The 57671-nt window shown below is 57.6% G+C and carries 47 protein-coding genes, 3 pseudogenes and 1 riboswitch (1 of these 51 running past the window's edge); of the genes and pseudogenes, 31 read left to right on the plus strand and 19 right to left on the minus strand.

Going from position 1 to position 57671, the window contains the following annotated elements; genetic code table 11:
* Positions 1-480: 480 nt before the first annotated feature.
* The 3 genes from ACFFWD_RS07470 to ACFFWD_RS07480 all read left to right on the plus strand — a co-directional run bounded on the left by ACFFWD_RS07470 (position 481) and on the right by ACFFWD_RS07480 (position 3748).
* Positions 481-1773: a glycoside hydrolase family 28 protein gene (locus ACFFWD_RS07470; protein ID WP_376963029.1), complete on the plus strand. Its 1293-nt coding sequence runs from the start codon at positions 481-483 to the stop codon at positions 1771-1773.
* 227 nt (positions 1774-2000) lie between these two features.
* A complete protein-coding gene (locus ACFFWD_RS07475; RefSeq protein WP_376963032.1) occupies positions 2001-2987 on the plus strand; it encodes a pectinesterase family protein in 987 nt (328 codons plus the stop codon).
* 491 nt (positions 2988-3478) lie between these two features.
* Positions 3479-3748 (plus strand): type II toxin-antitoxin system ParD family antitoxin, encoded by a 270-nt coding sequence (locus tag ACFFWD_RS07480; RefSeq protein ID WP_376963035.1) that lies wholly within the window; start codon positions 3479-3481, stop codon positions 3746-3748.
* Positions 3749-3751: 3 nt separating this feature from the next.
* Here ACFFWD_RS07480 and ACFFWD_RS07485 read toward each other — a convergent pair.
* The 3 genes and pseudogenes from ACFFWD_RS07485 to ACFFWD_RS07495 form a co-directional block, all read right to left on the minus strand.
* A pseudogene (locus ACFFWD_RS07485) lies at positions 3752-3910 on the minus strand (dicarboxylate/amino acid:cation symporter); the annotation flags it as partial.
* Between the two features lie 145 nt (positions 3911-4055).
* Positions 4056-6398, minus strand: a complete 2343-nt coding sequence (metE, locus tag ACFFWD_RS07490) for a 5-methyltetrahydropteroyltriglutamate--homocysteine S-methyltransferase (protein WP_376963037.1) — start codon at positions 6396-6398, stop codon at positions 4056-4058.
* A 111-nt stretch (positions 6399-6509) separates the two neighbouring features.
* Positions 6510-6709, minus strand: a riboswitch (cobalamin riboswitch).
* A gap of 348 nt (positions 6710-7057) precedes the next feature.
* A complete protein-coding gene (locus tag ACFFWD_RS07495; RefSeq protein WP_376963039.1) occupies positions 7058-8260 on the minus strand; it encodes a TlpA disulfide reductase family protein in 1203 nt (400 codons plus the stop codon).
* Between the two features lie 296 nt (positions 8261-8556).
* Here ACFFWD_RS07495 and ACFFWD_RS07500 point away from each other — a divergent pair, with 296 nt between their 5' ends.
* On the plus strand, positions 8557-8961 hold the full coding sequence (locus ACFFWD_RS07500; protein ID WP_376963042.1) for a HipA domain-containing protein: 405 nt from the start codon (positions 8557-8559) through the stop codon (positions 8959-8961).
* Entirely contained in the window at positions 8922-9137 is a 216-nt protein-coding gene (locus ACFFWD_RS07505; RefSeq protein ID WP_376963315.1) for a hypothetical protein, read from the plus strand. The genes ACFFWD_RS07500 and ACFFWD_RS07505 overlap by 40 nt, the downstream gene beginning before the upstream one ends.
* Positions 9138-9161: 24 nt before the next feature.
* Here the strand turns inward: ACFFWD_RS07505 and ACFFWD_RS07510 are convergent, their stop codons facing one another.
* The gene (locus ACFFWD_RS07510; protein ID WP_376963045.1) at positions 9162-10751 is read right to left on the minus strand and encodes a carbohydrate porin; all 1590 of its coding nucleotides are present in this window, start codon (positions 10749-10751) and stop codon (positions 9162-9164) included.
* A 1743-nt stretch (positions 10752-12494) separates the two neighbouring features.
* Here ACFFWD_RS07510 and ACFFWD_RS07515 point away from each other — a divergent pair.
* Both ACFFWD_RS07515 and ACFFWD_RS07520 read left to right on the plus strand, forming a co-directional pair.
* A complete protein-coding gene (locus ACFFWD_RS07515) occupies positions 12495-13025 on the plus strand; it encodes a hypothetical protein (RefSeq protein ID WP_376963048.1) in 531 nt (176 codons plus the stop codon).
* An 83-nt stretch (positions 13026-13108) separates the two neighbouring features.
* Positions 13109-13237, plus strand: coding sequence for a hypothetical protein (locus tag ACFFWD_RS07520; RefSeq protein ID WP_376963050.1), 129 nt, complete (start codon positions 13109-13111; stop codon positions 13235-13237).
* 296 nt (positions 13238-13533) lie between these two features.
* On the opposite strand, the gene hemN is transcribed toward ACFFWD_RS07520, so the two are convergent.
* Positions 13534-14868: an oxygen-independent coproporphyrinogen III oxidase gene (gene hemN / locus ACFFWD_RS07525; protein WP_376963053.1), complete on the minus strand. Its 1335-nt coding sequence runs from the start codon at positions 14866-14868 to the stop codon at positions 13534-13536.
* Between the two features lie 1006 nt (positions 14869-15874).
* On the opposite strand from hemN, the gene ACFFWD_RS07530 reads away from it, so the two are divergent.
* The 10 genes from ACFFWD_RS07530 (at position 15875) to ACFFWD_RS45245 (ending at position 26590) form a co-directional block, all read left to right on the plus strand.
* A complete protein-coding gene (locus tag ACFFWD_RS07530) occupies positions 15875-16729 on the plus strand; it encodes an IS4/Tn5 family transposase DNA-binding protein (protein ID WP_376963055.1) in 855 nt (284 codons plus the stop codon).
* Complete coding sequence (locus ACFFWD_RS07535) at positions 16612-17265, plus strand: IS4 family transposase (protein WP_376963305.1); 654 nt, start codon at positions 16612-16614, stop codon at positions 17263-17265. Before ACFFWD_RS07530 ends, ACFFWD_RS07535 begins: the two co-directional genes overlap by 118 nt.
* A 763-nt stretch (positions 17266-18028) precedes the next feature.
* Complete coding sequence (locus ACFFWD_RS07540; protein ID WP_376963057.1) at positions 18029-19627, plus strand: class I tRNA ligase family protein; 1599 nt, start codon at positions 18029-18031, stop codon at positions 19625-19627.
* Entirely contained in the window at positions 19624-20841 is a 1218-nt protein-coding gene (locus tag ACFFWD_RS07545; protein ID WP_376963059.1) for an MFS transporter, read from the plus strand. The genes ACFFWD_RS07540 and ACFFWD_RS07545 overlap by 4 nt, the downstream gene beginning before the upstream one ends.
* A 24-nt stretch (positions 20842-20865) precedes the next feature.
* Positions 20866-22149: a lysine N(6)-hydroxylase/L-ornithine N(5)-oxygenase family protein gene (locus ACFFWD_RS07550; RefSeq protein ID WP_376963062.1), complete on the plus strand. Its 1284-nt coding sequence runs from the start codon at positions 20866-20868 to the stop codon at positions 22147-22149.
* An 82-nt stretch (positions 22150-22231) separates the two neighbouring features.
* Positions 22232-22573 (plus strand): cupin domain-containing protein, encoded by a 342-nt coding sequence (locus tag ACFFWD_RS07555; protein WP_376963064.1) that lies wholly within the window; start codon positions 22232-22234, stop codon positions 22571-22573.
* A complete protein-coding gene (locus ACFFWD_RS07560) occupies positions 22570-23658 on the plus strand; it encodes an NAD(P)/FAD-dependent oxidoreductase (RefSeq protein ID WP_376963067.1) in 1089 nt (362 codons plus the stop codon). The genes ACFFWD_RS07555 and ACFFWD_RS07560 overlap by 4 nt, the downstream gene beginning before the upstream one ends.
* A gap of 12 nt (positions 23659-23670) precedes the next feature.
* Positions 23671-24831 (plus strand): alanine racemase, encoded by a 1161-nt coding sequence (gene alr, locus ACFFWD_RS07565; protein WP_376963070.1) that lies wholly within the window; start codon positions 23671-23673, stop codon positions 24829-24831.
* 12 nt (positions 24832-24843) lie between these two features.
* Positions 24844-25572, plus strand: coding sequence for a hypothetical protein (locus tag ACFFWD_RS07570; RefSeq protein ID WP_376963072.1), 729 nt, complete (start codon positions 24844-24846; stop codon positions 25570-25572).
* Between the two features lie 229 nt (positions 25573-25801).
* Complete coding sequence (locus ACFFWD_RS45245; protein WP_446680514.1) at positions 25802-26590, plus strand: transposase; 789 nt, start codon at positions 25802-25804, stop codon at positions 26588-26590.
* A gap of 211 nt (positions 26591-26801) precedes the next feature.
* Here the strand turns inward: ACFFWD_RS45245 and ACFFWD_RS07580 are convergent, their stop codons facing one another.
* Both ACFFWD_RS07580 and ACFFWD_RS07585 read right to left on the minus strand, forming a co-directional pair.
* Positions 26802-27716 carry a nucleotidyl transferase AbiEii/AbiGii toxin family protein gene (locus tag ACFFWD_RS07580; RefSeq protein WP_376963075.1) on the minus strand — a complete coding sequence of 305 codons (915 nt, stop codon included), beginning with the start codon at positions 27714-27716 and terminating at the stop codon, positions 26802-26804.
* Complete coding sequence (locus ACFFWD_RS07585) at positions 27703-28554, minus strand: type IV toxin-antitoxin system AbiEi family antitoxin domain-containing protein (RefSeq protein WP_376963078.1); 852 nt, start codon at positions 28552-28554, stop codon at positions 27703-27705. Before ACFFWD_RS07585 ends, ACFFWD_RS07580 begins: the two co-directional genes overlap by 14 nt.
* Positions 28555-29036: 482 nt before the next feature.
* Here ACFFWD_RS07585 and ACFFWD_RS07590 point away from each other — a divergent pair, with 482 nt between their 5' ends.
* The 3 genes from ACFFWD_RS07590 to ACFFWD_RS07600 are packed head-to-tail and all read left to right on the plus strand — an operon-like array spanning position 29037 to position 32661.
* Positions 29037-30233: an ABC-three component system protein gene (locus ACFFWD_RS07590; RefSeq protein WP_376963081.1), complete on the plus strand. Its 1197-nt coding sequence runs from the start codon at positions 29037-29039 to the stop codon at positions 30231-30233.
* Positions 30230-30718: a three component ABC system middle component gene (locus ACFFWD_RS07595; RefSeq protein ID WP_376963083.1), complete on the plus strand. Its 489-nt coding sequence runs from the start codon at positions 30230-30232 to the stop codon at positions 30716-30718. Before ACFFWD_RS07590 ends, ACFFWD_RS07595 begins: the two co-directional genes overlap by 4 nt.
* A complete protein-coding gene (locus tag ACFFWD_RS07600) occupies positions 30715-32661 on the plus strand; it encodes a DUF3732 domain-containing protein (protein WP_376963086.1) in 1947 nt (648 codons plus the stop codon). The genes ACFFWD_RS07595 and ACFFWD_RS07600 overlap by 4 nt, the downstream gene beginning before the upstream one ends.
* Before the next feature lie 69 nt (positions 32662-32730).
* Here the strand turns inward: ACFFWD_RS07600 and ACFFWD_RS07605 are convergent, their stop codons facing one another.
* On the minus strand, positions 32731-33519 hold the full coding sequence (locus ACFFWD_RS07605) for a toll/interleukin-1 receptor domain-containing protein (protein WP_376963089.1): 789 nt from the start codon (positions 33517-33519) through the stop codon (positions 32731-32733).
* A 153-nt stretch (positions 33520-33672) separates the two neighbouring features.
* A complete protein-coding gene (locus ACFFWD_RS07610; RefSeq protein ID WP_376963092.1) occupies positions 33673-34029 on the minus strand; it encodes a hypothetical protein in 357 nt (118 codons plus the stop codon).
* A 68-nt stretch (positions 34030-34097) separates the two neighbouring features.
* Here ACFFWD_RS07610 and ACFFWD_RS07615 point away from each other — a divergent pair.
* A pseudogene (locus tag ACFFWD_RS07615) lies at positions 34098-34612 on the plus strand (DDE-type integrase/transposase/recombinase); the annotation flags it as partial.
* A gap of 258 nt (positions 34613-34870) precedes the next feature.
* Here the strand turns inward: ACFFWD_RS07615 and ACFFWD_RS07620 are convergent.
* Positions 34871-35317: pseudogene (locus ACFFWD_RS07620) on the minus strand (IS110 family RNA-guided transposase); the annotation flags it as partial.
* A 376-nt stretch (positions 35318-35693) separates the two neighbouring features.
* Between ACFFWD_RS07620 and ACFFWD_RS07625 the strand changes: the two are divergent.
* The 7 genes from ACFFWD_RS07625 to ACFFWD_RS07655 all read left to right on the plus strand — a co-directional run bounded on the left by ACFFWD_RS07625 (position 35694) and on the right by ACFFWD_RS07655 (position 42555).
* Positions 35694-36440 (plus strand): hypothetical protein, encoded by a 747-nt coding sequence (locus ACFFWD_RS07625; RefSeq protein ID WP_376963094.1) that lies wholly within the window; start codon positions 35694-35696, stop codon positions 36438-36440.
* Between the two features lie 201 nt (positions 36441-36641).
* Complete coding sequence (locus tag ACFFWD_RS07630) at positions 36642-37196, plus strand: GNAT family N-acetyltransferase (protein WP_376963097.1); 555 nt, start codon at positions 36642-36644, stop codon at positions 37194-37196.
* 385 nt (positions 37197-37581) lie between these two features.
* Positions 37582-38004, plus strand: coding sequence for an adenine nucleotide alpha hydrolase family protein (locus ACFFWD_RS07635; protein WP_376963100.1), 423 nt, complete (start codon positions 37582-37584; stop codon positions 38002-38004).
* Between the two features lie 90 nt (positions 38005-38094).
* Positions 38095-38475, plus strand: coding sequence for a hypothetical protein (locus ACFFWD_RS07640; protein WP_376963103.1), 381 nt, complete (start codon positions 38095-38097; stop codon positions 38473-38475).
* An 86-nt stretch (positions 38476-38561) separates the two neighbouring features.
* Entirely contained in the window at positions 38562-39287 is a 726-nt protein-coding gene (locus ACFFWD_RS07645; RefSeq protein ID WP_376963105.1) for a LuxR family transcriptional regulator, read from the plus strand.
* 531 nt (positions 39288-39818) lie between these two features.
* Positions 39819-41915, plus strand: a complete 2097-nt coding sequence (locus tag ACFFWD_RS07650; RefSeq protein ID WP_376963107.1) for a prolyl oligopeptidase family serine peptidase — start codon at positions 39819-39821, stop codon at positions 41913-41915.
* A gap of 445 nt (positions 41916-42360) precedes the next feature.
* On the plus strand, positions 42361-42555 hold the full coding sequence (locus ACFFWD_RS07655; RefSeq protein WP_376963110.1) for a hypothetical protein: 195 nt from the start codon (positions 42361-42363) through the stop codon (positions 42553-42555).
* A 370-nt stretch (positions 42556-42925) separates the two neighbouring features.
* Here ACFFWD_RS07655 and ACFFWD_RS07660 read toward each other — a convergent pair whose 3' ends face one another.
* The 9 genes from ACFFWD_RS07660 to nodD1 form a co-directional block, all read right to left on the minus strand.
* Entirely contained in the window at positions 42926-43681 is a 756-nt protein-coding gene (locus tag ACFFWD_RS07660) for an outer membrane protein (RefSeq protein WP_376963113.1), read from the minus strand.
* 518 nt (positions 43682-44199) lie between these two features.
* Positions 44200-44670: a NolY gene (locus ACFFWD_RS07665; RefSeq protein ID WP_376963116.1), complete on the minus strand. Its 471-nt coding sequence runs from the start codon at positions 44668-44670 to the stop codon at positions 44200-44202.
* A 1187-nt stretch (positions 44671-45857) separates the two neighbouring features.
* On the minus strand, positions 45858-46886 hold the full coding sequence (locus ACFFWD_RS07670) for an LLM class flavin-dependent oxidoreductase (RefSeq protein WP_376963118.1): 1029 nt from the start codon (positions 46884-46886) through the stop codon (positions 45858-45860).
* A gap of 281 nt (positions 46887-47167) precedes the next feature.
* Complete coding sequence (hisC, locus tag ACFFWD_RS07675; protein ID WP_376963121.1) at positions 47168-48271, minus strand: histidinol-phosphate transaminase; 1104 nt, start codon at positions 48269-48271, stop codon at positions 47168-47170.
* 486 nt (positions 48272-48757) lie between these two features.
* The gene (locus tag ACFFWD_RS07680; protein WP_376963124.1) at positions 48758-49864 is read right to left on the minus strand and encodes a branched-chain amino acid ABC transporter substrate-binding protein; all 1107 of its coding nucleotides are present in this window, start codon (positions 49862-49864) and stop codon (positions 48758-48760) included.
* 361 nt (positions 49865-50225) lie between these two features.
* Positions 50226-50930, minus strand: a complete 705-nt coding sequence (locus ACFFWD_RS07685) for a MerR family transcriptional regulator (protein WP_376963127.1) — start codon at positions 50928-50930, stop codon at positions 50226-50228.
* Positions 50931-51045: 115 nt separating this feature from the next.
* The gene (locus ACFFWD_RS07690; RefSeq protein ID WP_376963129.1) at positions 51046-51255 is read right to left on the minus strand and encodes a hypothetical protein; all 210 of its coding nucleotides are present in this window, start codon (positions 51253-51255) and stop codon (positions 51046-51048) included.
* A gap of 526 nt (positions 51256-51781) precedes the next feature.
* A complete protein-coding gene (locus ACFFWD_RS07695) occupies positions 51782-52792 on the minus strand; it encodes a LysR family transcriptional regulator (protein ID WP_376963131.1) in 1011 nt (336 codons plus the stop codon).
* Positions 52793-53509: 717 nt separating this feature from the next.
* Positions 53510-54454, minus strand: coding sequence for a transcriptional regulator NodD1 (gene nodD1 / locus ACFFWD_RS07700; protein ID WP_376963134.1), 945 nt, complete (start codon positions 54452-54454; stop codon positions 53510-53512).
* Between the two features lie 850 nt (positions 54455-55304).
* Between nodD1 and ACFFWD_RS07705 the strand changes: the two genes are divergently transcribed.
* The 3 genes in view from ACFFWD_RS07705 to nodC are tightly spaced (at most 15 nt apart) and all read left to right on the plus strand, a layout consistent with a single transcriptional unit that may run on beyond the window.
* A complete protein-coding gene (locus ACFFWD_RS07705; protein ID WP_376963136.1) occupies positions 55305-55937 on the plus strand; it encodes a NodA family N-acyltransferase in 633 nt (210 codons plus the stop codon).
* A 14-nt stretch (positions 55938-55951) separates the two neighbouring features.
* Entirely contained in the window at positions 55952-56584 is a 633-nt protein-coding gene (nodB, locus tag ACFFWD_RS07710) for a chitooligosaccharide deacetylase NodB (protein WP_376963308.1), read from the plus strand.
* A 15-nt stretch (positions 56585-56599) separates the two neighbouring features.
* Positions 56600-57671 carry the 5' portion of a chitooligosaccharide synthase NodC gene (gene nodC, locus ACFFWD_RS07715; protein ID WP_376963139.1) on the plus strand. The gene runs 287 nt beyond the window's last position, so the window shows 1072 of its 1359 coding nt (coding positions 1-1072); its start codon is at positions 56600-56602; the stop codon falls past the right edge of the window.

Here is a 57671-nt window from a genome sequence, read left to right on the forward strand (position 1 = left end):
TCCAAGTGCCAGCAAACCACGCCGCCTGATCGCCTCGTCACCCAAAATCCCGCATAGCTCATTCGCTGTAAGTCGGCATGGAAATGCGGGAGGGCCCGCCCGTCCTCGCAGAACACGTTGTTGCGTCCTCCGCGACAGGAAAGGTATCCAGCTCGCCACGGCGGAGGTCACTGCCCGCGTCCAAGAAGTCGACTGTCCGGTGGAGCTTGTTGGACTTGCCGATAGCGAACCCCGAAGCGACATCGAGCGCGGACAAGACCGCCGGAGACCATGTTGGACTTCGTGGCAAGTTCCGCCTTGCCTCGGCCGCTTAACCAGCACTTTTGGTCGCTGCTGCCCGTCATCGGGCCCACGTCTTCCCGTGCCGTCTTATTAATGTCATCATGCGCGAGCCAGTGAGACGAGCGGCGTCGGTCTAGCTAGCGTTCAGCTTCGGGAGGTCACGCGGCAAAGCATACGCAGCAACGCACGAGGATGTAGATGACAGACCGTCTCCGCTACTGGGGCCTCTTGTCCATAGCTGCCTCCATGACTCTTTGCCCCGCCGCCTTGGCGAAAGACCGCCGCATTGTCACCGAACCTGTTGCGCCTCATGATGTCTGCGCCCGCCCGGTGCCCTCTCGTAAAAATGATACTTCCACCCTGCAAGACGCTATTGACCATTGTCCTGCCGGCGCAGCGGTCTATCTGGCGAAGGGCGGGTTCCTGTCGGGTCCACTCGAGATGAAATCGGGCGTCATGCTATGGATCGAGGGCGGCGCCACTCTTTTTGCCATCCCCGAACCGACCGCCTATGACACGGGCTTGGGATATTGTGGTCGCATCGGTGGCAAAGGCGACGGCTGCCGCCCGCTCATCAGTTTTTCCAAAACACGCGGTGGTGGCATCTATGGCGGCGGCATCATCGATGGTCAGGGCGGCGCTCCCATGGTCGGTAGCACCGAAACTTGGTGGCAGCTGGCCCGCCGCGCGCAAAACGAGGGTGGCAACCAGAACATCCCGCGTTTGATCCAGATCGACCATGCGCAGGACATTACTTTCCACGGCATCACTCTGCGCAATGCGGCCAATTTCCACGTCGCGATGAACCGCGTCGAAGGTGCCACCTTCTGGGGCGTTACCATCGATGCACCGGCCGACGCCCGCAACACCGACGGCATTGATCCTGGCGCCAGCCAGGATGTGACCATCACCCACAGCTTTATCCGTACTGGAGATGACAACGTGGCGATCAAGGCCGGCAATAATGGTTCAACCCGCCATATCTCCATCATCGACAACTATTTCGGCTGGGGACACGGGATGTCGATCGGCAGCGAGGTGAACTCGGGTGTAAGCGACATACTGGTGCACGGCCTGACCCTGGACGGCACGACATCAGGCTTGCGCATCAAGAGCGATGTCAGCCGGGGTGGTCTGGTGGAGCGGGTGACTTACGAGAATGTGTGCCTGCGCGGCAACCGATGGCCGATTGTATTCGATACAAGATACGATCCCCATGCCCAAGGTGACAGCATTCCAACCTATCGCCAGATTGTTCTGCGTCATGTGCGCGGCGACAAGGGTGCGCTGATGATGCGCGGGCTTGATCAGAAGCATACCCTCGAGGTCACGCTCGATGATGTGCGATTTGCTGATTCCGCGACCTGGCAGATCGAAAATACCAACGTGATCTTGGGACGATCCGGCGTGTCACCTTCGCTGCCAGGGCGAGCCGCGGGGCCGCTGCCTAGTGGATTGGAGGAATGCGCAAAGGCATTTCGCAGTCGGTAGGCCGCACTCAGAACAATCTGATGCCGAACGCTATCACAAAGGCGATCGCAACTTTTCAGAAGCATACGCGCGAGAGCTTGACCCTCGGCAACATCAACTGAAACCGCCGCGGAGCACGCTGATGAGGACCTGGTTTTGATCGTTGCAGGCAGCTGGAGGACAATGCGTATCATCTGTGCGTTGCATCACGTCAAATGTGCGGTTCGCTCAACAAAGATGAGACCATTATGAGAGCTTTCGCGCTTTCCACGGCGGTTCTGGCTGGATGGCTTTCCTTATCGGGAGCATACGCTCAGCCACTTTTGGTCTCGCAATCCAACGCCAAGGCCTATCACTCCCTCCAGGCAGCCATAGACGCATTACCGGAACAAGGCGGCGATATCCTGATAGCGCCGGGTACCTATCGCGAGAAAATCAAAGTCTCCAAAGCTGGTGTTCATATCCAGGGTACCGGCAAGAAGCCGGAAGACACGGTTGTCGTCTACGGCGACGGTGCGATCAATGTCGGGGGGACTTCCCATTCCGCGACGCTGGAGGCGTCAGGCGACGACTTCCGGCTCGACAATTTGACGATTCAAAACGACTACTCGCTGAATCCGGCCAATCCGCCTTCGCAGGCTGTTGCGCTGTCCATTACCGGAGATAAGGACGTTATCACCCGCGTCCGTCTGCTAGGCGCACAGGACACGCTGTTCGCCAATAAGGGGCCGAATGGCCGAATGTCGCGGCAATACTTTTCGGACTGCTACATCGAGGGACATGTCGATTTCATATTCGGCAATGCCAAGGCCTATTTCCAGCACTGTGAGCTGCACGGCATTGCCCATCAAGCCGTTGTGTATACCGCGCAAAGCAGAGGGGCGCCAGATGAGGATAGCGGCTACGTTTTCGATCATTGCACCCTGACTGCCGATCCTGCCACACGCGACATCGCCCTCGGCCGCGCTTGGCGCCCCTACGCTGCGGTGATTTTCTTGTCCACCAAGATAGATGCGCCGGTAATCGCTGAAGGGTGGCGCGAATGGACGCCCGGCAAGACCGAGACGCTGAGGACGGCCTATTATGCTGAATACAAATCCACCGGCATCGGCGCCAATCCCACAGGGCGCGAGCCTTACTCACATCAACTGACCGACAGCGAAGCCAGGCAATGGTCGCTCAAGGTGTTCTTCACGGGCGACACGAATTGGACATCGCACAAGCGGTCAAGATAGGAAAAAGAGCGCTCGTGAAGAGGGTTTGCTAAACGCATTTTAAGGAGATGGACCAACCGAGACTGATTTGTTGTCATTCGGCTCGGGCGAAATCTAGCTAGACAATTAAGACGCGGCTTCTCGGCGGTACTGATGTCCGAACGGCTCAATGTCGACGTTCCGGATCGCTTTCTGTTGCTTCGCCAAGTCTGCGGATAGCGGGCAAGCTCGAAGGGATCGAAATAATTGGCGCGATCACTTGTTGAGGCTTTTCGAGCGCAGCGAGAGCCTCGAGCATTAACCGCCTCAAGGCGATCAAGCGCCAGATGGGCGGCGTTCAGGACCGCTTCGGCACCGAATGCTCGTAGCCGCGTTGGTCATAAACTCGAATTCGCAGCCCGCCGATAGCGGCGCATTCGGAGGGTCTGCTTGGATGGCCGCAAAATACCGCGACAGCGTGCTCTTGCTGGAAAGCTCGAAGTCGCAAATGCGGTTTTGGTGGAAGGTGCCTCATGGCCACGAGTTATACCGTCGGCAAACATTACGAGAGCTTCATCAAGGATCTCGTTGATAGCGGCCGTTATGCAACCGCCAGCGAGGTAATGCGGGAGGGGCTACGCCTAGTCGAAGAACGCGAGGAGCGTCGCAAGGCAAAGCTCGAAGCATTGCGTGTCGCCTTTCAGGAAGGTCGAGAGAGCGGTCCGGCCGAACCGTTTGAGCCAGACGAACTGGTCGAGCGAGTGAAGGCCCGAGGACGCCACACCAAGACACCGCGGCAATAGCGTTCCCGTGATGTTGGTGAGCGCGCACACCTCGCTCATAAACTTGTCTATCGAGAATACGATCGCCACGCCCGGCACGAGGTCAGAACTGACCACCCTCAACGTCACTGCGAGCGTGATCAAGCCGGCGCCGATGACACCGCTTGCGCCCTTCGAGTTGATCGCAACGACGAGCTCGCCGGCGCGCCACATGCTGCCGACGAGCGCGATGTTGGATGGATGGCCCGCCCCGTCTCAAATTTCGGGCATTCGATCCAGAAACGGGTGTCTCCTTCGAGATGTTTGGTTTGAGCGGGGCAGGCGAAGCTTACGCCGGCTTCCGGACTTCGCGGGCGGCGGCGACCATGTTGGCGAGCGCCGGCCGGACCTCCTCCCATTTGCGGGTCTTCAACCCGCAGTCCGGGTTGATCCAGAGCTGGGCGTCGGAGAGCCGTTGCCGCGCGAGCTTGAGCAGTTCGGTTATCTCGGCGACCTCGGGCACCCGCGGCGAATGGATATCGTAGACGCCCGGACCGATCTGGTTCGGATAGCGGTAGTTCCGGAAGGCGTCGAGTAGCTCCATCTTCGAGCGTGACGTTTCGATGGAGATCACGTCGGCGTCCATCGTGCCGATCGCATCGATAATGTCGTTGAACTCGGAATAACACATGTGCGTGTGGATCTGCGTCTCGTCGAGGACGCCGGACGAGCAGATGCGGAAGCAGTCGACGGCCCAGTCGAGATAGGTTTTCCATTCCGAGCGGCGCAGCGGCAGGCCTTCACGCAGTGCGGCCTCGTCGATCTGGATCATGCCGGCACCGGCGGCTTCGAGATCGGTGACCTCGTCACGGATCGCGAGCGCAATCTGCCGGCAGGTCTTGCTGCGCGGGATGTCGTCGCGGACGAACGACCAGTTGAGGATGGTGACGGGGCCGGTCAGCATCGCCTTCATCGGTTTCTCGGTCAGCGATTGCGCGTATTGCCACCATTTGACCGTCATCGGCTCGGGTCGTGACACGTCGCCGAACAGGATCGGCGGCCTAACATAGCGCGAACCGTAGGACTGCACCCAGCCGTGTTCGGTGAAGGCGAAGCCGGACAGCTGCTCGCCGAAATACTGCACCATGTCGTTGCGCTCGAATTCGCCGTGAACGAGGACGTCGAGCCCGACGGCTTCCTGCCAGTCCACCGCGCGCTTGGTCTGGTTCTGCAAAAATACCTTGTAGTCGGCATCGCTCAGTTCGCCCTTGGCGTGCGCGGCGCGCGCCTTTCTGATCTCGGAGGTTTGCGGGAACGAGCCAATGGTCGTGGTCGGGAAGGGCGGCAGGTTGAAGCGTGCGCGCTGCACCTCAGCGCGCTCCTCGAACGGGCTGGCGCGTCGGCGCATCGATGCGTCGATGTCGGCAACACGTTGCGCGACGGTGGCGTCGTGAATCCGCGGCGACGTCTTGCGCGCGGCCGCGGCAGCGTCAGAGGCCTTCAGCATCGACTCCGCCTGGTTGCGGCCACAGGCGAGCGCCGTTCCCAACGCCGCAAGCTCCTTGATCTTCTGCACGGAGAAGGCAAGCCAGCTCTTCACCTCCGGGTCGAGACCGCCTTCCAGTCCGAGGTCGATCGGAGCATGCAGCAGCGAGCAGGAAGGTGCTATCTGGACGCGCTCCTTGCCGAGCTTCGCGATGGCGGGCTCGAGCCGGTCGAGGATATGGCTCAGATCGGCGCGCCAGATGTTGCGGCCGTCGATCACGCCGAGTGAGACAATGCGGTCGGAGGGCAGGCGCGCGAGGTCGTCAAGCTGCTCCGGCGCGCGCACGAGATCCAGATGCAAGCCGGCGACGGGAAGCGCGAAGGCGGTGTCGCGGTTGCCACCGAGGCCGCCGAAATAGCTCGCCAGCATGATCTTGATCTTTGGCACGGCTATCGCGATCGAGGCATAGGCTCGGCGCAGTGCGGCCTCCGCCGCGCCGTCGAGGTCGAGCACCAGACAGGGCTCGTCGATCTGTACCCACTCCGCGCCACGTGCGGCGAGTTCCCGCAGGACTTCGATATAGACGGGCAGCAACCGGTCCAGCAGCGACAACGGCTCGAAAGAGGCATCCTTGCTCTTGGCGAGTTTCAGGAAGGTGACGGGACCGACCAGCACGGGCCGGGTCTGATAGCCCAGCGCTTTTGCTTCCTCATACTCCTCGATCGGCTTGCGCGAGGCGAGCGTGAATTTCTGATCCTTCGACAGTTCCGGCACCATGTAGTGGTAGTTGGTGTCGAACCACTTGGTCATTTCCTGCGCCGGCACGCCGTGGCCGTGATGGGCGTGACCGCAGGCTGCGTCATGATTGTGCCCTTCGGTGCCGCGGGCCATCGCAAAATAGGTGGCAATTGGCACTGGACCGCTCGTCCAGCCGTAGACGTCGGGGATCGCGCCGACCATGACCGAAGTGTCGAGCACCTGGTCGTAGAACGAGAAATCGTTCGACGGGATCACGGTGACGCCGAGCTTCTTCTGCCGCGCCCAGTTGGCGGCGCGCAGCCCGACGCCGACCTCGATCAGTGCCTGCTGGTCGGACGCACCGGACCAGAAGCTCTCGAGCGCGAGTTTGAGTTCACGACGCGGACCGATCCGCGGCGTGCCGAGGGTCGCAACAGCAAGCGAAGAGAGTGACGATGTAGAGGACATTGGCTTAACCCCAACAGTTGGGGGCAAAGGCCGTAGTGACACGTCTGGACTCCGCTCGCCCGGAAAGCGCGTGCGGGATCGCAACCGCACCACCGGGACACCCCGCCCGAGGACGTGTATGTTGTCGAGGCAGGTCTCCTGGCTCGCGGGTCCCAGCTGCCGTCCGGCCTTCCCGAAGCTTTCGCTTCAGTGACTGAAATGGACGACGGCTCGCCGCTTACAGTTGCGGGGGCAGCTCCGGCTTTGCACCGGCTTCCCTCTTAGCTTCGAAAGAACGCGCCTTTCGAAAAACCACGACGCGATCACTTATCGACAACACCGTGCGCGCGTCAACACACGCCGACTTGATGAGGGTGGGATTGACGAGCTTCCTCCACAGCCGCTTACCCGCCCTTGGATAAGTCTGGAGAGATTTAGGCCGTCTCTCGGCCTTGCTGGACGAAGACATCCGCGCGGTCGCGCATCGGACGGTTTGAACAGGATAGACGGCGTTGCTGAGCTGCGGCGTTGGCAACAAGAAGCTTGCCGTTACCGCGGAGCGGCAATATCGCCAAGGTCTACTGATATCCCGTCTTCTACCATCGCTGCATATAAATGCTGCCGCAGTGGTGCATACATGGCAGCCAAAACCGTGCGGGACCGGCCAGCAGGCGAAACTATTACGCTGCCTCCCTTGGCGACTTCGCTTCGAGAATGACGGAAGATGTATTCTGCGGATCGGAACACAAGTCCCCGCGACAAACCGTCTCACCTTTGTAGTTGGCCAAAGCCTGGAGAAAGCACTGCACAAGATCCCGTTTCGCTTCGTCCGGGCCAGGCTCCGCGTCGAGCCATTTCAGTGCCAGCTCGACCAACTCGATCGCGCGATCCCTGTTACCGGTCTCATAATAATATTGAGCGACCGCCCCATAGGACATGAACTTCGCGCCCCCGCTATCTTGCGGCGGATTAGCTGCCAGGATGTGTTTGGACAGATCCTTGCCCATCGCAAGGCGCTCGGCAAGCGGGAAATGGGAATTGTCTTTGGCCGGATCAAACAATTGGCGGATCGCCACGCTCATCCAAACCACGGATTTTCTGTCAATTGCGTCATGAACCAATTGACGCAGAATCGGCAAGCCGGCCCGCATGTCGTGTACCTTGTGAAGCAATAATTCCGCATGTAGCCCACGGAAGGTGACGTCGTCCGGCATCACAGCGACGGCCTCTTCGACCGCCAAAAGCGCCGTCGTCCAATCCTCGGTCTTCATGGCTGGCTTAAGTTTGGCAAAGATCGGTCGCTTCAGCGCAAATTCGCGCCTTAAGCGTTCGGCCGTGTTGATCCTCTCCACCTCCGCGGCTTCGGCTTCGTCGCTGTTGCGCCAGGTGCCGTTCAGAATTTTCGGCAAAATGTTGTCGAGTTGCATCGGAGAACCGATGAAGGCGATGTGGCTGTCGCGGTCGACGACGAAGGAGGTGGGAATCCCGACAGAAACGCTGGAATCCATCCAAAGCTTCTTCATTTTGCCAGCGTAGTCGAATGCAATTCGATAGTTCAGATTTGGGAAGTTCTTGGTTAGCCACGCGTCCAAATTGGTTCGTGCCTCCTCCGCCGTCGGGGCTTGTTCGTGAGCCGCGACTGGGACGACCTCAAGTCCGCTGTCTTTGTACTTCTCTTGCAGGAGCACCAGATGGGGCATCGCCTCAATACATGGCCCGCACCACGTTGCCCAAAATTCGACGATGTACACATTCCCGGGCTGGAAATTGATGAGGGGTTGGCCACGCAGCCAGCTTTCCACTTCAAGCGGGGGAGCCGGTGAATCGACGCGCAGCACGTTCTCCGGACGGAATTGACCTGCGCTCTCAATCAGATTCGTCATGGCTCAACTCCATTTGCCCGCTCTCGTTGCATGATTGGCAAGTCGCATGCCAACCAGGATCTCACCGACAATGCGCACTTTTCGGATCGTGCCTGTTGGGTCTGCGACCTGTGTCGTATATCCGACAAGCAGTTGAGAGCCTCGCCAGCAGCAGTCGGGCTCCATCATTGAAGTTACGACGCGAGGCCGATCAGGAACTCGCGGCGGCGCTTGGCCGAGGAGGACCTCGAGTGCGTAGCATCGTGGTGGTCGGTTCCGCTAGGTAAGCAAGGCCGAGAGGGGATATTTCCAGCAGGATGGTTAGCGCGCTGACGCTGCTCGACGCGGACGACGCTCCCGATACCGTCGATGTACGCCAAAAATGGTCTTATTTTCTGCTTGCTGATGAGATACGACGGGCGGCGGCATCAGGAAGTCAGGCCAGAGATCTGCCAGATCTTTTCCGTCGCGTGTGCTTTAACGCACTCATCTCCAATACCGACGATCATCCGCGCAACCACGCAATCCTGGCGAAAGACCGCGCCTGGTCACTGTCGCCGGCGTACGATCGAACTCCAGATCCAATAATCGCATTGGAACGCCGAGACTTGGCAATGGCACTCGGCACCTGGGGCCGGTACGCGAACCGAGTCAATTGTTATCGCAGTGCGAACGCTTTCTTTTGTCCAAAGACGAGGCCACAGCAATCGTCGACGGCATGAAATCGACCATCGAAAAGTCGTGGTATCGGGTATGCCGGCGGCAAGCTGGTGTCAGCGAGCGCGATTGCGAACTCATCCGCAGTGCCTTCGTGTATGAAGGCTTCAGCTACGACTTGAAAGATCAGACGATCGCCACTGACGATCCTGAAGAGCTGCCCACCATGCGCCCGCGCTAGGGTCTGCGCACGACCATTAAGGACTCAGAAGAATATCGACGTAGACACGAACAAATTCAGAGCATGTCCCGTTTCGCGCGTGTGCGTAATGCTTGTCGGGTTGTTGATGTACGTTAGTCCTACGCTTCCATATATTCCGGGAGCCAGATGCGCGGTATAGGTTCCCGAAATCGCTGTACTGTCGCGATGTGCGAGATGCCCCTGAGCCAAGGCAGAACCAACTGCAAAGTTGCTCCAGACGGTGTTGGTGGCAACGATAGCAATCTGATCACTCGGCCGGCTGTCAAACAGTCCCTTAGCATAAAGACGAAGCTCATAATATTGACTGACCTTATTAAGGTCAGGCGGAGCGTACATGACAGAGAACCCGCCATAGATACCACGATGGGCCAAGCCCTGGACATCAGACTGCCAGAGTTGTCTATCAGCAGCGAAGTAGTAGACGCTGTTCGCGTTGGTTCTCGGTTGCTCCGGATACTCCAAATTCGTGAAACTGCTATTGTTGAAACCGATGCCGGCCCGCACCCAAGTCTCGGGTAAGCCCGGAGCAGCTTTGTTCTTGTAGCCAGCTTCATCGAGCCAAAGAATACCCGCATTGGCCGTGCTCCAGTTTAAGCCGGTGGGATTCTCGGTTATCTGCGCATATTGACCGTCTGGACTGAGTGAGCGCTGGATCGAGAGCCTATTATACAGGTGATCATCGAAGTTGTACTTCAGGTTGAGAGCTGGCGTGGGCGCGGCATTGTTGCTCATGCCCGCTTGATAGAGGATGTTCGACGAGGGGCCCAAAACGCTTGCTGCTGCGTTGCCTCCGACGACAGTACCCGCGAACTCATTTTGATTTCTGAGATAGCCCATTTTGAGTTCGAGCTTCCTGTCAAAGAACGTCTGGTAGTAAGCAATTACGTTGATCCCCAGTCTATCTGGTCCGCCGGGTTTCCATGTCCAGTATTGCTGCTCGGCTCCCACGATGATCTGACCATCGGGAATTCCAAACCGGCTGAGATCGTAGGTCACGATCACAAAATTTACGGTGCCAAATGTCGGATTTTGCCCCATATATGATTGATTGGCGACTCTGGTTCCGGCTGCACTTGGCAGTTGATTGTTGACAAGGCTATTCACTGTCCCGCCAACATAGCCGATCCCGACGTCTGCCAGCGCGGATCTAACGCCGCCCTTGTCCTGATCTATCGTATCGGCGGGACCAGGTATATTGAGCCACATACCTTTTTCGCGGAGGTTTTCGAACCTTGCGAATGGGTCGATCTTCTTTTGAGCTCTGTTTGTAGCGACTTCATTCGTGCTGTCGCACCTTGCGGGTGGCATGCTGGCGCTTCCTGCGAGCACCGAACCGCCGACGAGACGCGTTGCTTGTTTGAGCTGGCAATTTCGGAGTTTCGTGGCCGGATCGGACTCCTTTTGAGTTCTTCTTTTGGCAACCTTATCCGGAACGTCGCTTCTTGTGAGCACATTGGCAGTTTGTGCCAGCGCCGAATTGCCGACGAGACTCGCTCCTAGCGAGAGTGCGATTGCAAGCCCTCGTTGCTTCGTGGTTGGTCGAAAGCTGAAGGCGGGTGCCGCAAGCGAGCATATCCGAACCGATATCGCCACAACAAAGCATCCATGCATAGTAAACTCCGCGCCCAATTTGCTAACCTTGAGTGGACTGAGGCCCGGCCTGATTGGCCCAGAGCTATCCCCCAGCCCCTTGGCGTCTGAGAGCGGCCGGAGCTAACGCTTGATAGCGACAGTCCTGTCTATCCCAGCGTGAACCGCTCAGCCTTGCCGAGCCTCGTCACCGGCGGGCACGCCATGACATGGTCGGCAACGCGCGTGTCGATCACGCCGTGGCGCCGTCGAGCGCGACCGGCTTTATTCAGCACGCGCGCTCGGCCGGATATTGGCGAGGAGCGGGCTGAGCCTCGCTGTCCGTCGACGCCAATCCACTGCGAACGACCCGTCTCTTCCACCATTACAGGCGAGGATTTCGGCGATGCGGAGCATGACCGTCAAAGAAGACGTCTTCTTCGAGAAGATAGCAGCCGCCGGAAAGCAGGGCTCGCCAGCCACGACGGGTGGCTTCATGAAGCGGCGTTGGCATCGCGGTAGCAGACAGAGGAGCCAATTGAGAGGCCGAAGCCGAGAGATCGTTGAAACCTGTGCGCCCGGCAATCGCGCCGGAAGGTCCATCATGGGTTTCCAGGAGATAGGCGAGATCGCGCTTCGGCCAGATTTGACAGCTGCACGCGAGGAGTTAGCAAATCCATCGGGTCGGTAGGCGCGGACAGATCTGTATTGCATCCCAAATTCCTTGACGTGCGACCCGCGCAACGTTGGTTGGCCACGATTGCCATGGGTCCGCGATCTGCATCAATTGCTAAGGTTGGTAGTTGACTGGGCCGCAAGGCGCTGCCTGTCGATCGCGGATCGTGGCTATTGCGCCGCTCGGAGCGAGAACGTCCCGGCATCTAGACGAACTCTCGCGATGGTCGCATCGTCCAGTGCAGATCGGGCGTCAGTCACTCGTGAGCGCTGCAGCCGTTCAACTTTTTACGCGCTCATCTCCAGGCGAAAACGTCGCAAGGCCACGACATTGTTGATCTGATCGTAAGAGTCTCTTCAGGTGAGGGCTTTGAGGGGGGCCGGACCACCCCAGGAAAGGATTGGCGCAGCTCGCGGTTTTGGCGACCATCAATCCTCGTCGGGACGTCGGTAGCATAGGCTAGTCTAGCAGATCGACATCATTGATCTTGCGGGCTCATGGTGACCGCCGAATGGGCTTGTTTTTCTCGATGTTCCTCGTGCGCCGCGTGTTATCGGCTCGGCACCGTGAGATGCACCGCCTTCAATTGCGCAGGCCAATTTCATTGCAGAAGGGCATTCGGGCACAAGCCGACTATTCCGGCCCGTGAAGAGTGGCCGCGCAAACAGCTCGTCGAGCTCTATGTCGCGCGTCTCGTCAAGGGACCGACTTGCTGGACCCTCGGCTTAAGGGCGATCCGGGGCTCGAGGCGAGAAGCCAGTCCAGGAAATGGCGGTCGGCTCTTATTCGGGCGCCGGCAATGGAGGACAATCGCAAGATTCTTGCTCAATGGCGGGAAAATGCTGCGCCATGGCCGGTAAAGACGAGAGCTATTGCTTCGCGGTGGCGCTATGATGTAGGGGCCGGCTATGCAAAAAAGTGGTTCATTGCGCCGCTCTCAAGGGCCGCCTGATAGGAGCTGATGATCAAATGATGCGACGACGGTGCGGAGAACGATGTTGTCAATGTTCACGGCTCGACCCAGCGCTTGATCATCGTGAGGGCTTGCGTCAACGAGGAAAGCCAATCCGGTCCGGAGCGTCGTGCGGGCGATGATGGAATTGGATCAAGCGGCCGCCTCGGAGTTGCCGCCGACCCTGCCGCCGATCTTGCACAGGTCGTCAAGACGCGTTCTGTGGGTTCTCGTGTTCATGGTTCTCCTCCTCAGCATGAGCGCTGCAGGAGCCTATTTTTGGACAAACGTTGGAGAATTTGCCGGGACGTCGGCGGCTCGTGAAGTCCCCCCAATGCTGAGCTTGTCAGGGGAGGACAGGGCGGCGCTCTCGGAAATTCTATCGGGACAACAGAAGGCGAGCGATGAGATCGCGGAACTCAACCGCAGTATCGACGCCCAGCGGGCCGACCTAAGACGAATCTCGGATCAAATCACGGCCCTGACTTTACGAATCGACTCGTTGCAGAATCCGACACCCTCCGCTTCTTCCTCTCCTGTTTCTTCTTCGCCGCCAGCTCAGGCTGTTTCCAACCCCGCCAAGAAGCTGATGCGGCCGTCCAGGCCACAAGGGCCGGTTTCCGTCGGGGGCGCGCCACTCATCTCAGCACCGAAGACTGACGAGCCTTGATGACGTCCTGTTAGCGCCGCAGGCACACTCCGGCCCACCAGCTGCGGCTCGACGGGTAGATCCTTTCGCAAAGCGGCCTTCGATTGCGATACTCCCAAGGCGGCCCGTGGCGGGCAGCGGATCCCAACGTGAGGGTTGCCGAGGTCGTCGCCATCACGGCCGCAGCCGACGTCCGCAAGACCAATTTGTACATCGTCGAGGTGTCGCCCTGAACGGCGAAATCCGCCGCGCCACACTTGTGAAATTGAGCACGCCAATTTTGGTGCCAATGTAGGGGTCTCGCGCACGCCCGCATGGGTGGAACGCGGCGCTGGTCGCTCTTGCCGTGCTGCTGCGCGATCCATGGCCTGGAAACCCAAGCCCCGCAGAAGGCTTGAACGACCACATTGCCACCGAACCGTTGTTGGAAACGTCGCCAAGCTGCCCGCGGCGTTTCTCCTGCGGCTTGCTGATGAGTGATGACGAGAGGCGATTCGTTTTTAGGATCCGCTCGCGCTGCCCGGCAGTGCTAATAGGGTGAGCGGTCGAGATAGGCGTCGAATGCGGCAGCAACAGCACGCATCACAAAGCGGTGCTCGGGCCTCACGCGGATGAAACCCTTTTCGATGTCCACGATCCCGTCCTCGGCGAGCATCGCCAAGCGTTCAGATGAATCGAGAAAAGCAATCGGATCAAATCCGTGGGCGGCGCAGATTGCCGGCACGTCAGCCTCCAAATCGCACATCAGCCGCTCGATGATTGCGGCTCGGAGGCGGTCTTCATCGGTGAGACGGTAGCCCTTTGACGTCGCCAGACGGCCAGCTCTGATGTGCCGACTATAGGGACCTGCAGCGAGTTCGTTCTGGACGTAACCGTCACCGAGACGGCCGATGGCCGACGTGCCGAGGCCGATCACGGTTTTACAGGTGTCAGCCGAGTAACCTAAGGAGTTACGCCGCAGGCGGCCGGCCTTCTGCGCCAGCGCGAGCTCGTCATCCGGCAAGGCGAAATGGTCGAGCCCGATTTGGCAATAGCCGGCGGCGACCAGAATATCGGCCACGGCCGCAGCCTGTTCAGCGCGAGCAGTATTGTCCGGCAGCGCCGTCTCATCGATCAGGCGCTGCCGCTTCATATACGAAGGGACATGCGCATAGCCGAAAACCGCGAGCCGGTCGGGGCGCATGGCCACCGCCGTCCTCGCGCTCTGGACGCAGGACTGCACCGTCTGATTTGGCAGACCGAAGATGAGGTCGAAGTTGACGCGGCTTATTCCATGCTGGCGCAGATTTTCGACGGCAACGGCCGTCTGCGCTTCACTCTGGATGCGGTTGATTGCTTTTTGAACAATGGGATCGAAGCTTTGCACGCCGAGGCTTGCGCGGTTCACGCCGGCCGCTCCTAAGGCTTCGGCTATCTCGACCGTGAACGTGCGTGGGTCGATTTCGACGGCGACCGTAGCCGTTTTCCCGAATACGAAGCGGCAGCGCAGCAGTTCCATCAGAGCCAGGAACTCCGCAGGCTCGATGAGGGTCGGCGTTCCGCCGCCGAAGTGAACGTCATTCACTGGCAGGGCTTGCGGCGCTTGCTCGGCGACCAAACGGATCTCCTCACGCAGCACCTCCAAATAGTTGAGGATCGGCGCATCCCAACGAGTGAGGGTCGTAGGGAAGCCGCAATACCAGCAGATCGACCGGCAGAACGGAACATGGAGATAGAGCGACACGGGGTCGTCGGCGGGCAGGCGGCTCAGCCATTTCTCACAAGCTTTGGCGCCGACCGCCGCGGAGAACTCCGGTACAGTTGGATAGATGGTGTACCAAGGCAGGCGGGCATCACAATATTTTTTCAGGATTGAAGTCTGCAACGGTTACAGTCTCATGCTTACATCAATATCATCCTGATCGCTGCGCTCTCCTGCGTCTTTGCGTTGTGTCAATCGGGCCGCTTTAGCTGGCAAATCGGCGTTGCCGGCTAGATGTGGGGGGTGACGTGTACACGTTCCGTCTTTCGAGCCCCGTCCCGCGTCTTCGAGTTGAACGAACTGGATGCGGAAATCGCGCTGCAGCCCTTTCGCAAGCGCGACGAGGCCGGCCGATCACGTTCATTCCGGCAGCATAGGGGGCGCCCCAGACCAACACCATCATGCACCAGGAAGGATGACCATGGTCGATCCGGTCTCGCTGGAGCTGCGCCACCTGGTGAGGTCAATGGACAGACGATCGTTTATCGGGTGAAAAGGGCAAGTGTGAAATTGTACGACCTGACGTAGCGTGAGATTCAAGGCCTCCGATGCCGCATATGAAAATGTTTGCACTCCAGCTGAAAAGAGCAGCGAGCCTCAATTCCGCCACGCTGCTTGTTTCATTCCCGGTAGCATCATCACGGATGTACTGATGATGCTGGGGCGATCCCGGCGCACTTCCACCCCCGGCAGTGCGTCGGGGCGCCTTGGTTCGGCACCGTCCTCGGAAAGCCAAGTAGCTCAACTTGTCTCACGAGGACGTTGACGGTGCTGATATCGAACCTCCAGCCCGGCCAGCCTCTTCACGGTCATATTGGCGCGATCTGCGATGGCTCTTGTTGGGCGTCAGCACTCCGATACGTCTGCTTTGATGAGATTGCCTATTGTCGCGAGATCGACGAGCCCGGCGACATGAAAAGGTAGGGACCAAATACGGTTGGACGTTTCGTAAGCGGCAAAGAGACCTTCCAATTACCCACAATTGGCCGTCGATTTAGACGACGCGTCCGAGGCGAAATCTTGAATCGGCAGAATCTGTTGTGATTCGTTGTCGAGCACCTGATTCGAAATTTGATGGTGCTCGGTGGGTTTGGTATTAAAGGATTCTGCGAAAGCGCGTGCTCAGCGATTGACGACCGGCGTCGAGACGTGGGTTGATCGGGAAGTTGCGGGGTGTGAATTTAAAGATGAGCGGCTCGGCCGCCGATTTTGCAAATTGCTCGGGCAGATCGGGAGCGACATGGGTCAGAGCATCCCGCTAGTTTGTCAGGACTGGGCGAACACGAAGGCCGCGTATCGCTTCTTCTCCAACGAACGGGTCAACGAGGCGGATATTCTTGGCGGCCACTTTGAGGCGACGCACGGGCGCGCGACGACAACGGAGGGACCGATCCTTGTCCTCCATGACACGACGGAATTCAGCTTCAAGCGCGAGAAACCGGATCTGATTGGCTTTACGGGCAAGACGGCAGGGCGCACGCAGTGCGGCATCCTGATGCATTCGAGCTTGGCCGTGACGACCGATGGACTTCCGCTCGGCCTGGCGGCAATCAAGTTCTGGACACGCAAGAAGTTCAAGGGGGCGACGGCGCTGAAGCGTAAGATCAATCCGACACGGGTTCCGATCGAACAGAAAGAGAGCGTCCGTTGGCTGGAAAATCTGCGGCAAGCGACCGACCTTCTCGCTGCACCTGGACGATGCGTTCATATCGGCGATCGCGAGAGCGACATTTATGAGCTGTTCTGTCTGGCCGAGGAGATTGGAACGCATTTCCTGGTGCGAACCTGCGTTGATCGACTCGCCGGGACGGCAATCATACAATTGCCGCCGAAATGGACGAGGTCGCGGTCAAAGGTCTGCACCGGGTGGCTGTCAAGGATGACAAAGGTGATCCGGATGAAGCGCTTCTTGAAATTCGCTTCCGTAAGCTTCGAATTCTGCCGCCGATCGGCAAGCAGAAGAAATATCCCGCACTCACTCTGACCGTGATCCATGCCGAGGAGCGGGGAACGCCGAAGCGGCGAAAGAAAATCGAGTGGAAGCTTCTCACCGATCTCCCGGTCCAATCGCGCAAGGACGCCATCGAGAAGCTCGAGTGGTACGCGCTGCGGTGGAAGATCGAAGTCTTCCATAAGATCCTCAAATCGGGCTGCAAGGCGGAGGAGTCGAAATTGCGAACCGCTGAGCGCTTGGTCAATCTGATCGCGGTCTTCTGCATTGTGAGCTGGCGCGTCTTCTGGATAACGATGCTCAATCGCTCCACGCCGAATGCGCCGCCGCAAACGGCGCTGACGGATCCCGAAATCAAGCTTCTCGATCATTTGGTGAAAGATCGGGGCGCCAACCGCTCTCAACGAACCACGATCTCCCACTATGTCGTCAAGATCGCGCGGCTCGGAGGATACCTGGCACGGGCCAACGATCCACCTCCAGGAAATATCGTGATCTGGCGCGGACTATCGCGACTCACCGACCTCGAATTGGGGGCCGCGATCGGGGCTGAAATTATGGGTAATTGAAAGCAAAGAGACCCCGTCTGGAAGAGTGGGTGATCGATCGGTTATCGGCTGCTGAGTTTGTGAGCCGATGTGAGCTTCTATGTCTGCGCCTAGTTCTGCAACTAGAACCTTCCATATGATCGAGGCGGTTGCCGACCGGCTTGAGCGAAGAGGCATGCCGTCATCGCCCACTTTCCCGGATAGCTCCTGAGTAGATACCGATAACGAACTCTCATCCCGCTTTACTGAGCCGCTTGTTAGGTTCGAGACCAATGTCGGCAAGTCGACGATACGCACGATCAGACAAAGCGCAAAATCAGCAGTTTCAGTTTGGCGCGCCGCTTGCTTTGTTTCCGGCGTCATCACCGGTCGCTTCCAAGAGGCCGGTAGTTGGGCGAGGAGATTAGCTATGTCGCGCGCTGAGTTAGAGCGATTCGTCAAGAATCGAGCGAAAGAGGGTTCGTCTGCTCGAAAACCTCAAAGATAGAGTGCTACAGCTCTTGCGCTGATTGTGGAGCCCGGTTTGAAATACGCTACCGGATTGCGTCCATAACCTCGTCAAGTCGCGTGCGCTTTCGTCTTTGCCGGGGAAATATCTGGGCATCTGTTTGGGTATTTCCAGGATAACAGTTCGATAAATTCCACATCAGACCGTTGCTGGTTGGTAGCGCTGGCGGCCCTTTCATGTGTTCATGGAAGGCATTTGTGCAGATGAATAGATATGAGAAGAAGCCCAACTATCCCGAGGATAAATGTAGCGAACACGCATCCCGTTGATGTGTATGTGTCGCCCGTCAACTTGACAGCCAATGGCAGAGCACATCTGGGGCACGCTGCCGGGCCATTTCTCAGAATGGATGTTGTACAGAAGCACCTCAAGAGGGCGGGGCATCATGTCCGTTCTGGACTGACGACCGACGGTTTCGAGAACCATGTCCTGGTCCGAGCGGCTCGTGAGAACATTGACCCGTCGGACTTGGCACATGGCTTCCATGTCAAAATTCTTGAGGATCTCGCCTCGCTAGGCATAGTTTTCGATACGTTCGATGATCCAGCGTATGGCAAAAATCTGCAGCGCTTTTCGGATGTCAGCAACGCGCTCATGGGTGCCTTATCTGCAGCCGGCTCCCTGGATTTCCGCGCGGCGCGCTTGCCAATGGACGATGCGGGTTCCGCTGCCACGCGGCCAGAAGACCGATTTTGCATTGGAGGCTGGTTTGGTGCGGACTGTCCGGTTTGCGCGGCATCTGCGGGTAGCTTCTTCTGCGAACAATGCGGACATCATTTCGAACCCGATGAAGCACTGAATCCGGTATCGAGGCGAGGGCGGATCGTAGAATGGAGGGACAACGTTTCCGCCTTCCTTTCAATTTCGGGAAACGACCGACTTCTACGGACGTGGGACGACACGGCCATCGAACCTGGCTTTCTGGACATAGGGAAGCGGTATGTCGCGCGCAAAGGACAGCAAATGCGGGTGACTGTACCGGGATTGCACGGGTTGGTTTGGAATTCGCGGCATTTCAACACCCAGCAGATATTGTTTAGCTACTCCTCGTTACTCTACGCTCATTCTCTCTATTGCGGGCATAAAGACACAGAGGGCGCCGGCAAGCCCAGTCCTTTTGCCTGCGATTCCGATGCGTTCCTCATTAGCGCTACCGGTATCGATAACACAATTCCGATGCTTGTCGGTGCTACTGGATGCGCATTGGGCCAGAACTTGTTTCGCCCGTTTGATCGAATGTTCTTTAACTACTTCCTTCGGCTGAACGGATCAAAGGTCTCCACCAGTCGCGGTCACGTGATCTGGGCAGGTGAAATCGCTCGAACGCCAAATATATCTATCGATGTTCTTAGAGTGTGCCTGTCGGAAATTTGTCCGGAAGAAGCCGAGTCCGATTTGGTGTCAGAGCAGTTGGTCGATCGTTACAACACACTCTTCGATAAGATACCTGCAGCCATCGACCGTTGTACCGAGTCCATAAACACGATGCCGGCTCTCACCGGGTGTTGCGTCGATGGTGCAATGATGATCACGCTGGATCGGCTCTACGAGCAACAGTGCGCCGCCCTTTCGCTAGACCATCTGCGAGTATCGCAAGCTTCGAGGTCGGTTATCGAATGGGTCGATTATCTTGATGCCAAGCCGGACCATCAGGCCGCGTATACATGGCTGATGGGGTTTAGCATACTGGCTTGGCCGCTGATGCCAAAGATAACAGAGGCCTTATGGCACTGGCTCGGTCATGGCGGGCATCCCCTTGCTGCATGCGCCTCGACGCCTTCATCCCAACGAGGCGGAACAGTACCGAGCATCGATGGGCGCAGATTGGCGGCTGCAGATCTTGATCGATGCCTTCCAGGAAAGATTGCAGCATGACACCCGCCACGGCAATCGTTCCCGCCGAGAAGTTGCCCAATGCTGTCTCGTTGGAGGTCTCAATTCCCTTCATGCTTGGCAGTATCAGCTTGGCCGCATCCTATGGCTCGAGTTTCTTTCTCGTAGACGCTCTGCGGTCCATCGGACAAAGCGCCGCGACCGCCGGGGCCGTTATTTCGACCGGTACGATCGCGACAATACTCTGTTCGCTTGTGGCTGGCCGCATCGCGGATTTACTTGGCATGATGCGAACTATCACCTTTGCCGCGGCGATGATGGCGATAGCGATGGTATGTTTCGCATCAGCATGGACTGTGCCGATCTTCGCTTACATCGGTGGGCTTTTTCTCGGCATTGGATGGTCAGTATTTTATATACTGGCGCCGCTTCCAGTCCTGTGTCACGTGCGAGCTGAAGCCCGTATCAAGTATCTTACCTTGCTTTCCGGATCTCAAATGCTGGGCATCGGGCTCGCGGCCCCTCTCGCCCGCGCCGTTGCGGAAGTTGCTGGATCCTACATTGCAGTTTACGCGTTATTTGCGGCTGCATGTATCGTTGGTACGATGTTTCTGGAGTTCGCCGGTAGAGCGCTGGCGCAAGCTCCTCAGATCAAAATGCCCACTGCACGACTCACCGTTGAAGGCGTGCTAGGGGTCTTCAAATCGAACACGCGCTATCCGATCATCATGATCGGCGTTGGGGCCTGCGTTTTCGCCGGTCTTTCCACGTTCCAAACGCTTTACGCTACATCGCGGGCGCAGTCTCCAGATACATTCTTTCTGGTCTTCACGCTGACAGCCGTCTTCTTGCGGTTCGCGGTGGCGACGATAATTGGAAAAGTTCGCCTTGAACGCGCAATCGCGTTTCTCATCGTGTGCACTATCGCGGGGCTATTCATCCTTTTCATGAATGTCGGTAGCACGGCAATCTACATCCTCGGAACAGCGATGTTCGCGCTGGGATACGGTCTCAGCTATTCGACTTTAAACAGTATGGTTATCTACATTGCAGGTATTGATAGGACATCTTTGGCCATTTCCTCTCAGGTCTTTACGCTCTCCTACTTCGTTGGTCTATTCGGATTTCCATACATCGCCGGGCAAATCGTGAAAGCCGGCGGCGTCGATTATCTGCTGTTGAGCGCGATGATGCTTATTGTCGCTAATGGTGTCCTTCTTGCAATCCAAGTGTTCTCAACCAGCCGGAAGCATTGAGTGGCTCCTTGTAGGGATCGTGAGATGCTGAATCACGACGATAGCTATTACGTAATCGCGATCGGTGCAGGGCCGTCGAATCTAAGCTTGGCAGCGCTCGCGGCTCCGATTCCGGAAATTTCTCTGCACATCCTTGAAAGGTCAGAGGCGGTTAAGTGGCATCCCGGTCTTCTTGTAGCAGGTGCCCTTATGCAAACCAGCCCGCTAAAGGACTTGGTTACACCGGCAGATCCGACGAGCGCATACAGCTTCCTCGCCTACTTGCATGATAAAAAGCGGCTTTATCAAGCAATCGTTCGTGGACTCAAGTATGTTAGCCGCAGTGAATTTGAAGATTATTTGCGATGGGCGGCGGAAAAGCTGGCTAACGTTCAATTCGGCGAACATGTTCTTGCAGTCGAACTACGCGGCGAGTCCTTTAATGTCATAACTAGTTGCCGCAATTATCAAACGTCTACGATTGTGCTTGGCGTGGGCAGAGTGCCGTTTATTCCTGACTGGGGCAAGAATGCGCCAAACGAGGTGTTTCACGGGAGTGCTCTTCTCGTGCAGCGCCGCGAACTTTCGAGCAAGCGCGTTGTGGTCGTAGGTGGTGGCCAAAGCGGGGCCGAAATATTTCTTCATCTCCTGAGTGGTGCATACGGCGCGCTGGGAGCCCTCACTTGGGTGACGCGCCGCGCAAACATATTCGCGCGCGAAGATAGCCCATTCGTCAATGAATGGTTCTTTCCGCAATATGGTGGCTGGTTCTTTGAGCAAAGCGAATCTGCTCGGAAGCAAATTCTTGAACGACAGTCGTTGGCGAGCGATGGCGTCAACTGCTCGACGCTTCGTGCTATCTACCACGCACTTTACGATCGCGAGCTTCATCGAGACTCGTACCCGGCTCACGTAGAAATCCGTATCGACACCACGGCTGACGAGTTGCACGGTGTGTCTCCCTTTCGCTTGGGTTTGCGTCAGCAGATGACAGGCATTTGTTCGGAGCTAGTCGCGGACATTGTCGTCTTAGCCACAGGCTACCGCACCGAAATCCCTTCGTTCCTGGAGCCGATCGCAAACCGGCTCACGGTTGTGAGTACGCCCGGTGGCTCTCAGGAGGTCGTGGTCGAGAAGGACTTTTCGGCTCGTTTTGATGGCCCCGAAAGATGTCGTTTGTACGTACAGAATGGCGCACGCTTTCAACATGGCATCGCTGATACAAATCTCAGTTTGGTTCCCTGGCGCGCTTCAACGGTCCTCAATTCTATCATTGGCCGCGTAGCTTACGATTGCGGGCCTGCAACGGGCGTCGTCAAGTGGGAATAGCACGGGCTTCGGATGGCTCTCGTTGAGCGGCGAGCAAGTCGGCAGGATGCCGCGATCCGGCCTATATCTGTTGGGAGTGGCTATGAAGAATGCACAGCTGATTACCTTGGGCGACATAACGGTCTATAGCCCTGGTGTGCTGATGCAGGGCGTCAAAGGAATAGGTGATCCCGAGACCACTTGTCCCGTCGAGCTCATCGAATTCCGGCTCGATCCGTTCGCGGTGTCGACGCCTCATTCCCATCCTTCCACCGAGATCTGGCGCATCACGAGCGGCCACGGTCAGGTGATAACTGACGATGGTGAGTTGGCTGTCAAGGCAGGCGACCTTGTGTTTCTGCGACCAGATCGAACCCATCATTTGGAAAATCGCGGCAGCGAAGTTCTGAGCGCCTTGTCCATCTCCTGGAAAGAAACTCGATGACCGACAGGATTTATGACCTAGCGGTGGTTGGCGCCGGCGTCATGGGCCTCAGTGCTGCCGTCATCGCAGCGAGCAATAGTCCGCGGGAAAGAATCGTCATCTTCGAACGAGATATCGTTGGGGCAGGGGCCAGTGGGTTTGCTCCCGGAATCCAAATCAACATCCGTCGTAACGAGAAGGAAAGAGACCTCATCAATCGCGGTTCGAAGTTCTGGCGAGGGATCTATCCCCATGGGCGGTGGCCCATCGGCCGAGACTGTGATGTGTATTGGTTGACACGTCATCCCAACGAGCTCGCGCTACTCAGTAGCGTGGGCGGCACGATCCCATCAACGTCCTTCGCGCTGACCGAGAGGCTTTCCTCGCTGCCGCGTTTTTTGATTCCCGGCGATATGGCCGTGGCACTGGATCGGGGTTCTTACAGTCCGGTAGATTCCATTGTTCGGGATCTGGCCCAAAGGCTCAAGGCCGTCGGGGTTTCCATATGCGAAGGGACATCTATTGAAAGGATACGGCAGGGACCAAGCAATATTCTTCTTCAGACCTCGGATGATCGCGAACTCTCGGCGAAACGGGCCATCCTGGCAATTGGTCCTTGGCTACCAGATTCACCATTGCTTGAGCATCTCACGGACGAACCGCGATTGCGGGTTAAAAAGGTCGTCGCGCTTCACCTGGCGGCGCGCCCCACCCCAAACTGTCCAATGATCGGCTTGTTCGATGACTACGCTTTTCTCATTCCCATGATCGAGGAAGGATATTGGTTGTTCAGTTTCGCCTCGCAGGAATGGGATGTGAGGCCGGAGATAAATAGTCTGCATGTCAGTTCGGATGATCTCGCGCGCGCCACCGCAATATTGGCAAAATGGTTTTCTTCGGACGTGCCCGCGGTGGCATCAGCACGTGTGTTCTGCGATTGCTATTCCGACGACGGTGTCCCGTTCTCCCGTCCAGTGAGAGGTGTCGCCGGCCTGCACGTCATTGGCGGCGGTGCAGGTAACGGGTTTCGCTTTGGGCCAGCGTGTGCGGAGGAGGCAATACGATCCCTTTATTCTCCGGATCTCCCTGTCATCACCGCGACATGAGGGGGAAGGCATATGCCTGACCCGATTGATATCGAAGTCAACCTCTCTCATAAATTTGCAGATACCGGTTATGGCGATAACTCGGGATCGACCATGATTGTTGATCTCAGCGCCATTCAATCCAATTATCGAAAATTTCAGGCGCTCGCGCCCCATAGCGCTTGCGGCGCAGTTGTCAAGGCGGACGCCTACGGTCTTGGCGCGGCACGGATAGCGCCGTTCCTTGCTCACCTTGGCTGCACGCATTTCTTCGTAGCCGATGTAGAGGAAGGCATTGCCCTGCGCGATGTGCTGCCATCATCTGCAAAGATCTACATGCTCCACGGCGCTACGCCAGGTATGGAGCCGGTTGCCGAGCGGCATAATTTATTGCCAATCCTGAACAGCAGGGAGCAATTGGATGCGTGGCTTCGGCATTGCCGACGTCGCAATCGGGCGTTGCCGGCCGGCATTCACGTCGACACGGGTCTGTCTCGGCTAGGTTTTCCCATGGATGAGTTGCAGACGGTCGCCGAGAATGAAAACGGGCTGTCGGAATTACCTGTAGCGCTGTTCATGAGTCAGCTCGCCTGTGCAGAGTGGCGAAACGAGGTCAGTCTTCAACAATTACATCGGTTCCGCAAACTCTCTCATTTGTTCCCGAAAGCCATTCTTTCACTATCGAACTCGGCGGGACTATTCGCCGGATGTGAATTTCATTTTGACCTCATAAGGTCCGGTGGAGGGATTTTCGGCTTTTCGACGTCCGATGATCCCTACTTCAAGCCGTCGCAAGTCGTCCGTCTGCGAACGCAAATCATTCAATGTCGCGAAGTAAAGCATGGGGAAGCTATCGGATACTGCAGGTCCTACACGGCGAAGAGGCGGATGCGTATCGCTACTGCCTCTATTGGTTATGCAGATGGGTTCCCGCGTATTCTGGGCAATCGAGGGCATGTCTTCATATGTGGTACTCGTGTGCCAATCGTCGGCTTGGTTTCGATGGATCTTATTACTATTGACGTAACGGATCTGCCCGAGAGTTGGACCCCGCCGGGTACCTTGGTCGACCTGATCTGCCCCGAGCAAACTGTGGGGGATATGGCGTCAGCCGCGAAAATGCTGAGCGATGAACTGACCACGGGAATCGGGCGGCGCTGCCGTAGGCTTTATGTTTCAGCGTTATCGAGATGATATGAGGCACCGGTGAACTTCTCCGTCCCCCAATCCAAGCAAGTCAATCGAGCGATCTATCTGGGCGACGAGGGCGTACGTCTCATGCGTCCGAACTACTTCTCCGCTAAGGTGCGTCAGTTCCATAACTGTGAGAGGGTCTTCTATCTCGATCTCCTGCGCTCGACCCGATACGATTTGATCATTGAGGTAGGTTGTAGTTGCTACCGCCTCCTAGGCGTCAAAAACGAAGACAATGATTACCTTGGCATCGATATAAATCCACCTCGTGCACGACGGTTAAAAAGCAGGAACGGAGCGGTTATCCGCTGTGAGGCTAACAAATTCTTCAAAAGAACGGGATTGATCAATGAGATAATGAGGCGATATGACGGAAGGGTGCTTTGCATGCTGCCATTTAATTTTCTCGGTACGATGGATGCGCCAATGGAGTTTCTCACACGAGTCTGCCAAGCGCCCTTTGATCTCGCTTTGTCGCTCTTTTCAACCAGCGAGACGGCAACCGTAGCGCGCCTGGAATACTATGATCTTTGCGGCATCAACGTTCAGCGTGTGGTGCGTACCGATGACTATGTCCGCTTAGACTGCTCCAACGGTTTCCAGGCGTTCGCTTTCGATCCGGTCTTCCTGAAGAATCGCATATCGGCTTGTGGCTTCCGCTTGCACGGCGCAGAGTATTATGACGTCTGTAACTTCCTCCATTTCAAAAAGGGCGGTCCTGACGTTCACAGCCGCACATGATAGTTTATTGACGCAGGGAGCCATCTGAGGGCGCCTTACTGTTCCGGAGGAAGCACTCGCTGTGATCTAGGACGCGCATGATGATCGCGATACCGGACACAGAGCGCCCGCCGTGAGAAAGGCCATGCGAAGCTGCCTTCGACATTACGTTCGAATTCGTCTCGGTTGACCTTGTCCTACGGACTTAATCCAGTTTGAAGTTCACTCTGGCCCACATTAGGACCAGAGCATGAAGCGCAGCCGCTTTTCGGAAGAGCAAATCATCGGGATTTTGAACGGGCATGAGGCCGGCGTGTCGGTCGCCGATCTGTGCCGCAAGCATGGCGTCAGCAACGCCAGCATCTACAAATGGAAAATGGAAAGCCAAGTTCGGCAGGCTGGAGGTCTCGGAGGCCAAGCGGCTGAAGACGCTGGAGGACGAGAACACGCGGCTAAAGCGACTTTTGGCCGACGCCATGCTGGACAATGCGGCCTTGAAGGACCTGTTGGGAAAGAAATGGTGACGCCCGCGGGAAAGCGGAAAGCTGTCGCCCACCTCGTGGAGGTCTACGGGATGAGCGAACGGCGGGCGTGTAAAGCCATCGGCTGCTGCCGCATGACCATGAGATACCGGACGACCCGGGCGGACGATGCCGGCCTTCTCTACGCTATTATACGACGACGGCTCCTACTTTATCCTATAGCGACCGAGCCTACTCCACAGCCCTACTGCATGCCCATCCGCTTACGACCCGGATGCAGCACAATGCAGTCAATCAAGTTACGGAAGGCGACGCGGGTTTCTATCACTTTTCGGATTGATCTTGAGCGCGGTGACGAGTTTCTTAACCTCCGAACGGTAAAGCTCACCGAACTTCGGGTGGTCGAACGGGATCACATTCTCGCTGCCGTCGCCCAGCAGCCCCAAGCGCGCATCAACGTTCTCCCGCTTCAGGTCGCACTCATCGATACGCTTGAGCAGCTCGTCGGGTTTACGGAAAGCCTGCTAACGTCAAGCACCACGCGCCTCCGCGGCTAGGGCCGGAGAGGAATTATCCGAAAATGCCAGCCCCGCTCATTGCTGGGGTCGTTCACGCCGTCGGAGAACTTATAAAGAAGGTCATCGATATCCGACTCGCTCAAGCGCCGCGATGCCCTCATGAGAGCGATCGGGACCGACACGGTCAGGTTCGCGAGTATTTGCGATATGCGAAGAAATTCTTGAGGCGTGGTGAGAGCGGCCATGGTCCTCACTTAAGAACTGCGATCAACTGAGCCACAAGCTTTTCGCGATCTGTGGCACGCAGCTTATCAAGATTGATCTGCTTCCATCGGACTGCGGGAAGCTCTGCCGCTCCATCGACGCCCAACAGAGCCCAATCTGGCTTCCCGCGCTTGAATCCGATCAGAAATTCCCGATGCTCCTTCGGCATCTTTCCAGATACCTCGGCGATCAAGTCCTCGCGGGCCTTCAATAGCTCATCCAGCGAGACCGGATCTGAGGTCATACCCTCGAAGCCGTGCTCGAATTCCTGGCGGATATCCTTTCGCCGCGGCACCACAACCTCCGAAATGGGCCGGTCATGGCTGATGAGATAGACGATGAAAGCGCGCCTCAGGTCGTCGCTGATGCCCTCATTCGCCAGAAGATCGCGGATGTCAAAAAGATCGCGAGGATGTTGGCGGTCAAGGGCGGCGACGATTTTTCCCGCGTAGAGGTCGGAAAACGAGACGACTTGTGTCTCCGCAAAACCAAAGCTCTCCTCGACGTTCGGAAGCACGGATCGCATCTCGGGATCGAAGACGCAGCCGCGAAGGACGGGAGTGACTTCGATCTTGATCTGGGCGTCGGCCCTCTGAAGTGTCAGCTTGGTAACGATGCCTTCCGCGCGGTTCACGACCTCATTCACCTTGACGCCCGGAATTCCCTTGCCAATGGCGACAGCCATTCTTTTCATGCCCGCATCGATCGCGGCCAGCGATTCCGGCCGGCCGGCGACGGGCAGGTAGGTCAGGTCGATATCGACTGACAAACGCGGCATATCGCGCACGAATAGATTAATCGCAGTCCCGCCTTTGAGAGCAAAATCCTTTACCGCCGCAACGAATGGCAAGGTCTCGATCAGCAGCGCCACCTGATGCCGATAGCGTTCAGATAGGGGCACTGAGATCCTCCGGCACGGTGATCAAATATTTCGGATCGAGCCTTCCGCCTTTCACCAGCATGCGCTTTCCTTTCCCCAAATCGACCTTGTCACAGTCTATTTGCTTCAGCCATGAATGGTTGTGCCGGTCGGCAAACCAGAAGAACAGCCTTTTGACTTTCACGCTTCTGCAATCGTCCAGCAGCTTTTGCAGCTTGCGGGGACTGAGGTTGCGCAAGCCCTCAACAAGCATGTCGACCTGGTGGAAGCTCTCGCTATGCGGCAGCTCGTCGAGCAGTTCAAGCAACGCCCGTTCGGGCGATGAGATGGTGAGTGGCCATTCGCTCTCGCCCCATATCTGCTTGAATGGTCCTGCCTGGAATTCATCGGCAGCTGCGCCGGTATTCTTCTGGACATTCCAGGCGAAGTTCTTGAGCCCCTTCGTCACGGGATCGGCTTTGAAGAGCGTTGTGCTCTTGCGGAATGTGAAACGCTCTTTGAGCGGAAGCTTTGAGAGCCATCCGGGCGGAGCATCAGGACCATACAGATAGACGACGGTCGGCCCTTCAGCCCGGAGGTAGTGCGAAAAGCCTTGCAATTCGAGCGCGGTTCGCCCTCCGACGATCAGGGGGCGCTCAAGCAGCGTCTGAAGCGATATGACAGCTTTCTGCCATGTCAGGGTGCCAAGCGGGCGCTTGAAAGTTCCACGCGTTGGCTGAACCAGCCAGCCTGCCGAAACGTACTGGCTGCGCAGACCTGTCGAATAGCCATGCTTCGTCATCCACCCGGCATCGACCAATAGGCCTTCCGGGAGGGTATGTTCGAGGGAGTTTAGTTTTCTACCAGAAGGCTCAGCCATGCTTAGCAATATAGTAGTATTTCAAACCCAAGGCAAGTTTATAGATTTGCAAATTTGCTAAGCCTGACTATGCAGAAAACTCACAATCAAAACTTGGCTTGCCGGGCACGCCAATCACATTCCGATCTCCTAATGCGCAGCCATGGGTGATACGCGGCAGGGTCAGCACGCTTGCCGAGCCGGTGAGCAAGAAGCAACCTGGCCGATTGTCCTCGTCGACCGATCGGTATCGGCTGATTGGAGGTCTATGAGAACGGCGATCTAGCTAGAAGCCCGGAAGGAAAGGCCTTATCCCCACTCCGGCACTTCCGACAGTTCACGCAGAGCGAACGCGGCTAATCGAGGCGGCGGACGGGAAGCGCGGCCAAAAGAGCCGTATCGAAATTATTGTGGCGGACACAAATGTGCTATGAATATCGGCACTCTATTGCGCTCGGGGAGGGGGATGAGCATCCTGTATTTTTTAGTGCATCACATATTGCATGTCTGAGACCGGCTCTCCGTTCTCGGCTGCAGAGCAAGGGCTTGGCTACATTTTCCAACCCAGATTTGCTCTGTTGAGAATTTTAGCACTTCCTGAAGACTGCGTCGTCTACATCGAGCGAAACGACGACGTCGAGTTCGTGGAAGCAGACGGCCGAATATCGCTGGCTTCCCTCAAGCACAAAGCGCAGGGCGACCGTCTCTCGGATCTTTCGACCGATTTCTGGAAATCGGTGCGTATCTGGTTGGCTCATTACAAGTCCACGGGAAGAGCTGGATCCAACGCATACTTCCTGCTCTTTACTACCGCAGTTATTGCGACAGGCTCTTTCCTGGAGCAGTTCGCCGACACAGATGCCGATGGCGACGCGAGGGCTAAGGATGCGTCTCACGCATTGGCAGCCAGTCAGTCGAAAGAGATCGCCAAGGTGAAGGCTGACCTCGCGGACCTAAGCGCCGAGGAGGCTAGCGACTTCTATGCTCGCATCACAATCTTCCCGGATACACCGCGCATCGACGAGATTCCGGAACTCATCAACCGGCGCCTGATCACCGTGAGGCGCCAGTCACGACAGAGCCTTTTCGAGCGGCTTGAGGGATGGTGGCTGAATCAGATTATAGAGTTTCTGACCGGCCAACGTACCGAGCCGATCCGGGTTCAGGAGGTGACGGATAAGCTGGCGGTCCTCGCCGACGAATACAAAGTCGACAATCTACCGATCACATTCGGCGACAGCCTCCCCGCGAGCGGTGTCGATGCGCACAACGATCCGCGTCGCTTTGTGGAACAGCTGCGGGCCTTGAATTTGTCAGCTGGACGAATCCGGTTCGCCATCATCGACTATTACCGGGCATTCGAGCAGCGCTCCAGTTGGGCTCGCGCCAACCTCCTAGTCTCGGACGAGATTGAGAAGTACGAGGACAAGCTGGTAGATGAATGGGCCCGGTACCGGGAGCTCGTCTGCGAAAACATCACCGACGAAAGCGCGGAGGAGGCTTGTATTGAGGCTGGCAGAGAACTCTATAAATGGGCGGAACAGTCGACCGGCCAGCTGAGAATCCGCGAACGTGTTGCCGAACCATATGTCGTTCGAGGCACATTCCACATTCTCGCCAACGACAGCCCACGTCCTAGGGTTCATTGGCATCCTCACTTCCTGCAACGCTTGGCCAAGATCCTTGAGGCTGCGGCATGAAGCAGTGGATCGATCGCCCGATAGAGATACGAAACCTCTTCAACCCAGCCTTCTGTGGCCTTGTTCTCTTCCGAGCCCTAGCAGCGTTCCACGCCGAGGACGACAAGGGAATGCCGTTTTCGCTCTCGCTCCTGGTTTTGCCGCTGTGCTTGCAACAAAGCTCAAGAGAGACTTTGCAACGCGCAAACCGAAGTTACTTCCTGAAAGTAGTAGCGGACCATCCAGAATTGCTGGTGGGTTTCGGGAAGCGCTGTACAGATGTGCTGCCATTCACCCTCGAAGGGCTCGGGCTTCTGATGCACTGCGATGCGGTCACGGTGAGCCCGGATGGGAGACTGGTTCCGAATTCCGCTGGAGTGCGCAAGACCATCAATGGCAGCGATGAATCAAAGGCCTGCCAGCGCGTGGCGGCGTTCCTCGGGAAGGAGTTCGCGCGCATTGCAGACAGAGGCACCATCTACACGACGTTGGGCGTTCGACCATGAAGATCAAATCGATACACGTCTACAGCAATGACGGTCGACGCCGCGACGTGACGTTCCACGATGGATTGAACGTCATTACCGGTCGCTCCTCGACGGGGAAATCGGCATTGTCCGATATCATCGAGTACTGCATGGGTCGTTCGACTTTCAACGTTCCGGAGGGGGTCATCCGCGACCGCGTGGTTTGGTTTGCGGTGATCTACTGCTTCGATGGCGAAGAAGTGCTTGTGGCGAAGCCGGCGCCTGCTCCGGGCGCTCTGAGCCTGAACATGGCCATGGTGCGACGCGGAGCAAAGGTCGAAGCGCCGGATTTCTCGGAGCTGGCCGTAAACGACAGCGATGATGGCGTCGTCGCGTTGCTCACCCATTTGCTTGGAATTCCGGAGAACACGACCGACGTTCCGATCGAGAGCAGTCGAGCCAGCTTCGATGCCAATGTGAAGCACGCCTTCTATTATCTATTCCAGAAGCAAGGGATCGTCACGAACAAGGACCAATTATTCTATCGTCAGAACGAGCCGCAACAGCCCCAAGCCATCAAGGATACATTGCCCATCCTTCTTGGCGTGTCTGGGAAAGACAAGTTCACGCTCGAATCTCAACTCCGCTACGCGCAACGTGAACTTCGTCTCAATGCGAAGCTACTCCAACAGGCGCGAGAGGGAATCGACAACTCCGAGGAACGGGCTATCGGCCTTCTTTCTGAGGCCCGGGCAGTAGAGATTCCGCTTGGTGACAGCGACGTGCCGCCAACCGCTCTTCTTGGTCGGGCTCTGGATTGGAAACCAACATCTGTGCCGGAAGATGACGGGGCGCGTGTATCCGGCATCGAAAACGAATTGCTTGATCTCAGGGAGCGGCGTCGCGAAGTTCAGCGCCGCATCGATGGTGCTCAACAGTTTGCCAAGCGCGCGGAAGGTTTTCAGAGCGAGGTAAGCGAGCAGCGTGAACGCCTGAGTTCGATAAAGGCGCTGCCCGTCGACAAAGCTACGGGTGAGTGGCAATGGCCCTTCGCCCAGGCCAACATTGGGATGGACGGACCTATTGCGAAGGCTCTTCTGGGCGAGTTGGAAACCCTCGATGCCGAGTTGACAGCAGTCGCAGGCGAGCGGCCGGCGTTGGTCGCATATTTGACCGATCAGCAGAAGGCACTGGCCGACATTGGGGATCAAATCCGGGGCAAGGAAGTCGAGCTTTCCTCTGCCATTGCCACCAGCGAGATGGCGACGCAGTTGGCCAATAGGAACAACGCGGCATCACGGGTCGTGGGGCGCATCAGCCTGTTCCTGGAGAACCTAGTGCCAAATACCGAGCTTCTAAGGCTTCAGGCCGAAGAGCGGCGACTCAAGGCACGGGTTGCGGACCTGGAAGAAAGGTTGGGTGCTGACGATTCTGACACGCGCCTCGCTTCGACGCTCAGCAATATCGCGTTACACATGTCAGGCTATATTCGCGACCTTGGCGGTGAATTCGGCGAGTATCCCGCTCATCTCGATCTCCACCATCTGACGGTTGTCATTGATCGACCTGGTCGCCCGATATACATGAATCGAACCGGTGGCGGTGAGAACCATTTAGCGTACCACCTCGCAGCCTTGCTTGCACTGCATCGGTTTGCGGCAACGTACGACCATCCCATTCCTCGGTTCATGCTGATCGATCAGCCAACCCAGGTCTACTTCCCTTCCGAGACTTCCTATGCAGCCGCTGGTGGCTCTATTGAGCAAACGGAAAGCCAAAAGGATGCGGACCTTGAGGCAGTTCGGCGGCTGTTCGAGACGCTGCAGCGCTTCACCACGCAGGATGCTCCGGGCTTTCAACTCATTGTCACAGAACACGCTAATCTGAGAGAAGATTGGTTCCAAGCCGCCTTGGTGGAGGATCCATGGACGAAACCACCAGCTCTGGTGCCCGACAATTGGCCTGACGTTCCCCTTTTTTGACGCCAGGGGCAATCGATGCGCAATAACGCAGATTGCGACGCATTTTGAGTAATGGCTCGAGATTGACGCTTATCTGGGGGGCAGCTCCACCTTTTCCAGCAACCGCTCGGCCGCAACCGAGAGATCTCCGCGTGCACCCATGACGACGCTCTCGCTGTTGCCGTGCGACCGCAGCCACCCGACCTCCTTGGATATCTGCCTGTGCGCGTATGTCGTCGCCTCATCCAGATGCTCGACAAGCCGCCTGCCGCGATAGCTGGTGATATCTGTATATGGCAATCGTTCGCGGAACAGCCGGAGTGGCGTCATTACCTTCTCAGCCAGCTTCAGCAGATCATTCGGATATGTTTCGTCGTCTTCCCACCCCTCGCGATCGGCCAGATCGCGTAGTTGTGGAGCGTATTTGAGCGCATCTTGGACAGCGTCTGTAATGAATTCGATAGCTCTTGTCTCGCCCGAGGACACTGTAGCCGCCTTGGGCGGCTTGCCGGTGGTGATGAGCTTGATTCCTCTGAGGATGCGGTCCGTGTCGGTCAGCGGCACGGCATGAATCTGGCCGAAAGGCTTGGGCAAATGCTCCGGCAGAATGTCAGAGTGATGCGCGTTGACAAGTTTGCCTTGGCGCATGGCGTGATCGGCTTCAGATAGCACCCAATCGGAATTCGCAGATGTAGCCGACCAAATGATCACTGCCGCGGAGCACTCATTGAGCTGCGCGTCGATTTCCGCCCGGAACCGCTGGATCGGCAGCAACTCCGTGTCCCACCAGACGGTGAGGCCGACGCCCACCAGAATCTTCGCCAAATCTTCGGTCAGTTTGCGTTCCGCCTTGGAGTAGCTGATGAAGACGTCTGCCATTGCCTAAACCGCTGATCTCGAATCACAAATGTACAGCAGATGGTACCTCGTTTCGAGGTGCGCGCTGCTAAGCAAAAGTGTCTTGGCGGAAAACCGGTTTCAGGCCGCACATCAAGCATCGCGACACCGGGAATAATGCTGATTCCTTTCCGGTCACCTGACAATGTGACTGCCCAGCGACTTCACGGCGGTGTCGATCCACTCGAGATATTTGCCGATCAGTTCAACGTAACGGCACCCCAACGCGTGCCGTCTTTCGGGCCAGCCGCGTCTTGGATGATGCTGACGAGGACTGGCGCGGGCGATCTCGCTCTCGAAAATGCCGACCGGCACGCGGAGCATTGATCGGGGAGGTGCATTTTCGGCTTTCCAGAATCCCTGGAGTCCGCAGGGCTTTCTGCGGCAAGATGACGCTTTATCGTAGTTGGCGTAAAATAGCGTGGCGGGGCGGGAGAGATTCGATGTCGTCTTCGCTATGGAAGGAGATAGATAAATTTCGCCCTCGTTCACGTTGCCTTCCAGCGTCCCAATGAAATCAAGCTGTTAGCGTCCTGTTGCGGCATCGTCAAATCCGCGTTCGCCAGCGCATGAGGGCGATCGCCCAGGAGCGCCGCCGCTTCGGCTATCGGCGCCTGCGTTCTGCTTAGGCGGGAGGGCTATCTGATCAATCATAAGAAGCTCTTCCGGCTCTACCGGGAGGAGAAGCTTGCAGTGCGCTGCCGCGGCGGCCGCAAGCGGGCAATCGGGACCAGGGCCCCGATGATGGTGCCGATGGCTCCCAACGATCGCTGGTCGCTCGACTTCGTGTCGGATCAACTCACCGATGGCCGCCGCTTCCGTATCCTCACCGTGGTTGACGACTGCACCCGCGAGTGTCTGGCGCTGGTGGCCGATACCTCGCTCTGGGGCACCCGGGTGGCGCGGGGAACTGGACCGGCTGATGGCCGAGCGCGGCAAGCCGAAGATGGTGGTCAGCGACAATGACAGCGAGCTCACCAGCAACGCCATCCTGACGTGGGCCGATCGGAGCCGCGTTGCCTGGCACTACATCGCGCCGGGCAAGCCCATGCAGAACGCCTTCATCGAGAGCTTCATGTATAGACGGCCCCGCGGATGCAAGGGATTTCAGCAGCACTTTGAATACCGGTCGGGTGCGTTCATGTATACGGCCTGTTAGTGCGACCGATGCCATGGCCGCTGGCCCTGATGGAGATCGCGGATCGAGGCCTCATCAACGGGTCGCGCTTGTTGCGCTTAAAGCTCTTCGGGCTTGCTCGAACCCCAGCTCCGCCGGTGTCCATCATGCTGTCATTTGCCCTCACACCATAAGGTGGCCAGGATACGCGGAAAGTCAGGCCGCGAGCTTTGGCCGATAGAATTCCCCGGTCGTCATCATCGCCCGGACGATCCGGGCCAACTTGTTGGCAACGGCGATGGCGACGACCATGGGCCGACGCCGTTCAAGCAGGGCTTCGATCCAGCCGCCTCCAACCCGGGAGCGTGCCTTTGGGTACCGAACGACGTTACGTGCTCCGATGACAAGCAAGTGCCTGAGATAGGAATCGCCCTGTTTCGTAATGCGGCCGAGCCGATCCTTCCCGCCGGTAGAATTCTGCTTAGGCGTCAGGCCAAGCCAGGCCGCGAACTCCCGCCCGGAGCGGAACATGGTCGCGTCCGGCACGGTCGCGGCAAGAGCCGTGGCCGTTATGGGACCGATGCCGGGAATCGAGGACAGCAACTTCGCCATCGGATTTACTCGCTGGATCTGAGCCAGCTCGCGCTCGATGGCCTCGACCTGCATCCGTCCGAGTCCGCCATCACCTGCTACCCGCGCCGGGACCTGGCGCTGCGCTATGCTGCTCCGCGCCAGGTCCCGTCGCTACCACCGCCCAAACGGGCAGACCCAACTGCCAGAGCGAACTCAGGACTGGATGAAACTTGGGGGCAAGGTCACGGTGATCGAGTTAACTGAGATCAGTGACGGCCCGCGATGGGCGTGTCGTGATGTCAGGACTACGTTTCAGGGAGAAGGGATGCGGCCTGGAATTGCATCCCACCAAAACGAGGAGGCGACAGCATGCTCTGTGTGTAGCAAAGATGCCTTGCGAGCGCCCGGAAGAAGAAAAAATGCGTCTGCCAGACGGATTGCGCCGCTCGTAATTCGGAGTAGTCGGATGATCACGCCGGTTCGACGGAGCTGGAGTTCCAAAGAATTGTTCAACACTCTGACGCCGGTGATGTTCACCGCCGAACCATCGGTTGTGCGCGCACGTTGGGACAAATTGTGGCCAGAGTTGTACACGGAGTATGACGCAAGGCATTTGCAGAAGGAGTTGTCGATCCGTAATTCGATCGCAACCCGCGAAGCTGAAGCGTTCTTTAATGCCTGGGCTGCGGACGAAGAGCGTCACACCGATGGCTTCATCCGCATCATGGAGCTCGTCGCCGGCGGATCCGAAAAGGATCTTCGGGAGAGATTGGACGCTCGATCGCATGACTTCAGTGCAATCAATGAATACCTGGAAGACGAATTCTCTCTGATCGTTATGATCGCTTTCGATGAAATGTGTACTTGCCGCGCCTATGCTAAGGATAAGGAGTTTTATGCCGGACTTGGGAGCAGTCGATTCGTTCATTGGCTGAGGGAAGTGATTGCCGACGAGGCGGTTCACTCGATGAACGCGGTTAACGTGATTCGCGCCCGCTACTGCGACCGCATTCCGGGGGTTGGCCAAATTCTCGACAGCCTAATCAGCAGCATCGCCGATGATCCGGATTATGCCGGCACCTTCGTTCTGGATTACTTCGGCGGAATGTACACGAAGGAGATGCTCACCAAATGCCGGGCCACGATCGTGAGAAATGTTGCCAAGCCGCTCACGGCCGCAGAGCGAGACGGACGGAACCGCCGGCCAAATTGACCTCAAGGTCGACGCCCTCGCTGCGGGGGCGTCCCGGCGCCGCGCGTCTCCAGCCCTTCGGCCCGTACATGACTGGCTACCGCGTAGCAAAGGGGCGCGAAAGGGACGCGGTCGCCTCGCGCGTAAATGGGTTGAGACGTTGCACTGTGTCAGCCTCCTACATCACCGAGTTCGTTAGACCGCAGCGGATTGTTCACCACGATGGCGACGCGCTTTGATCGACCGGTTTCTGCTTCTTCCCGATCGGGAAGCGAAGAGCGGATCATGGCGTGGGTCGCCTATCTTGAGATGACCGCCCCATCGAAGATGAGGAGGATTTCACCGCCTGAGCTGCCTCTTTCGATCACCAGAGAGCGACTCGCGGTGAAAGAGTATCTGCAGCTGTTCCGCCTGGTCGGAGACCGTGTTCAATGGGATATCCGCACGAAACGGCCCGAGGCTGAGGTGGCGCAGCTCATCGACGGGCTGATCATCCTGGTGTTGCGCGTCGGCGGCATTGCCCGCGGTCTATGTGAGTCCCGCCAACAGTCCGACCGCGAACTGGAGCTGCTGTTTTTCGGGATCGATGCCAAACTGGAGGGGCAAGGGCTTGGGCGTTACTTTCTGTCGGAATGTCTCAAAACTTCATGGGCTAGCTGGCCAGGCCGAATCTGGCTTCGCACAGACGAGTTCGACAGTCCGAAGGCGCTGCCCTTGTACTTGTCCGCTGGCTTCTCGTTATTCGACAAACGATATGAGGACATCACGGATGACTGAGCGGAGCTTGCGGCCGCGCTTGCATGCTGGACGTAGATCGCGCGATCCATGAGAAAAGCCAAATCCAAGCGATCCATCACGAGCGACTAAGCCAAATGGCGCTGTCGTATTTCCTCCCGATGTCGCGAATGCATCAATGGACGTAACGCGCGGGATCGATCGTAATCCTCTCAAGTCCTTGTCTCGAAACCTGATTTTCTCCATCGCCATAACTGGTACGAGCCTTGCTGTTCGCATCCCAGGTCCTCTCCCTTGGAGATGCGCATGCAAAATGTCCTCTGCATCGAGCAGGTCTCCCGAGTTTGCGCGTTTCTGGGCCCCCTCCTGAGCAACATCATCAGGCGCCAGGAGGGCCGACCATTATCGACTGTTACGATTCGTTCGTGTGGGCGCTGCCCGACTGAAGCCTCAGGGCGCCGCGCGCTCCTTGTGCAAGGCGCGCGATCTCCGCGACGATCGTGTCGGGCTGCTCATCAAGCGGGTCCTCGCCGGCGTCAACACGATGACGACGAGCTACGGACTGGCGATGCCGATCTGTAGGATAGGGAAGGAATATGGCCCGCGGGATTTCATTTTCACCGATAAGAAGAGCATCGACAGCGACACCGCACACGTGGAGCGCGGCATCGCCAAACGGCTTAGCGTGCTGCACCTCACCTCGGTTGCCAAGATCAGCGCCCAGGATCTCGTACTCAGCATCGAGGCGGAGCCAAGCTTCATTGGTGCCGAAGCCCGAATCCGCAAAATCCAACTTCGCCTATACCGCCGCCGTCGTTACCACCGGCACTCTTTCCGAACCGCCGGCTGAATCTTCAGAACGCGCGCCGGGTTGCGTCACGACCAGGACCCGGAAATGGCTGCCGAGCCAGCTGTTGCAGGAAGATGGGAGTGCCGCCGAATGACAAATCTGGCACGCCAGCAAAACCACAAGTTCAAGTTAAAGGCCTATGTCGATGCCGCCAGTCGCGGCATGGTGGAGGGCAGGAGTCAAAGCGCAGACCCGGTCGTTGCCAGTAATACAGACGAGAATGCGGCGATCTTCAATTTGGCAAACATCAGCACGGTCGCCTGTCGCATCATCGGTGAGCGGGACAGGCGACATCGAATAGACATCCGCGCGGCTAATGCGGCGTGCTGTTTGAGCTTGGATGAAGGGGCGCTGCCGCACTTTCGGCGCGCCCGTGGTGCGGCACTTGGCGCGGAGGGGAACGAATACGGGCATAGCGTCTGGGGGCGAGTGTTCAGACTTCACGAAGAGCGAAGCCCACAGTTCGGGTAACGGAATGGAACTTGTCTCCGCTTGAAACCAGCTCAATCGAACGGCGCAATACCGGCCTTTTGGGCCGGCCCCCTGAGGCGCCCAAAATGGATCTTTTCAGCTTCACCGAATGCGCCAATCGAACGCAATCTCTCAGAGCGCTGTTCGAGCTTCTTGTGGGCTGTGCGAACGAGGAAGGCTTCAGTGAAGTCGCTTACGGAGCACTCAATTTCGTGGAGCCGCTTCGCCTGCCGGAGTATCCACCGCCAACGGTGGCCGTAAAGTGGCCGTCCGATTGGTGCGATCGGTATTTTAAGCGCAGATACCATACAATCGACCCGGTGGTCCGGCGAACACCAATGCTTTCGCGGCCATTTCTATGGGATCAACTCGCCGACCAATATAAACTAGAGCCCGACGAGAGGCGCGTACTGGACGAGGCCAGAGAGGCGGGTCTGAAGCATGGCATGAGTGTGCCATTGTTTGGGCCCCTGGGTCGACTGTCTGTGGTATCCTTTGCATCTCGGTTCGATGATGCCGATCCTCAGCACTGCATAAGTCATCTCAATGCATTGGCCTGGCACTTTCACACAGCGTGTGTGGAAATCGCGCGCCCCTCGGAAAATAGCGGCAACAGGAAAGTCACACTATCGGAGCGGGAATTAGGCTGCATGCGGTGGGTGGCAGAGGGGAAATCGTCTTGGGAAATCGGGAAGATACTGCAAATCAGCGAGAATACGGTGAACTTTCATCTCAAGAACGCGATGCGAAAGCTGGGTGCGACCAGCCGGATACAAGCCATCGTCATCGCGATCCGCCTCAATCTTATCTGAAATCCCCGCTGGCGAGGAACTCGCGTTCATGTCGACACCGTTCACCGCCTGGCCCATCTATCAGCGATAGCCGATCTGTTCACCGACTGTACCGCCGCTCACCCATGGGAGCTCGAGGGCATCATGCCTGCGACATTCATTTGCCCTGTTTCCAATCCAGCCGCCTTTGGCGCCGACATCAAAGCCGCTCCAGTCGTGGATTCCGGCCGCAATTGCCGACGGTGGTGGCGAGGGCTGCGAAGCGAGATTCGCGTCGACTACGGGTGCCGGGACGCGAAAGACCACAATGCTCGCAGTTACAAACCACAAGTTCTCATTTCGAGCCTTATTATTTGGATGGCTCTAGCTGCGCGTGTCCTAACGACGTCAACGCCAACCGCTGTAACTGTGGCGCAACATTCACTTCGAAGGAATTATCTTGAAGCTCGCGCTGCGTCAGGTTGTAGAATGACAGAGTCTTAACCAAACTGACGAATGCGAAGCTTGATGTCGTCTTGGGAGTGCGCATCAATGCCAGGGATGGATTGAAACGTGGTCAAAGCAGGCGCGACGACAAAGTCGCGGGTTGGAAAACCCGCGCTCTCGGCTCCAGACGATGATCCCTATCTATGGTTGGAACAGATCGAAGGTGCGCGAGCCCTGAAATTTGTCGAGCGGCAGAATGGCAGGACACTGCAGGTGTTTGACGGAGCGGCATTCGAGCGGGATCGCGACGCGTTGACCTCGATTTACGATCGACCGGACAATATTCCCTATGTAAGCCGGCGCGGCGGCTATCTCTACAATCTGTGGAAGGACGCCAACAACCCACGCGGTCTCTGGCGACGAACCACTCTGGAAGAATTTCGCACGCCAAAGCCGTCATGGGAAGTTCTGGTCGACATCGATCAACTCGGTGTCAGCGAGGGCGAAGACTGGCTTCTGAGCGCGACGGCCTCACTACCCGGGGATCATGGGCGGACCATTTTGAGCCTATCGCGCGGCGGCAGCGATGCCGTCACCTTGCGTGAGTTCGATACCGACGCGAAGGCGTTTGTCCGCGATGGCTTCGTCTTGCCAGAAGCCAAGGGCGCCGTGGAATGGCTCGATCCCGATACGCTGGTCCTGTCGAGTTCTCATGGGCAAGGCATGGCGACGACCTCCGGCTATGCGCGGACGGTGAGGTTGTGGCGGCGCGGCACGCCTGCGGATCAAGCGCCGGCGATCTTTGAGATCGCCGCCGATCATGTCGGAGCTCGCTGCAATGTCGACCACACTATCGTCCCCCGACGGATGTGGTTCGTCGATCAGTTGGACGCCTTCAATTTGGCCACCTGGTTCGGCGATGAATCCGGTGCCACGACGAAGATCAATCTGCCAAGCCACATCTGGATACAACCCCATCGCGACTGGCTTGCCATGAAGCTGCGCGAATCCTGGTCTGCGGCGGGGCAGACCTATGCCGCGGATACGGTGCTCGTCATCTCGTTGGTGGCCTTCCTTGCGGGCCACCATCAGTTCGAGGTTCTCTTCGAACCAAGCCCGCGCCGTGGGCTGCAAGGGTTCTTTTGGAGCGCCGGCAAGCTTGTGCTTTCCATTCTCGACGAACTGCGGCCGGTCTTCGAGATCTGCACGCCATCCGACAATGGGTGGTGCCGTGCGCAACTGCCCGGACTTCCCGACATCGGGGTCGTCGACGTCTGGCCCGTTGATCGCGACCCATCCGAAAGCAATGGCGACCTACTCGTCAAGAGCCAGGATCCGCTGACGCCAGCCTCGCTCATGCTGATCGAGAATGACGTCGGCAGCCCTACCATTCTCAAGCACGCGCCGAAGACCTTTACCGCGGATGGGTTCGTGGTCACCCAACACGAGGCGATCTCGATCGATGGCGAGCGTACTCCCTATGTACAAACTGGTCCAGCCGACGAGACAGGCGATGCGCCGGTCCATATGAGCGGCTATGGCGGCTTCGGGATCTCGGTAAGGCCCTACTACGATTCAGCGCTTGGCAAGCTTTGGCTGGAGCGCGGCGGCACCACGGTGCAGGCAAATTTACGCGGCGGCGGCGAGTTCGGAACGCGCTGGCACGATGCCGGCCGGCTCGCCGGTAAGAAATTGTCGCACGACGACTTCGCGGCCATTGCCGCGGATCTCGTGCGTCGCGGCGTGACGGAGCCCAAGCGGATCGCGGCCCAGGGCGGCTCAAACGGCGGCATCCTCATCACCAATATGCTGACCCGCTATCCGGAACGTTTCGGTGCGTTGTTCTGCACGATCCCACTGATCGACATGCGTCGCTACACCAAGCTTCTGGCAGGACCAAGCTGGATTGCGGAATTTGGCGACCCCGATAAGCGCGACGACTGGGAGTGGCTCAAGACCTATTCCGCGTATCATGCCGCCACGCGCGGTCAAAAATATCCGCCGATCCTGATCGCAACCACGCGGCGGGATGATCGTGTTCATCCTGGACACGCGCGCAAGATGGCCGCGAAGCTCCAGGCGATGGGCTACGAGGCCTATTTCTACGAACCGGCGGCGGGCGGCCATGCCTACGGCCGGGACAATAAGGAGCGTGCCGGCTTCGAGGTGCTGGGCTTTCGATTCCTGAAGAGCAAGATCGGCTGGCTCGACGGCGAAGCTTAGTTGGACCAACCCTAGTTTGGATGACATTTTCAGCGATGTCAGCCGGAGAGGGCGGGGAGCTTGCGCAACTTGTTCGACGTCGGCCAGGTCGCGCACCCTGCATTCGAGGCTGTAGGCGCGCAAGAACCGGTGTTTTTGCGCATGGTGACAATCTGCGAACCGGGAAAGACGCTGCCATGTCGCGGACGAGCAGAGGTGTCTCGGCAATAAAAACGCGGCTTTACGCCGGTACTGATCGTCGATGGTTGAGGCATTGCGAGCCCCGCGAGAGCCTCGAGCTGGAACGTGTCGACGCCGCCTGCGCCCGTGCCCGTTTTGCTCAATGCCGCCCGGCGCTAACCTCCCCGCTGGATGAGTCCTATGAGTGTGCGCAACTGGAAGCGCTGCCGGGTCCACCTCGATTATCATATCGAGCTCACATGACTACAGCGTTCCTCACAACCTCGTGCATCAAGAGGTCGAGGCTCAGATCACCGCGCGAACGGTCGAGATTTCCTGCGCGGTAAGTGTGCGAGCTTGGCATATGGTCAGGCATCGTCGATGCGGTAGGGTGCTTCGCAGATGTGAGGCAACGCGGCAAGGGAGCCAATCCAGGTTTGCATCAAGGCTCACTGATCAAGCGTACCTCACAACCAAGTGAGAGAAAGAAGTGAACGGCGAGCCTTGTCTTTTGAGAAATCGTCGCGCTCTCTTGACCAACCATTCAGTTCAAAAAAGACGGGCTGCCCGGAGAACAGGTCTTTGTGCAGCTTCGAGACGGCGCTTCGGAAAAGTGGCGGGCACGTAGGTGAGCGCTGCGCGGGGAGAGGTCTGATCGGCATGGAAGTGTGGGTGCGGTACTCCACGTCCCCGCCATAACGGTCGGCATGCGGGGCGGTACGGGGCGGTTCGACGGGGGAGGTCAGCTGGCCAGTTTGAAGGCTCCTACCTCCAGGTGCGATGTCCATGCGGGCGCACACAAAAAAGCCCCGGGCCGCGGCCCGGAGCTTTCGATGCCGCTTGGCGGGCGATCAGTACTTACCGATGAGCGGGCCGCCGAACTTGTAGTTCAGGCGGACGGTGACGAGATCGACGTCCTGACCGATGCGATCGGTGGCAACGAGACCGGTGGCCGGCGAGGTGAAGTTGACGGTGCGATTCTGCATGAACAGGTGGTCGTATTCGACGCCAAGCGACCAGCTCGGAGTGAAAGCGTATTCGAGCCCGAGGCCGACCGTGCCGCCCCAAACCGTGTCGTCGCTCGCGGTGGCGAACAGCGGACCGGCGCTCGCGTTGATGCTGTTCTTGTTCGAGGTCACAGCCGCACCGCCCTTCAGATAGAACAATGCATTGTTGGCAGCGTAGCCGACCTGGCCCGTGAACAGGCCGAACGCATCGATCTTCGAGGTGTTGACGGACCCGGGGAACAGCGCGCTCGTGTTGCTGCCCGTCAGGTCAGCCCAGTTGCCCTGCGCTTCGAGACCAAACACCCAGATGCCAACCTGCCCGCGATAGCCGATTTGGCCACCGACCGTGCCGCCAGTCGCATCATGACTGCCTTCCGGTCCAACCTGGAACGGCGCAACTGAATCCCAGCTGCTGCGGCTCGAACCCCAACCGCCGTTGATGCCAATATAGTAACCGCTCCAGTCATGGATCGGGGCAGAGGCCGGCAGCGGCGGCGGTGCTTTGGTGTAGACGGGCGCCGGAGCTAGATCCGTAGCAAATGCGGGCACCGCCGCGTTGAGCGCGACAATGCTTGCAGTCAGAAGCAGCAAATTTTTCATTCGAGTGTCGTTCCTTTCATTTTCCCCCAGCGCTGTGCGTCTTACCAAGATCATCGGGAATTGCTGTAACTTCAACACAACATTCCTTCGGGACAAATGGCTCTAATCGCACGGTGCGTTAGGTTGTGGGTATGGAAACATGGCCATACAGAACGGCGGATGGATGAGTGCCGAGTGACCAAAGAAAGCGAAAATCAAGCCGTAGCGAAGTTGCAATCGTCCCTCAATTCGATAGTCGCTGGGGGAAGCAGCTGCAATGTAGATGATCAGGAGGAGATGAACGTGCCTTGCAGAGAAGCAGAATGAGCTCCGTTCGAATAGGGCAGCTGCGCCTCTGGCTTTGGGCCGAGCGAACGCTTACCCGTAAATCGACCTGCGCAGTTGCACCTTACTTCACGTGAGCAAAGACAACGGCGCTGCGCACCGAAGGGAACTGCCGGCGCCCCGACGGCGTGCGACCTCGCCTGGCAAGCTGCGAGACTGTATTTGAGCAAATGCCAGGCGGGTAGCCGAATTATCTATGCAGAACACGAGCACGTGTTGGCGGTCTGTCTGATCAATTGACAGAGGCATAGAGTGTCATCGACTGCATCGAAGGCTAATCGCCCCTCAGTTACCACCGCACCTGCCAGAATAAGCTTTGCGATCGTGGTCCGATTGGCTGAGGTTTGCATAGCTGCTGGCAGGGCCGCGACTGTCTGTTCAAAAAGTCGTCCTAAGACCCGAAGGTCTTCTGGATAGAAAACGCCACCGTGTCTCCCTAGTACCTGCTCGGTTCTCCTGTCGCCAAGTTCGCCGCCGATCCCCGTCTCGTCTGACCGGTCGCGCTCCAGTTCAGCTGTTCCCAGTGCGGTTGCCTGCGTATTAAGCAGCTGAATCGCTTCCAACGCGGTCTTGTCTTGGCAGATTAGTCCTGCAACATCTTCGACCTTCTGGTCGATGCTATGCCCAAGGTGCTGCACTTCAGAATTACAACGATCGAAGTCCACAGTGTTTCTCCAGATTAATTAAAAAGCAGTGATCGGGATCGGATGACGACATATTCCTTCACTCTCGTTGGGCAAGCTCGTAACCATGCGCAAAGGTCGCTTGCTGCTGCTCCATTCTAAACCTCCATAGGCTGTCTTGCGAACTGAGGCGAAGGGTCGTGGTTGGTGTATCGAGAGAGAACCGGAGCAGTGGCGACGGCTGCAAGAGCGGCGGGCCGAAGTGCCGGGCGACATGTCGCGTGAGATAGCGAGAGCGGCTGAACAGCGAGCACAACGCAGGCAAAGTGCTCTGGAATGTGCGTCCTGCTGAACGAGGACGTTGCTGCAGATGCGGCGCAAGCCGATCAGCAGCGAAGTGCGTGACCAGGTCGGACTCGGTTATCATGTCCGTTGTGCACAGAAAATCCAGATGAGTGGTGTAGCGCGGAAGTTTGCTTGCTTCGCTGCAGGCGGCAGCCGAATCTGGGGTACTCGTGTAAGTATCGTGGACATGTCCTGCAGCGTCGCCGCTTTCGGCATGCATCACATAGCTCCGCACTGTCTCCTTACCATTCCAGAATGAATAAGGGGCGCGCATGAGCCGCAGCCAAAGGGAGAGCATGTGAGTCAATCTGATTTGCTACGCCGTTTGGGAGGTTATCGCCATCGACTGGTCAATTGATTGGTGTGCCGCTTGCGGCTCCACGCTGTTATGAAAGACAGAGAATTCGTTGTCATGGGAGTGTCCCGAATGCTGCTTCCAAGAACCCGCGATTGAATATGAGTATTCAGGTAGAATTGGTAAAATCGATTGTTTTGATGGGAGACATCCAGCTCGTCGATAGGCCACGGCGCGATGCACGCAGGTCTCCGGGCGCATGATCAACACGTTGAATAGCGAACGAAGCCCAGCACATACCGAATGGATCCGATTCGTCCATGACACCGCTCCCGATCCTGGTCGCCATCGAGGACGTCGATTAAACGATCGGGTTCATTGTGCTCAGGATCGCTCCGTTCCGAACGAGCTCCGCGTCACGAGAGCGTTGAGGCGGCCGCGGCCGCTTGCCAACGCCTCCTGACGACTCAACAGAAATGGCCCGTGGGATTCTGCTGAGTAAAGTGCGCGCGACCCTTGGCAAGCCACCGACTTCACGATGAAGGTGCGCTGCCACGTGAGTTGATCTCACAAGGTCGGCAATGCAGATTCAGCACTGCCGAGCCATGATTTCGGATTGGATCGTGGTTGCGGTGTACACGGAAACGTCTAGTGGCAGAGTCCCAAATGCAAGCTGACAAAGCAGGTAGTTGGCACCCGCCTCGTCCATCTGTTTAAGAAGAAGTTGTCGTACGGAAGCCGGCGTGCCGACCACGCACAATTCACTCTCGAGTGCCGCATCGAAAGTCAACGGCAGGTTAGGTGGTGTCGGAATGGCATTGAGCTCGTAAAGGAATTTGAAGCTCTCGAGCCATCGTTGGTAGGCAGTTGCCGCTAGCGAATAGGCCTCTTGTTGGGACTGCGCAATCACGACCATGCGGAGCAATCCAAGAAATGGCTCTCGATGGTCCGCGTTGGTGCTGTGCGCGCGATGAGCACGGAAGGCATCGGTCATTTTTCGAACAGCAGAGGAGGGGCCTACGCACGCGAGATTCGCACCATTTGCAGCCGCCCAGCGGGCCGACTCGGGGCGATTGCTGGCGATCCATGTCGGTGGATTTGGGCGCTGATGAGGTCTCAGCGTCAACGGGACGCCGCTGAGCTCAAAATGCTGTCCCTGATAGGATAAGACGTGGCCTTTCATCGCGTTGGTAAGGATTTCGCTGGCTTCCTCATAACGGCCCGGCGCCACGTCGGCATTAATGCCGAAGTAGCCCAATTCTATCGGCAGCGAGCCTCGTCCGATCCCGAGCTCGAGCCGGCCGCCGCTCAAATGGTCCAACATACAGATCTCTTCGAATGCGCGCAGTGGATGATAGAGGTTAAGCAGCATGACCAGAGGGCCGACGCGAAGTCGCCGTGTGCGTTGTGCGACGCTTGACAAGAACAGATTCGGCGACGGACCTCTCCCGTGTGGCGTGCAGTGGTGCTCTGCCAAATGATAGGCATAGAAGCCAAGAGAATCGCACGCCTCCGCTAATTTGAGGCGATCTGCGTATAGTCGCGTAACGTCGCGGCCGTCATCGTCCAGGTGGTCGAAGATGCCGCATGTCAGTTTTGAAGGGATGCCATTGTTCACTCGATCGTCTCCGATTGTAGGACGCAGGAGGCCTGCTTGCTTCAAGCTGTCGAGCGGTCAAAGTCGTCAAGGTCTATTATGCGACCGCTCGAGATTCTTCTGGTGGATACTGTTCGGCGATGTGTCGCGATGCGACGGTTGCGAAGATGATCCCCTCACCACTGTCGCCACGAGCTAGGGTTGGGTCGTTGTCGCTGTCCGTAACTCAGGCGCGGACAAATGCGCTTCATCCTGCTCTCATTTCAGTCTCGCGGTGCCACAGCCTACGAAAGGTCCGTCTCTTAGCAATGGCGTGTCTCTAAGCGCGTAGAAATGTCGCTGGCAGCTACGAGAAATGCATCCATTTGGCTTTTCGTACCGATGCTGACGCGGATGCAGTTTTCAAGACCCCGATCGGGAAAGAAGGCGACGAGTATCTTCCTCTTCTCCAATGCTGCTTGCCACCATCTGCCATCCTGCCCCTCCGGCACACGGGCTAGCACGAAGTTTGCATGCGAAGGTGTTACGGAGAATCCGAGCTGGGACAGTTCAGCTGTAACTCTTTGCCTTTCATGCCTGATATGCCGATGGTTATCTTCGTAAGCGGCGCGATGAGCAAGGATGCTGATGCCAACGGCTTGACCGATTACATTCATATTGAAGACGTTCTGGATGTTACGAAGCCTGCCAATCAGCTCGGGATGACCGAAACCAAAGCCGACACGAATACCGGCGGCAGCATAGCTCTTCGAGAACGTGCGTAGGACCAGAAGATTTGAGTAGCGATTAAGGAGACGTAGTCCGTTGTCGGGTGCAAAGTCGACATAGGCCTCGTCCAAGACGATTAGGCGATCCGATTGTGCCACGAGACGTTCGATGTCGGCGACCGGAACGAAGAGCCCGGTCGGATTGTTCGGATTAGCCACCAGAATGAACTTGGTGTCCGCTGCGGGACTGGAAAGCAGTTGCTCGATCGGCAAGGAGTGACGGTCGGTAAGTGCGACCTCTACAAAGTCGGCGGCTTGCAACATGGCAAGCTTGCGGTTGAAAGAAAAGCCTGGCGACACCATTGCAACGCGATCACCAGGGGCAAGGAAGGCTCTGTAGATCAGTCCGAGCAGTTCAGATGATCCATTGCCGGCGATCACATGGTCCGTTGTAACCCCGTACGCGCTGGCGGCTGCGTCTCTCAAGCTGATATTGTCATTCTCTGGGTAAAGATACTGCCGCTCAAGGGCATTGAGCGCGCCTTGCATGACAATGGCGGGTAACGCGAATGGATTCTCATTCGTGTCAAGTTTCACGTAAGGGGTGTCCGGAGCAGTCCGACCGGATGGTAGAACATCCAGTTGGCGCGCCACCGGAGAGAGACAAGAAAGAACGCGCTGCAGTCTTTCGTCTGACATTTGGTGTTCTCCCTATGAGCAGCCGAGAGCCGTCGTAATGATCACGATGCGAGCCTGGTGCTGGCTCGTGAGAGGCTGTTGCAGCTTGAGCGTTGTTACCTGGGCAGGAATGTCGGAAGACGGAAGCGCTCGGCGACGGGAAGTCGAAGCTGGATCCCCCTAGACGAGGAACAAAGACCTCTTGCAACCAAAGTCTGAGGAATCAGGCCGGCTCGTCGTCGAGCAGATCATATTTCCTTCCGCAATAGAGGGTCTTGGCACCAGCTTGGTATGGGGGGCAGCCGCCTGCCGTCATCGATGGCCTCGCCTTCCGGTATATCAGCGTTAGGCAGCTCCGCGAGCGCCGCGGCGAGCACGATAAACGCAGCGAGAACCGCGAGCACGAGAATGGACGCGAGTATCGCAACACCTATATCGATAGGGCGTCTCATCATTTGGACTACTTTGCTGGATCTGCTGGGCGCTTTGCGACGACGACATTCAGTTCTACTCGGCGGCTTCGACAATATTGTCGTGCCAGCGATAGACGACGAAACCAGGAGCCGCGTTGTCTCCATTCGCATCGAAGCGGACCGTGCCAATCACGGTGTCAATCGGCTGCGAACGAAGTGCGCCAGCCACCCGCACAGCGTTGAAGGAGCCGGCACGCTTGGCCGCCTCCGCCCATGCCTGGACAGCCGCATAGGCGTAAAGCGTGTAACCTTCGACGGACATGTTGGAAGCCTTGAGTCCGGCCACTGCGTTGACCGCGTTGGCGTTCTTGGTCGGGTCCGGCATGAAGGTGAATAGGGTACCATCTCCGGCTCCGCTCGCGATGGTCCAGAACTCAGAAGTCATCAATGTATCGTTGGCCATAACGGTGAGGCCGGCTCCGGCTTCTGCAGCCTGGCGGACAATCAGCCCGATCTCCGTGTGGTAGCCGCCGATATAGGCGACCTGGATTCCGCTCTTCTTCAGTCTTGAGACCAGCGCCGTGTAGTCCTTTTCGCCGGCTACATAGCTTTGCCGCATAACATCTACGCCGGAGTCCTGGAGGCGTGCCTCGACGACATCGGCAACGCCCTTGCCGGCCGTGCTCTTGTCGTCAAGGACGGCAACTGTTCTGTTCGGATAATGTCGCAGAATGTACTCGGCTGCCACCACCCCTTGTTGGTCATCGCGGCCGCAAATCCGAAAGACGGTGTTAAGACCACGCTCCGTCAGCTGAGGATTCGTTGAGCCAGGCGAAATCTGAATAACTCCCCCCTCGGCGTAAACGTCGGAAGCTGGAATCGACGAAGAGGAACAAAAGTGGCCTACGACCAAACGGACCCGATCGATTGTTAGCCTATTTGCAACTGCGACGGCCTGCTTGGGGTCGCATGCGTCATCGGCGACACTCAATATGACCCTGGTATTGGGAAATAGGCCCGACGCATTCAGCCTATCGACGGCCGCAGCCGCTCCATCCCGCATCTGCGTGCCGAACGCTGCGCTGCTTCCGCTCATTGGTCCAGCTACCGCAATATTGACGTCGGCGGCCGGCGCAGTGGAAGCAGAAGCGCAGCACAGAAGAGCCGCGCCTGCCACGGAGCTGATAAGCCAATTCGACATTGTGGAGCTCCCGATGTTCATTTGAGCGTGCAGACAGCCTTGCGGCTCCGACGGGCCGTAGGTCCATCCGATCTCCTCTGGAGAGCCAGAGTTGTCCTCGATCGTGTTGCCAGAGACGTGGCCACCTACGTGAGACCGTACAATGTGACGCTACGTGCGTTTCAAGCCCCCTTGACGTGGCCGCTCGATGAATATGTCGAGGTTCGCAGATCACGGAAGCCACTCCGGGATGAGCAGCGCGGTCGATTCATCAATCCATTGGCGCAAAACCAGCAACGACGAGGGGGGCTGACGCAGCTATCTCGTCCCTGGAAGCCGAACCGCAGTTATGCACGCATCGTTCGGAACCGCGTCAGTGCGGCTAATCTTCCAATGCGGCAAGCGCGAGATCAAGATATTGCATTAGGTTGGGATCCCAGCCGGCCAAACTGCGTGGGGCGCTAAATCGTGCAAGAACTTTCAAAAACGTCGAACCAGTCGAATCAACTCCTGCGATTTCGCTGATCAGAGAGCGCGCCTCAAGCGCCACTGCCGTCGTCCGCTCGCTGTACGGGTGCTCGCCACGATCCATACAATCGCGCAATTCATCTCGGATCCGCCGCCACCGTTCCTCTCGCTCCGCGGCGAGTTTGCATGTGCATCGGTGAGATTGAGCACGTTTCTCAACCCTCGACATGGCATTTAAGGTGGCAGGTAGCTCGTCTACACTCACGCGTAGGTCACTGTCGGTCGTCATGTTGCGTAGACGATCCCGCAATAGGGTCGTGCGAGCGACTTGAAGTTCAATTTGCTCCAAATGCTTGCGCAACAAATCCGTAAGCGAAGTACGACCCTCCATCGCTCGACCGATCTCCTGAAGGGAGAAGCCAAGCTCACGGAGCGCCCGAATTTGATGCACTCGTTGAACGCTTTCGCGGTCGTACATCCGGTGACCGCCGTCCGTGCGCTCCGACGCAGCAAGTAACCCAGTGTGCTCATAGTGATGCAGAGTGCGTACCGTTACTCCGGTCGCCTCTGCAAGTTCGCCAATGCGCCATCGACGCCTTCGTGGTGTAGCTTTTGTCATGTTTCAGTTTCAAAGCCTACAACCTGACGTCACGTAAGATTCAAGCTATTTCAATTCTAGCTGAACCAGCTCAATTTCGGCGCAAGCAAGGTGGCTATCCCAGAATGCCGCTTGATCAAGCGGCAGAGGAAATCGCGTCCATCAACTTCAGCAGGAACGCCAACTCGCTCCCGCCTGCGGCTGCACGTTGCAGCACAAGCTGGGCGATTGCCGTTCGATTCTCAGGAGTCTGCATAGATGCCGGTAACGCTGTGACTGCTTTATCAAAAATCTGTCCCAAGACCGAAAGATCCTCTGGATCGAAGACACCATTGGATGGCTGCAACGTTCAGCTCCCTGTTTGTCATTGCGCGTGGCCGGCGCACGTGGCCAAGCCGTTTGGCTGCGGTGGGGCGAAAAGGAGACGGACCGGAGGCATGCAGCGACGATGACGCGGTACGCGCATCGAGTGATGCCGCTAGGCAACACAGTCGTTCGTTGCCTGTCTCGAAACGTGAAAACGATCGGGTCAAGTGTCCTCCGCACAATGTGCCAGCAGAGCGTGTGCGAGTCGGCGAGGTCGAGCCAAGAGGGTCGCACAAATGTCTCTGCCGTCGAATACTGGGATCTATGACCCGAGCGGATCCAACTGCCGGATTGGGGCTGTTGCTCGCGCGGCGTGCTCGATAGCAATTTGCAACGGACAGCACAATAGTGTCAGGACAGTCCCCGAAGCCTGTAGATCATCGCGCGTCTCGGACCCAGGATGTTTCGAATCGATGGATCCCTTGCGCGGATGCGGCAATTGAAATGTGCCTCCGATTGCGGGCGCACCTCGAGAATTGGCAGTTAAGATGAATGCGAGTTGGCTCTCACGGGGTATCCGGGTGGATATCTGGATTGGTGCGTAAGGTGGCTGATGGCAGGTGCTGAGTGAACTTCGAGCGCCTGGATGTTCGCGTGGCGTCACGCCGAGGAACCATGCGGGACGCCTCCTGCAATAGTATCTCTCGCATCCATATACTTGCCGGATCACTGTTGTGAAAGGCCGGCCATTGGACGGCTTCGGTGAATGCGGGAAACGACAACGGAAGGTCAACGACCCGCAGCGGTGCCGTTTTCTCGAAATGTTTGACCAACCTTGAAGGCATCACCCCTATACGGTCGGTGCCTAATAGCATCGGTGGGATCATACTGAAGCTCTGCACGACAATGTCGACACGTCGCTTCAGGCCCTGCTTAAGCAAAAAGTGGTCCTCGATCGAGGGTTTACGCGTAAGGTCGCACCTGACAGCGACCTGCCTGATCGACATATATCTCTCGAGTGTAAGCCGCCGTGATAGTTGCTTGTTTGTGCGGCAGCCGACGCACACGAGCCGCTCCTCGAAGAGTGGCGCCTTAGGATGCGCGCTTGACATGAATGAGTCCGGCAAGATCAGGAAGTCGATTTCACCGCGCCGGAGAAGCTCATCGTGGTCATCGGCGAGGGGCAGCAATTCAAAGCTGACGGTGGGAGCGTCCCGTGCGACACGATCCACGATCCGCCGAAAAAACACCAGGGTGATGCAATCGGAAAGGCTGATCCGGAAGCGGCGATGCGAGTCGGCTGGATTGAACGCGTCCCGCGAAATAATGGAGAGCTGGATGTGCAGCAGCGCCTCGCGAACAGGAGCGGCCAAGCCTTCCGCACGCGGTGTTGGGACAAGTGTCCGACCCCTCATCGCAAAGAGCTCATCGCCGAAATAAGCGCGCAGCCGGGCAACGGCAGCGCTCATGGCCGGCTGGCTTAGGTTGATTCTGCGTGCCGCCGCGGAGAGATTGCGCTCGGTCATCAGCGAATCGAGTGCGACGAGAAGATTTAGATCCAGGCCCTTGAAGCGCATATTTATTCCATGGAAGGCATTTGCGTTAGATACATTGAACAACAATGGCGGCGTCGATGACGGACTCAGTCTCCCACTCGAATCGTGTCCTTCCGACTTGGTGCCATCGCGAGAGGGGCGGTTCGCCTGCTTGATCGCGGCAAGCGAATAACCGGAGCGTCGAACTCACATACCGTGAAACGACCGTTGTCGCGCTGCGGCAATCGCTCGCAGCCCTACGTCGATCACTGTGAGGATCACTACCAGTGCGGACCTGGCGCTTATGCCAATAGCGCCGCAAGCGCGCCAACGCGCTATCAATGTCCGTGTGGCGTCGCGCAGGTCACGGCTTGTAGCCTACAACCTGACGCAGCGTGAGATTCAAGCGGATTGTATCTCGGCGAGTGATCTCTGCTTGCAAGCGGATACGCGGTGCCAAATGCAAGCGCGCCACACTCGTGGAAGATCATTCCCACTCACAAGTTTGGGGCTAGCCCAGGGGTCATTGGCAGGTGCCGGCCTCGACGACCCGCTAGAGACCGCTAACCGCAGCGCGGGAGGGGCAAGATCCGATCGCCATCGACCTGGCGCACTCAAGTACGTCAATTCGGATTGGATGATCCTATTTGCGTCGCAAGGCAGCCCGTCTGAGACGTTCTTCCTAAAAAGAGCGGGCCGAGGGTTAAGGATGTCTGTCTGCAGCGACGCCAGGAGCAATTTTGAAACGTCGTGAATGACCTAGCAGCGCCTGCGACTTTGAGGCGTCTCACGCGAAGAAACCATGCTAGACGCTTCCTGCAACAATATCCGTCGCATCCAAATGCTTGCCGGATCAGTATTGTGAGAAGCAGGCCATTGGATGGCTTCGGTAAACGAGGGAAGTGGGAGTGGTGGTTCGACGATCCGCAAGGGCATCAGTTTCTCGAAATGCTTAGCAAGTCTTAAAGGCATCGTCCCAATACGGACCGTGTCCAATACGACGGGGGGGATCAGGCTAAAGCCTTGCACCGCGACCTCGATTCGTCTCTTGAGGCCATGCTCAAGCAAGAACCATTCTTCGATATTAGGCCTTGGTGATCGTCCGAACTTGGCCGCGACGTGTCCCATCGAATTGTATCTGTCGACAGTAAGCTGCCGTGAGAGCTGCTTGTTTGTGCGACAGCCTACGCACACGAGCATCTCCTCGAACAGCGTCGCCTTAGGATGCACGCTCGACATGAAGAGCTCCGGCATTACAAGGAAATCGACTTCGCCGCGCCGGAGAAGCTCATCGGGCTCATCCGAAAACGGTAGCAATTCGAATCGGACGGCGGGAGCCTCCCGCGCGATACGATCTATGATCCTTCGAAAGAAAACGATCGTCATGAAATCGGAGAGGATGACCCTGAAGCGCCGGCTCGATTGAGCCGGGTCGAACGCATCGCGCGAAATAATAGAGAGTTGGATGTGCAGCAGAGCCTCTCGAATTGGAGCCGTAAGTCCTTCCGCGCGTGGTGTTGGGACAAGTTCCCGGCCTTTCATCGTAAATAGTGCGTCGTGGAAATAGCTACGCAGCCGGGCAACGGCGGCGCTCATGGCCGGCTGACTTAAATTGATCTTGCGTGCCGCCGCAGTGAGGTTGCGCTCGGTCATCAGAGCATCGAGCGCGACGAGAAGATTTAGATCAAGACCTTTGAACCGCATGTTGTGAGTCTATCCATCGTGTGGATGTGTTCTATCAAAACAATCGATTTTACCAAATTGGGCGGAATGTTGGATAGCAAACATCAGTTGGAGAAAGTGAATCAGGCATACCAAGATGGCTGTCGGTCTTTGCGCAGGATCCGAGAGGAAGACCAAGGTGTGCACGAGGCATCAGCCGATGCGCATTGGGATTACGGGTCTCAACACTCGATGCGAGCTGTATCGATCCGGCTCAGCGCGACGAGCGCCCCACAGGGCTTATCGGCGCCCGCTCTCAATAAACTTTCGTATGGTTTTTCCATTCCTTTCCATACTGGCGATTTACCCGCGTACAGTTGAGACAGCGCTCGACCTCACCCTAGTGTCGCGAATGAAACAGCGGACGCCGATTGCGCGTGCCAACGTCTCCGACTTGCCAAACGCGTCGCGTGTCCGTCGCGGGCAAAGCGTGTTGAAAATGCAGGAGAAGGCAAGGGTGCTTTGATGCCAGTGGTCCACGCGCTTGACGTAATTGCCTACGTCGATAGCCGCTCGTCAGACTGCGCAGCGCTGACGTACATCCTCGGCGGTTCAGAACATTTCCAATGTGTAGGCGGGTTTTCGAGATCCAAACGGCTTCGCGGCATGTCCCGGCCCAATTGTGCTCACGCGGTTGCGCGGGGCGACGGCCTCAAGCTGTACGATCGCACATCTTGGGATCCCGTCTCAGCCGGCGGGCTCACTAGCCATGTTAGCGACGGGTGCCAAGCGCGCCTCCCGCGCGCCGGCGTGCCCTGGCGCCTGACCAGCAATTCAGGAGCGCTTACGTGACCAAGTCCGCTCTCAAACCGATAGCGCAGGCGAGCTTCGCATGAATATTGCCGTATCCGGATCCACGGAAGGTCTCTCCATGCGCTCTCAGGTGCAGTGGAAGCTGCGCTGGGAAAACGAACTGCAGGTCACCGACCATGTCGAACTCTGTGAGTTTTTTCGAAAGAGTTACGGCCCGACTGGCGAGTTCAATGCGCTGCCATTCGAAGGCGGTCGAAGTTGGGCCGGTGCGAGGCCCGAGGTCCGTGTTATCGGTTACGACGATCGCGGCGTTGCCGCTCATATCGGCGTACTACGCCGCTTCATCAAAGTCGGCGAGGTCGATCTGCTGGTTGCCGAACTGGGACTGTACGCGGTGCGACCGGATCTTGAGGGACTTGGAATCAGCCATTCAATGCGCGTTATGTATCCTGCACTGAAGGAGTTTGGCGTGCCGTTCGGATTTGGTACGGTTCGGCCGGCGCTTCAGAAACATATCACAAGATTGCTTGGCCGGCAGGGGCTGGCGACTCTGATGTCCGGCGTTCGGGTACGCTCCACCCATCCGGATGTGTATCTCAACTTGGCGCCTACCCGCATCGACGACGCGCTCCTTGTCATCCTGCCGATTGCACGATCGATAAGCGAGTGGCCGGCCGGTGCCATCATCGATCGGAACGGGCCAGAGCTGTGAAGCACCTCGACTGTATGTCCGCAGTGCGTAGCGAGTATGGTGACGCCTACGGAAGTCGAAACGTCTATTTGACGTTTGACGACGGCCCAAATCCGCGCTGGACGCCGGATGTCCTCGATGTGCTGGCGGAACACCGGATACCGGCGACGTTCTTTGTGATCGGCGCGTACGCGGAGGACCAGCCGCAATTGATCCGACGAATGATCGCAGAAGGGCACGAGGTTGCAAACCACACGCTGACCCATCCAGATCTGTCCAGATGCGAGCCCGCCGAGGTGCAACATGAAATACTCGCGGCGAGCAGGGTCATAAGCATGGCGTGCCCGCAGGCTTCGCTGCGTCACCTACGTGCACCTTATGGCATATGGACCGAAGAGGTGCTCGCCACGTCTGCAAGGGCTGGGCTTGCTCCGACCCACTGGTCGGTAGACCCGCGAGACTGGTCCCGCCCGGGGGCCAATGCGATTGTGAATGCAGTGCTGGCCTCTGTCCGACCGGGTGCAATTGTGCTCTTGCACGACGGATGTCCTCCTGGCGAGTCGGTGCATGCTGGTCTGCGCGATCAGACGCTCACGGCGCTTTCGCATCTGATTCCCGCGCTGCATGAGCGCGGGTTTGCAATCAGTTCGCTTCCTCAACTTCACTGAAAAAATTGGCACCCCATGGACTTGCTCGCCACAACCAGCACCGTCGCCGTCTCCTGTTATGCGATGCTCTCGACTGTCTACAAGAGCGTGCAAGCACTCTATGCTCTTCCGACGGACGGTTCGTCGCTGTCGCACGAGCTGGCCCACACCGACGCAGGTCCGCCCAGCGTTGACATCATTGTTCCCTGCTTCAACGAGGACCCGAAAACACTGTCGGCCTGTCTAGAGTCCATTGCACGCCAGGACTATGCCGGACAATTGCGCGTCTATGTGATCGATGACGGTTCTGCAAACCGCGATGTTGTAGGACCTGTGCACAGCGCCTACGCTGACGACCCGAGGTTCAGCTTTATCCTGCTGCGCCAGAATGTTGGCAAGCGGAAAGCGCAGATAGCCGCGATACGCCGCTCATCTGGAGAGTTGGTGCTCAATGTCGATTCCGACACGACAATCGCCGCCGACGTGGTCACGAAACTTGCACTGAAGATGCAGAACCCGGAGATCGGCGCGGCCATGGGGCAGCTGGCAGCTAGCAACCGAAGCGACACCTGGCTGACCAGGTTGATCGATATGGAGTACTGGTTGGCTTGCAACGAAGAGCGTGCGGCACAGGCGCGGTTCGGCGCGGTTATGTGCTGCTGTGGCCCATGTGCCATGTATCGCCGCTCGGCGCTCGTTCTGCTGCTAGATCAGTACGAAACACAGCTTTTTCGGGGAAAGCCGAGCGACTTCGGAGAGGATCGCCATCTTACGATCCTCATGCTGAAGGCCGGGTTTCGAACCGAGTACGTCCCGGACGCTATTGCCGCAACGGTCGTTCCGGACAGGCTAGGGCCGTATCTGCGTCAACAACTCCGGTGGGCGCGGAGCACTTTCCGCGACACGTTGCTAGCGCTGCGCCTGCTGCCTGGCCTCGATCGCTATCTGACGCTAGACGTGATCGGACAGAATCTCGGCCCCTTACTTCTCGCACTGTCATCACTGACTGCGCTCGCGCAGGTCGCAGTCACAGCGACGGTGCCGTGGTGGACAGGACTGACGATCACATCAATGACCTTGATTCGGTGCGGCGTGGCGGCCTTTCGTG

The organism is Bradyrhizobium erythrophlei, assembly GCF_042430365.1.
Classification (GTDB): domain Bacteria; phylum Pseudomonadota; class Alphaproteobacteria; order Rhizobiales; family Xanthobacteraceae; genus Bradyrhizobium; species Bradyrhizobium erythrophlei.

Coding starts and splice junctions, on each gene's coding strand:
- ACFFWD_RS07630 (WP_376963097.1), top strand. CDS start 36,642: ATGGCGACGCGCTTTGATCGACCGGTTTCTGCTTCTTCCCGATCGGGA.
- ACFFWD_RS45245 (WP_446680514.1), top strand. CDS start 25,802: ATGAAGCGCAGCCGCTTTTCGGAAGAGCAAATCATCGGGATTTTGAAC.
- hisC (WP_376963121.1), bottom strand. CDS start 48,271: ATGTCAGACGAAAGACTGCAGCGCGTTCTTTCTTGTCTCTCTCCGGTG.
- ACFFWD_RS07605 (WP_376963089.1), bottom strand. CDS start 33,519: ATGGCAGACGTCTTCATCAGCTACTCCAAGGCGGAACGCAAACTGACC.
- ACFFWD_RS07645 (WP_376963105.1), top strand. CDS start 38,562: ATGGATCTTTTCAGCTTCACCGAATGCGCCAATCGAACGCAATCTCTC.
- ACFFWD_RS07550 (WP_376963062.1), top strand. CDS start 20,866: ATGCTGAATCACGACGATAGCTATTACGTAATCGCGATCGGTGCAGGG.
- ACFFWD_RS07555 (WP_376963064.1), top strand. CDS start 22,232: ATGAAGAATGCACAGCTGATTACCTTGGGCGACATAACGGTCTATAGC.
- ACFFWD_RS07470 (WP_376963029.1), top strand. CDS start 481: ATGACAGACCGTCTCCGCTACTGGGGCCTCTTGTCCATAGCTGCCTCC.
- ACFFWD_RS07705 (WP_376963136.1), top strand. CDS start 55,305: ATGAATATTGCCGTATCCGGATCCACGGAAGGTCTCTCCATGCGCTCT.
- ACFFWD_RS07685 (WP_376963127.1), bottom strand. CDS start 50,930: ATGACAAAAGCTACACCACGAAGGCGTCGATGGCGCATTGGCGAACTT.
- ACFFWD_RS07695 (WP_376963131.1), bottom strand. CDS start 52,792: ATGCGCTTCAAGGGCCTGGATCTAAATCTTCTCGTCGCACTCGATTCG.
- ACFFWD_RS07590 (WP_376963081.1), top strand. CDS start 29,037: ATGTCTGAGACCGGCTCTCCGTTCTCGGCTGCAGAGCAAGGGCTTGGC.
- nodD1 (WP_376963134.1), bottom strand. CDS start 54,454: ATGCGGTTCAAAGGTCTTGATCTAAATCTTCTCGTCGCGCTCGATGCT.
- ACFFWD_RS07660 (WP_376963113.1), bottom strand. CDS start 43,681: ATGAAAAATTTGCTGCTTCTGACTGCAAGCATTGTCGCGCTCAACGCG.
- ACFFWD_RS07480 (WP_376963035.1), top strand. CDS start 3,479: ATGGCCACGAGTTATACCGTCGGCAAACATTACGAGAGCTTCATCAAG.
- ACFFWD_RS07500 (WP_376963042.1), top strand. CDS start 8,557: ATGGTTAGCGCGCTGACGCTGCTCGACGCGGACGACGCTCCCGATACC.
- ACFFWD_RS07475 (WP_376963032.1), top strand. CDS start 2,001: ATGAGAGCTTTCGCGCTTTCCACGGCGGTTCTGGCTGGATGGCTTTCC.
- ACFFWD_RS07585 (WP_376963078.1), bottom strand. CDS start 28,554: ATGGCTGAGCCTTCTGGTAGAAAACTAAACTCCCTCGAACATACCCTC.
- ACFFWD_RS07600 (WP_376963086.1), top strand. CDS start 30,715: ATGAAGATCAAATCGATACACGTCTACAGCAATGACGGTCGACGCCGC.
- ACFFWD_RS07560 (WP_376963067.1), top strand. CDS start 22,570: ATGACCGACAGGATTTATGACCTAGCGGTGGTTGGCGCCGGCGTCATG.
- nodB (WP_376963308.1), top strand. CDS start 55,952: ATGTCCGCAGTGCGTAGCGAGTATGGTGACGCCTACGGAAGTCGAAAC.
- ACFFWD_RS07680 (WP_376963124.1), bottom strand. CDS start 49,864: ATGTCGAATTGGCTTATCAGCTCCGTGGCAGGCGCGGCTCTTCTGTGC.
- ACFFWD_RS07515 (WP_376963048.1), top strand. CDS start 12,495: ATGATGGAATTGGATCAAGCGGCCGCCTCGGAGTTGCCGCCGACCCTG.
- metE (WP_376963037.1), bottom strand. CDS start 6,398: ATGTCCTCTACATCGTCACTCTCTTCGCTTGCTGTTGCGACCCTCGGC.
- ACFFWD_RS07625 (WP_376963094.1), top strand. CDS start 35,694: ATGATCACGCCGGTTCGACGGAGCTGGAGTTCCAAAGAATTGTTCAAC.
- ACFFWD_RS07595 (WP_376963083.1), top strand. CDS start 30,230: ATGAAGCAGTGGATCGATCGCCCGATAGAGATACGAAACCTCTTCAAC.
- ACFFWD_RS07640 (WP_376963103.1), top strand. CDS start 38,095: ATGACAAATCTGGCACGCCAGCAAAACCACAAGTTCAAGTTAAAGGCC.
- ACFFWD_RS07495 (WP_376963039.1), bottom strand. CDS start 8,260: ATGACGAATCTGATTGAGAGCGCAGGTCAATTCCGTCCGGAGAACGTG.
- alr (WP_376963070.1), top strand. CDS start 23,671: ATGCCTGACCCGATTGATATCGAAGTCAACCTCTCTCATAAATTTGCA.
- ACFFWD_RS07545 (WP_376963059.1), top strand. CDS start 19,624: ATGACACCCGCCACGGCAATCGTTCCCGCCGAGAAGTTGCCCAATGCT.